At 74.1% G+C, this 53,726-nt stretch carries 49 protein-coding genes and 3 pseudogenes (1 of these 52 only partly in view); 26 read left to right on the top strand and 26 right to left on the bottom strand.

All coding sequences use genetic code 11. The annotated features are described in order from the left end of the window. From ACFOYX_RS16170 to ACFOYX_RS16140, 7 genes and pseudogenes are all read left to right on the top strand, one after another. Positions 1-178 (top strand): annotated as a pseudogene (locus tag ACFOYX_RS16170) (phosphoheptose isomerase); the annotation flags it as partial. A 362-nt stretch (positions 179-540) separates the two neighbouring features. Next, positions 541-1,929, top strand: a complete 1,389-nt coding sequence (gene rfaE2, locus ACFOYX_RS16165; protein WP_322441249.1) for a D-glycero-beta-D-manno-heptose 1-phosphate adenylyltransferase — start codon at positions 541-543, stop codon at positions 1,927-1,929. Beyond that, the gene (locus tag ACFOYX_RS16160; protein ID WP_377534084.1) at positions 1,926-2,621 is read left to right on the top strand and encodes an SDR family oxidoreductase; all 696 of its coding nucleotides are present in this window, start codon (positions 1,926-1,928) and stop codon (positions 2,619-2,621) included. The genes rfaE2 and ACFOYX_RS16160 overlap by 4 nt, the downstream gene beginning before the upstream one ends. Next, positions 2,618-3,589 (top strand): glycosyltransferase family 9 protein, encoded by a 972-nt coding sequence (locus ACFOYX_RS16155; protein ID WP_322441228.1) that lies wholly within the window; start codon positions 2,618-2,620, stop codon positions 3,587-3,589. The genes ACFOYX_RS16160 and ACFOYX_RS16155 overlap by 4 nt, the downstream gene beginning before the upstream one ends. 9 nt (positions 3,590-3,598) lie before the next feature. Next, the gene (locus tag ACFOYX_RS16150; RefSeq protein ID WP_322441227.1) at positions 3,599-4,462 is read left to right on the top strand and encodes an alpha/beta fold hydrolase; all 864 of its coding nucleotides are present in this window, start codon (positions 3,599-3,601) and stop codon (positions 4,460-4,462) included. 169 nt (positions 4,463-4,631) lie between these two features. Then, on the top strand, positions 4,632-5,261 hold the full coding sequence (locus tag ACFOYX_RS16145; protein ID WP_109801400.1) for a hypothetical protein: 630 nt from the start codon (positions 4,632-4,634) through the stop codon (positions 5,259-5,261). Between the two features lie 152 nt (positions 5,262-5,413). After that, the gene (locus tag ACFOYX_RS16140; RefSeq protein ID WP_322441226.1) at positions 5,414-5,809 is read left to right on the top strand and encodes a hypothetical protein; all 396 of its coding nucleotides are present in this window, start codon (positions 5,414-5,416) and stop codon (positions 5,807-5,809) included. A gap of 99 nt (positions 5,810-5,908) precedes the next feature. Here ACFOYX_RS16140 and ACFOYX_RS16135 read toward each other — a convergent pair whose 3' ends face one another. Then, on the bottom strand, positions 5,909-6,115 hold the full coding sequence (locus ACFOYX_RS16135) for a GTPase activator (protein ID WP_322441225.1): 207 nt from the start codon (positions 6,113-6,115) through the stop codon (positions 5,909-5,911). Positions 6,116-6,187: 72 nt separating this feature from the next. Then, complete coding sequence (locus tag ACFOYX_RS16130) at positions 6,188-7,084, bottom strand: DUF72 domain-containing protein (RefSeq protein WP_322441224.1); 897 nt, start codon at positions 7,082-7,084, stop codon at positions 6,188-6,190. A 131-nt stretch (positions 7,085-7,215) separates the two neighbouring features. On the opposite strand from ACFOYX_RS16130, the gene ACFOYX_RS16125 reads away from it, so the two are divergent. Continuing rightward, a complete protein-coding gene (locus tag ACFOYX_RS16125; RefSeq protein ID WP_322441223.1) occupies positions 7,216-7,722 on the top strand; it encodes a DinB family protein in 507 nt (168 codons plus the stop codon). Positions 7,723-7,839: 117 nt separating this feature from the next. After that, the gene (locus ACFOYX_RS16120; RefSeq protein WP_322441222.1) at positions 7,840-8,622 is read left to right on the top strand and encodes a hypothetical protein; all 783 of its coding nucleotides are present in this window, start codon (positions 7,840-7,842) and stop codon (positions 8,620-8,622) included. Positions 8,623-8,699: 77 nt separating this feature from the next. Here ACFOYX_RS16120 and ACFOYX_RS16115 read toward each other — a convergent pair whose 3' ends face one another. Continuing rightward, on the bottom strand, positions 8,700-9,917 hold the full coding sequence (locus ACFOYX_RS16115) for a S8 family peptidase (protein ID WP_322441221.1): 1,218 nt from the start codon (positions 9,915-9,917) through the stop codon (positions 8,700-8,702). A gap of 278 nt (positions 9,918-10,195) precedes the next feature. Here ACFOYX_RS16115 and shbA point away from each other — a divergent pair, with 278 nt between their 5' ends. The 3 genes from shbA to ACFOYX_RS16100 are packed head-to-tail and all read left to right on the top strand — an operon-like array spanning position 10,196 to position 12,677. Then, a complete protein-coding gene (gene shbA / locus ACFOYX_RS16110) occupies positions 10,196-10,768 on the top strand; it encodes an RNA polymerase sigma factor ShbA (RefSeq protein ID WP_109801393.1) in 573 nt (190 codons plus the stop codon). Further along, positions 10,765-11,943 (top strand): hypothetical protein, encoded by a 1,179-nt coding sequence (locus ACFOYX_RS16105; RefSeq protein ID WP_322441219.1) that lies wholly within the window; start codon positions 10,765-10,767, stop codon positions 11,941-11,943. The genes shbA and ACFOYX_RS16105 overlap by 4 nt, the downstream gene beginning before the upstream one ends. After that, positions 11,940-12,677, top strand: coding sequence for a Pr6Pr family membrane protein (locus ACFOYX_RS16100; protein WP_322441218.1), 738 nt, complete (start codon positions 11,940-11,942; stop codon positions 12,675-12,677). Before ACFOYX_RS16105 ends, ACFOYX_RS16100 begins: the two co-directional genes overlap by 4 nt. Positions 12,678-12,704: 27 nt before the next feature. On the opposite strand, the gene ACFOYX_RS16095 is transcribed toward ACFOYX_RS16100, so the two are convergent. The 3 genes from ACFOYX_RS16095 to ACFOYX_RS16085 form a co-directional block, all read right to left on the bottom strand. After that, entirely contained in the window at positions 12,705-14,762 is a 2,058-nt protein-coding gene (locus ACFOYX_RS16095) for a glycogen debranching N-terminal domain-containing protein (protein WP_322441217.1), read from the bottom strand. Beyond that, a complete protein-coding gene (locus tag ACFOYX_RS16090; RefSeq protein WP_322441216.1) occupies positions 14,759-15,136 on the bottom strand; it encodes an SCP2 sterol-binding domain-containing protein in 378 nt (125 codons plus the stop codon). Before ACFOYX_RS16090 ends, ACFOYX_RS16095 begins: the two co-directional genes overlap by 4 nt. Positions 15,137-15,251: 115 nt before the next feature. Beyond that, positions 15,252-15,761, bottom strand: coding sequence for a DinB family protein (locus ACFOYX_RS16085; RefSeq protein WP_322441215.1), 510 nt, complete (start codon positions 15,759-15,761; stop codon positions 15,252-15,254). A gap of 81 nt (positions 15,762-15,842) precedes the next feature. On the opposite strand from ACFOYX_RS16085, the gene ACFOYX_RS16080 reads away from it, so the two are divergent. After that, positions 15,843-16,358 (top strand): 2'-5' RNA ligase family protein, encoded by a 516-nt coding sequence (locus tag ACFOYX_RS16080; protein WP_322441247.1) that lies wholly within the window; start codon positions 15,843-15,845, stop codon positions 16,356-16,358. A gap of 26 nt (positions 16,359-16,384) precedes the next feature. Here ACFOYX_RS16080 and ACFOYX_RS16075 read toward each other — a convergent pair whose 3' ends face one another. After that, complete coding sequence (locus tag ACFOYX_RS16075; RefSeq protein ID WP_322441214.1) at positions 16,385-16,621, bottom strand: hypothetical protein; 237 nt, start codon at positions 16,619-16,621, stop codon at positions 16,385-16,387. Then, positions 16,593-16,904 (bottom strand): annotated as a pseudogene (locus ACFOYX_RS16070) (hypothetical protein); the annotation flags it as partial. The gene ACFOYX_RS16075 and the pseudogene ACFOYX_RS16070, both read right to left, overlap by 29 nt. Here ACFOYX_RS16070 and ACFOYX_RS16065 point away from each other — a divergent pair. The 3 genes from ACFOYX_RS16065 (at position 16,815) to ACFOYX_RS16055 (ending at position 19,891) form a co-directional block, all read left to right on the top strand. Beyond that, complete coding sequence (locus tag ACFOYX_RS16065) at positions 16,815-17,918, top strand: hypothetical protein (RefSeq protein ID WP_322441213.1); 1,104 nt, start codon at positions 16,815-16,817, stop codon at positions 17,916-17,918. The pseudogene ACFOYX_RS16070 and the gene ACFOYX_RS16065 overlap by 90 nt on opposite strands. 186 nt (positions 17,919-18,104) lie before the next feature. After that, positions 18,105-19,124: an MEDS domain-containing protein gene (locus tag ACFOYX_RS16060; RefSeq protein WP_322441212.1), complete on the top strand. Its 1,020-nt coding sequence runs from the start codon at positions 18,105-18,107 to the stop codon at positions 19,122-19,124. Continuing rightward, complete coding sequence (locus ACFOYX_RS16055; RefSeq protein WP_322441211.1) at positions 19,010-19,891, top strand: sensor histidine kinase; 882 nt, start codon at positions 19,010-19,012, stop codon at positions 19,889-19,891. The genes ACFOYX_RS16060 and ACFOYX_RS16055 overlap by 115 nt, the downstream gene beginning before the upstream one ends. A gap of 54 nt (positions 19,892-19,945) precedes the next feature. Here ACFOYX_RS16055 and ACFOYX_RS16050 read toward each other — a convergent pair whose 3' ends face one another. From ACFOYX_RS16050 to ACFOYX_RS16040, 3 genes are read right to left on the bottom strand one after another with little or no spacing between them, the layout of a single operon-like run. Beyond that, entirely contained in the window at positions 19,946-20,572 is a 627-nt protein-coding gene (locus ACFOYX_RS16050; protein ID WP_322441210.1) for an LUD domain-containing protein, read from the bottom strand. Beyond that, entirely contained in the window at positions 20,559-22,022 is a 1,464-nt protein-coding gene (locus ACFOYX_RS16045) for a lactate utilization protein B (RefSeq protein ID WP_322441209.1), read from the bottom strand. Before ACFOYX_RS16045 ends, ACFOYX_RS16050 begins: the two co-directional genes overlap by 14 nt. Positions 22,023-22,047: 25 nt before the next feature. Next, positions 22,048-22,827 carry a (Fe-S)-binding protein gene (locus tag ACFOYX_RS16040; protein WP_322441208.1) on the bottom strand — a complete coding sequence of 260 codons (780 nt, stop codon included), beginning with the start codon at positions 22,825-22,827 and terminating at the stop codon, positions 22,048-22,050. Positions 22,828-22,948: 121 nt separating this feature from the next. On the opposite strand from ACFOYX_RS16040, the gene ACFOYX_RS16035 reads away from it, so the two are divergent. After that, positions 22,949-24,223, top strand: a complete 1,275-nt coding sequence (locus ACFOYX_RS16035) for an MFS transporter (RefSeq protein WP_109801412.1) — start codon at positions 22,949-22,951, stop codon at positions 24,221-24,223. Positions 24,224-24,409: 186 nt separating this feature from the next. Continuing rightward, a complete protein-coding gene (locus ACFOYX_RS16030; RefSeq protein WP_322441207.1) occupies positions 24,410-25,840 on the top strand; it encodes a hypothetical protein in 1,431 nt (476 codons plus the stop codon). Positions 25,841-25,861: 21 nt separating this feature from the next. Here ACFOYX_RS16030 and ACFOYX_RS16025 read toward each other — a convergent pair whose 3' ends face one another. Then, entirely contained in the window at positions 25,862-29,275 is a 3,414-nt protein-coding gene (locus ACFOYX_RS16025; protein WP_322441206.1) for a BTAD domain-containing putative transcriptional regulator, read from the bottom strand. Positions 29,276-29,408: 133 nt separating this feature from the next. Between ACFOYX_RS16025 and ACFOYX_RS16020 the strand changes: the two genes are divergently transcribed. Beyond that, the gene (locus tag ACFOYX_RS16020) at positions 29,409-30,287 is read left to right on the top strand and encodes an alpha/beta hydrolase (RefSeq protein ID WP_322441205.1); all 879 of its coding nucleotides are present in this window, start codon (positions 29,409-29,411) and stop codon (positions 30,285-30,287) included. Between the two features lie 276 nt (positions 30,288-30,563). Here the strand turns inward: ACFOYX_RS16020 and ACFOYX_RS16015 are convergent, their stop codons facing one another. From ACFOYX_RS16015 to ACFOYX_RS15975, 9 genes are all read right to left on the bottom strand, one after another. Next, entirely contained in the window at positions 30,564-31,739 is a 1,176-nt protein-coding gene (locus tag ACFOYX_RS16015) for a zinc-dependent alcohol dehydrogenase (protein ID WP_322441204.1), read from the bottom strand. A gap of 7 nt (positions 31,740-31,746) precedes the next feature. Next, on the bottom strand, positions 31,747-32,727 hold the full coding sequence (locus ACFOYX_RS16010) for an SRPBCC family protein (RefSeq protein WP_322441203.1): 981 nt from the start codon (positions 32,725-32,727) through the stop codon (positions 31,747-31,749). Positions 32,728-32,979: 252 nt separating this feature from the next. Continuing rightward, positions 32,980-34,614 (bottom strand): MFS transporter, encoded by a 1,635-nt coding sequence (locus tag ACFOYX_RS16005; protein WP_322441202.1) that lies wholly within the window; start codon positions 34,612-34,614, stop codon positions 32,980-32,982. Beyond that, positions 34,608-35,303 (bottom strand): SDR family oxidoreductase, encoded by a 696-nt coding sequence (locus ACFOYX_RS16000; protein ID WP_322441201.1) that lies wholly within the window; start codon positions 35,301-35,303, stop codon positions 34,608-34,610. The genes ACFOYX_RS16005 and ACFOYX_RS16000 overlap by 7 nt, the downstream gene beginning before the upstream one ends. A gap of 123 nt (positions 35,304-35,426) precedes the next feature. Then, complete coding sequence (locus ACFOYX_RS15995; protein ID WP_322441200.1) at positions 35,427-36,005, bottom strand: alpha-ketoglutarate-dependent dioxygenase AlkB; 579 nt, start codon at positions 36,003-36,005, stop codon at positions 35,427-35,429. A 94-nt stretch (positions 36,006-36,099) separates the two neighbouring features. After that, positions 36,100-36,681 (bottom strand): type 1 glutamine amidotransferase domain-containing protein, encoded by a 582-nt coding sequence (locus ACFOYX_RS15990; protein ID WP_322441199.1) that lies wholly within the window; start codon positions 36,679-36,681, stop codon positions 36,100-36,102. Between the two features lie 130 nt (positions 36,682-36,811). Then, on the bottom strand, positions 36,812-37,594 hold the full coding sequence (locus ACFOYX_RS15985; RefSeq protein ID WP_377534078.1) for an FkbM family methyltransferase: 783 nt from the start codon (positions 37,592-37,594) through the stop codon (positions 36,812-36,814). A gap of 72 nt (positions 37,595-37,666) precedes the next feature. Next, positions 37,667-38,764, bottom strand: coding sequence for a DNA glycosylase AlkZ-like family protein (locus tag ACFOYX_RS15980; protein WP_322441197.1), 1,098 nt, complete (start codon positions 38,762-38,764; stop codon positions 37,667-37,669). An 88-nt stretch (positions 38,765-38,852) separates the two neighbouring features. Next, positions 38,853-40,307: an MFS transporter gene (locus ACFOYX_RS15975; RefSeq protein WP_322441196.1), complete on the bottom strand. Its 1,455-nt coding sequence runs from the start codon at positions 40,305-40,307 to the stop codon at positions 38,853-38,855. Between the two features lie 252 nt (positions 40,308-40,559). Here ACFOYX_RS15975 and ACFOYX_RS15970 point away from each other — a divergent pair, with 252 nt between their 5' ends. Continuing rightward, a complete protein-coding gene (locus ACFOYX_RS15970) occupies positions 40,560-41,132 on the top strand; it encodes a TetR family transcriptional regulator (protein WP_322441195.1) in 573 nt (190 codons plus the stop codon). A 9-nt stretch (positions 41,133-41,141) separates the two neighbouring features. Here ACFOYX_RS15970 and ACFOYX_RS15965 read toward each other — a convergent pair whose 3' ends face one another. The 4 genes from ACFOYX_RS15965 to ACFOYX_RS15950 form a co-directional block, all read right to left on the bottom strand. Further along, complete coding sequence (locus tag ACFOYX_RS15965) at positions 41,142-42,320, bottom strand: glycosyl hydrolase (protein WP_322441194.1); 1,179 nt, start codon at positions 42,318-42,320, stop codon at positions 41,142-41,144. Positions 42,321-42,451: 131 nt separating this feature from the next. Then, positions 42,452-43,606, bottom strand: coding sequence for a glycosyl hydrolase (locus ACFOYX_RS15960; RefSeq protein ID WP_322441193.1), 1,155 nt, complete (start codon positions 43,604-43,606; stop codon positions 42,452-42,454). Next, positions 43,600-45,516, bottom strand: coding sequence for a glycosyltransferase family 2 protein (locus tag ACFOYX_RS15955; RefSeq protein WP_322441192.1), 1,917 nt, complete (start codon positions 45,514-45,516; stop codon positions 43,600-43,602). The genes ACFOYX_RS15960 and ACFOYX_RS15955 overlap by 7 nt, the downstream gene beginning before the upstream one ends. 127 nt (positions 45,517-45,643) lie before the next feature. Further along, positions 45,644-47,179, bottom strand: a complete 1,536-nt coding sequence (locus ACFOYX_RS15950; RefSeq protein ID WP_322441191.1) for a glycosyltransferase family 39 protein — start codon at positions 47,177-47,179, stop codon at positions 45,644-45,646. Positions 47,180-47,447: 268 nt separating this feature from the next. On the opposite strand from ACFOYX_RS15950, the pseudogene ACFOYX_RS15945 reads away from it, so the two are divergent. Then, positions 47,448-47,522: pseudogene (locus ACFOYX_RS15945) on the top strand (sigma factor-like helix-turn-helix DNA-binding protein); the annotation flags it as partial. A gap of 97 nt (positions 47,523-47,619) precedes the next feature. Here the strand turns inward: ACFOYX_RS15945 and hflX are convergent. Then, a complete protein-coding gene (gene hflX, locus ACFOYX_RS15940; RefSeq protein WP_109801369.1) occupies positions 47,620-48,765 on the bottom strand; it encodes a GTPase HflX in 1,146 nt (381 codons plus the stop codon). 362 nt (positions 48,766-49,127) lie between these two features. Between hflX and ACFOYX_RS15935 the strand changes: the two genes are divergently transcribed. The 5 genes from ACFOYX_RS15935 to ACFOYX_RS15915 all read left to right on the top strand — a co-directional run. Next, positions 49,128-50,054 (top strand): hypothetical protein, encoded by a 927-nt coding sequence (locus ACFOYX_RS15935; RefSeq protein ID WP_322441190.1) that lies wholly within the window; start codon positions 49,128-49,130, stop codon positions 50,052-50,054. Between the two features lie 75 nt (positions 50,055-50,129). Continuing rightward, complete coding sequence (locus tag ACFOYX_RS15930; RefSeq protein ID WP_322441189.1) at positions 50,130-51,404, top strand: histidine kinase; 1,275 nt, start codon at positions 50,130-50,132, stop codon at positions 51,402-51,404. Then, entirely contained in the window at positions 51,401-52,027 is a 627-nt protein-coding gene (locus ACFOYX_RS15925; protein WP_322441188.1) for a response regulator transcription factor, read from the top strand. The genes ACFOYX_RS15930 and ACFOYX_RS15925 overlap by 4 nt, the downstream gene beginning before the upstream one ends. A 126-nt stretch (positions 52,028-52,153) precedes the next feature. Further along, positions 52,154-53,212, top strand: coding sequence for a zinc-dependent alcohol dehydrogenase family protein (locus tag ACFOYX_RS15920; protein WP_322441187.1), 1,059 nt, complete (start codon positions 52,154-52,156; stop codon positions 53,210-53,212). A gap of 365 nt (positions 53,213-53,577) precedes the next feature. Then, positions 53,578-53,726: the start of a hypothetical protein gene (locus ACFOYX_RS15915; RefSeq protein WP_377534076.1), read on the top strand. 316 nt of this gene lie beyond the right edge of the window; only the first 149 of its 465 coding nucleotides appear in the window; the start codon lies at positions 53,578-53,580; its stop codon lies beyond the right edge, outside the window.

The raw sequence follows: 53,726 nt of genomic DNA, 5'->3' as shown, positions 1-53,726 counted from the left end.
CGCACGCGACACCGGCCTGCGCTGCTGGGCCTTCACCGGCCCCACCCCCAACCCCCTCGCCGAGCTGTGCCACGACGTGCTGGCGGTGCCCTCGCCGGACAGCCAGGTGGTGCAGGAGCTGCACCTGGTCTCCACCCACCTGCTCTGCGAGTACGTCGACCAGGCCCTGCCGCTGGTCCGCCAGCTCCCGACGATGTCCACCGCGGCGCCCCGGACGGCGACCTTCGCCCCGTGGCGCGGGCGAGACGGCGCGGACCGGAACGGGTGGGACGGCGCGGAGCGCGGCGGGCGAGACGGCGCGGACCGGAACGGGCGGGACGGCCGCATCCTGACCGCGGTCGCCCCCGGCCTGCCGACGCACGGGCTCAACGGCCACGGATGCAACGGACAGGGCCCGGACGCCCCCGGCGCGAACGGCCACCCGTCCCACGGCCTTGGACCGAACGGACCCGGACCGAACGGACCCGAGCTGGACGGCCACGGCCGCAACGGGCACGGGTCCACCGGCACCGGGTGGGCGGAGTCGTGAGCGGCCCGCTGGTGGTGGTCGGCGATGCGCTGCTGGACCGGGACGTCGCGGGAGCGGTCAACCGGGTCTGCCCGGACGCGCCCGTACCGGTGCTGGACGAGCGCGTCACCACCGACCGGCCCGGCGGCGCCGGCCTGGCCGCGCTGCTCGCGGCCGCCCAGGACACCGAGGTCGCGCTGGTCACCGCGCTCGCCGACGACGCCGGCGGGGCGCGGCTGGCCGACCTGCTCGCCGAGGCCGGGATCGAGGTCTACCCGATGCACCTGCCCGGGGCGACCGCCGAGAAGATCCGGTTGCGGGCCGGCGGGCAGACCCTGCTGCGGCTGGACCGGGGCGGCGACCCGCAACCGCCGGGCGAGCCACCCCCGGCCGCGCTGGACGTGCTCACCCGCGCCCGGGCCATCCTGGTCAGCGACTACGGGCGCGGGCTGGTCCGGCAGCCGACGCTGCGGGCGGCGCTGGCCGAGGCGTCCGCCCCGGTCGTCTGGGATCCGCACCCACGCGGCCCGGCCGCCGTGGCCGGGGCCCGGCTGGCCACCCCCAACGTCGCCGAGCTGCGGCAGCTCACCGGCGACGCCGGGGCCGGCCCGGCGCTCTCCACCGCGACCCGCGCCGGGCACGAGCTGCGCCAGCGGTGGCGGGTCGGCGGGATCGCGGTGACCATGGGCGCGGACGGCGCGGTGCTCTGCCACTCGGGCAGCACCCCGCTGGTGGTGCCGCCACCGTCCGCCCTGGACCGGGTCGAGGACACCTGCGGCGCCGGGGACCGGTTCGCCGCCACCGCCGCACTCGCGCTCGGCGACGGCGCGCCGGTCTCCGAGGCGGTCGGCGCGGCCGTCGCCGCCGCGTCCGCGTACGTCGCGGCGGGCGGGGCGGCCGGGCTGCACCGCGCGCCGGAGCGGCAACCCGTCCTGGCGGCGGCCCGCACCGCCGAGGAGCTGGTGGCGAAGGTACGCGCCGACGGCGGCACCACGGTCGCCACCGGCGGCTGCTTCGACATCCTGCACGCCGGGCACGTCGCCACCCTCCAGGCGGCCCGCCGCCTCGGCGACTGCCTGATCGTCTGCCTCAACTCCGACCGCAGCGTCCGTGGCCTGAAGGGGCCGGAGCGCCCGGTCAACCCGGAGGGCGACCGGGCCCGGCTGCTCGCCGCGCTGGACTGCGTCGACGCGGTGGTGGTCTTCGACGAGCCCACCCCGCACCAGGTGCTGGCCCGGCTGCGCCCCGACGTCTGGGTCAAGGGCGGCGACTACGCCGGCGAGGAGCTGCCCGAAGCGGACCTCGTGCACCGCTGGGGCGGGCGGGTCGTCACCGTCCCCTACCTGGCCGGCCGGTCCACCACCGGCACCATCTCCGCCGCGCGGCAGCGCGGCCTCCACCTCCTCAAGGGAGCAGTATGAGCAGGGACATGAACGGCGCGGCGATCCTCGTCACCGGCGGGTCGAGCGGCCTCGGCGCGGCGGTGGTGACCGCGGTGGCCAAGGCCGGCGGCCGGCCGTACGTGCTGGACCGACAGGCGCCGGCCGAGGGGGTGCCCTGGGTCGAGTGCGACCTGGCCGACACCCGGGCCGCCGAGGCGGCCACCCGACAGCTCGCCGAGCAGGCCGGCGGCCTCGACGGGGTGGTCACCGCCGCCGGCATGGACGTACCCGGCCCGCTCGCCGACGTCCCCGGCGAGACGTGGGACCGGATCGTGGCGGTCAACCTGCTCGGCACCGCCGCGGTGGTCCGGGCGGCGGTGCCGCACCTGGAACGCTCGCACGGCACGGTGGTCACCGTCGCCTCCACGCTGGGCGTCAAGGCGGTCAGCGACGCCACCGCGTACTGCGCGGCGAAGTTCGGGGTGGTCGGCTTCACCCGGGCGCTCGCCGCCGAGCTGGCCGGAAAGGTGGGCGTGACGCTGCTGATCCCGGGCGGAATGCGGACGGCGTTCTTCGACGACCGGGACGAGCGGTACAAGCCCGGCCCCGATGCGATCCTCAACGATCCGGCCGACACCGCCGAGGCGGTCCTGTTCGCCCTCACCCAACCGGCCGGCTGCGCCGTCCGCGAGCTGGTGGTCTGCGCCGAGCAGGAGTCGTCGTACCCGTGATCCTGGTGCTCAGGGCGCTCGGCGTCGGCGACCTCGCCACCGGGGTGCCGGCGCTGCGGGCGCTGCGTGCCGCGTACCCGGGCGAAGAGCTGGCGTTGGTCGCGCCGTGCTGGTTGGCGCCGCTGGTCGAGCTGGTCGGCGGCGTGGACCGGCTGGTCGAGGCGGACGGGCTGGGCCACCTGGCGTGGCCCGGCCCGCCGCCGGAACTGGCGGTCAACCTGCACGGCCGGGGCCCGCAGTCGCACCGGATGCTGGCCGGCGTCCGGCCCCGCCGGCTGCTCGCCTTCGCCAACGCCGAGGCCGGGCACCTCGACGGCCCGGGCTGGCGGGCCGACGAGCACGAGGTCGACCGCTGGTGCCGGCTGCTGGCCTGGTACGGCATCCCTGCCGACCGCACCGACCTGGCGCTGCGCCGGCCGGTGCCGGGTCGGCTGCCGACCGGGGTGAGCATCGTCCACCCGGGCGCGAAGGCGACCCAGCGGCGCTGGCCGCCGGCCCGGTTCGCGGCGGTGGCCCGGGAGCTGACCGACCGGGGCCACCGGGTGGTGGTGACCGGCGGGCCCGGCGAACGGGGCATCGCCGAGGAGGTGGCCCACCGGGCCGGGCTGCCCGCCGACGCCGTGCTGGCCGGGGAGACCGACCTCGGCGAGCTGGCCGCGCTGGTCGCCCACGCCCGCGTGGTGATCAGCGGCGACACCGGAGTCGGCCACCTCGCCACCGGTTACGCCACCCCGTCGGTGCTGCTCTTCGGGCCGGTGCCGCCGGCGCAGTGGGGCCCGCCGCCGGACCGGCCGTGGCATCAGGCGCTCTGGGTGGGGCCGCGCCGACCGGCCGACGACGGCGGCCCGCACCCGGCGCTCGCGGCGCTGGACGTGCCGACGGTGCTCGCCGCCGTCGAGCGCAGCCTCCGACCGCCGGACGGGCCGCCGTCCACACCCCTGCTACCCGCCGGTAGCTTTCGGCCGTAGGCTGAGCCGGTGAGCGGGGAGCCGGAGTACAGCCAGGAGTTCATCGACGCCGACGGCGCCCGGATCGGCGTGCAGACGTACCCCGATCCGGACGGCGCGCCGGATGCGCCGGTGGTGCTGATCTGGCCGGCGATGGGCGTGCGGGCCCGCTACTACCGTCCGTTCGCCGCGGCCCTGCGCGCCGCCGGCCTCGGTGTCGTCGTGGCCGACCTGCGTGGCACCGGCGAGAGCACCCCCGCCCCCAGCCGGTCCTGCCGCTACGGCTATGCCGAGCTGGCCGGGGACATCGCCGCCGTGCTGGCGGCGCTCAAGCCCCGGCTGGACGGGCGGACCCGGGTGCTGCTCGGGCACTCCCTCGGCGGGCAGGCGGCGGTCCTGCACCAGGCGCTGCACGACGCGGACGTCGTCGACGGGCTGGCCCTGGTGGCCGTCGGCCTGCCCTGGTGGCGCCGCTACCCCGGACCGCGGGGCTGGGGGGTGCTGCCGTACACCCAGGGGATCGCGGCGACGGCCCGGCTGCTCGGCGTCTGGCCGGGCTGGGGGTTCGGCGGCCGGCAGGCACGCGGGGTGATCCGGGACTGGGCGTACACCGCGCGGACCGGCCGCTTCCCGACGCTCGACGGGGTGGACGCCGAGGCGGCCGTCGGGTCGGTGCGTACCCCGGTGCTGGCGGTCAGCGTGGACGACGATCAGTACACCCCGCACGCCACCCTCGACCACCTCTGCGCCAAGCTGACCGCCGCGCCGGTCACCCGGCACCGGTACACGGCGGCGGAGGCGGGTGCGGCGCTGGACCACTTCACCTGGGTCCGCGCCTCGACGCCGCTGGCCGCCCGGGTGGCCGGCTTCGCCGCCGGGTTGCCCCGCCGCTGACCGCCGCCCGGTCCGCCCCCGGCACCTCCCGTTCACGCCCTGCTCGCCCCGTCCTGTCCGCTTTTCCGGCGTCCCGGCGCCACCTGCCTCGACACCAGCGAACCGCGGTGCATAGCGGCCCGGATGGTGGGTATGCCGCACCGCTCGAAAACCGCGGAGGGGGATCCAGATGTCAGAACGGCACACCGCACTGCGCTCGATGCACGACCTGGGCCTGGCGGCCTGGTTCGGCGGCTCGCTGATGGGAGCGCTTGGCGTCAACGGCGCGGCGGCACAGGTCAACGATTCGACGCAGCGGCTGCCGGTGGCCTCGGCGGGCTGGGCCCGGTGGACCCCGGTGAACGCCGCGGCGATCGGCGCCCACCTGGCCGGCGCGGTGGGTGAGCTGGTCACCGAGAGCCCACGCATGACCGCCCAGTCCGGGGTCGCGAAGACGAGCGCGGTGAAGACCGCGTTGACGGTCGGCGCGCTCGCGGTGACCGGGTACAGCCGGTTGCTCGGCATGCGGTTGCAGAAGGCGGGCGGCCCGCCCGTCGAGGGGGCCACCGAGCCGAGCTACCAGACGCCGGCGAACGTCGCCTCCAGCCAGCGGCAGCTGAAGATGCTGCAGTGGGCGATCCCGGCGCTGACCGGCGCGCTGGTGGTGGTGACGGCGTACATGGGCGAGCAGCAGAAGCCGGGGCAGGTGTTCCGGGGAATGCTCGGCCGGGCCGGCGGTCTGATGGCCGCGCCGAAGGCGATGGGCAAGGTGGCCGGCATGGCCACAGCCAAACGGCAGATGGCGATGTCGGGCCGCTGATCGGCCGGGCCGGACGGCCGGCAGCCCCACCGGGACGCCGGCCGTCCGGCACTACGCCGCCGCCGGCGATTCGCCGCCGAGGCGGGCGGCATGACCGGCGCGGTGGCGGGCAATCAACGCCGGCAGGGGCTGACCGACCAGGCGAGGTGGCCATGACCAGGAACGACGGACCGGCAACGGGTGGCGAGCGGCGGGGGCCGGAGTCGGCCGAGCCGTGGGGTACCACGGACGGGTTCGACGCCGACCCGCCGTGGGGCGCGGGCGAGGACTCGCCGATGGACGAGGGCAGCGAGGAGAGCGCGGTGCCCGAGGGCCGGCGCGGCGAACGCCGGGCCGGCGCCCCGACCGCCGACGGGAAGCCGGCCGGGCGGCACGGTTTCGGCCCGGTTGAACCGACCCGTACGGCGCAGGCGGGGCCCGGCGCCCCGCCCGACCCCGCGCCGAGCGCACGCACGTTCCCGGACGACCGGGCCGGCGAGGACCTGCCGGACAACTCCCTGGAGGAGTCGACCGGCATGCGCCCGGAGGGGGTCACCCGGCGCGGCTGAGCGCAGAACAGGCAACGGCCCGGCCGCACCAGGCGGTCGGGCCGGGCCGGGTCCGAGCCGGCGACCGGCCAGGAAGACCACGAGGGTCGGCAGGCGCGGTCAGGAGCCGGTCCCGTCCTCCCCCGGCGTCCCCATCGCGGACGGCTCGGGCTCGCTCTCCGGCGCGGGCGGCTCGGTCACCGGGTGGCCGGTGTCGTCCACCAGGCCGGGCGCCATGCTGCCGCCGTGCGCCTCCTCGGGTTCCCGGGTCGCCCGGGGGTCCCGGTCGTCCGGCCGGCCCGTCGCCGCCTCGTCCCGCTGGCTCACGCGCTCCCCTTCCGTCGTGCCTCGGCTCCGCCGGTACCCGGCCCGGGACCGGGGAAACCTCGGGCGACGGCGTCAGGAGGAGGCGGCCCGCGCCCGGGTGACGTCGACGCCGAGCAGTCCGGCGAGCCGGGCCGCGTCGCGCTGGGCCTGGTCGCCGCAGCAGTTGTTCATCAGCACGTGCAGCTCGGCACACTGGTCGGCCAGCTCGGTGAGCAGCACCGACCAGCGCCGCAGCTCGTCGCCGTAGGCGTACCGGAACCTGTCCTGCTTCTCGCCGCTCTCCCAGGCGGCGCTGTGCCCGTGGAACCGGACGACGGCGAGGTCGGCGGTGGCGACCAGGATCGGCGGCACCGAGGAAGCGTGCTTCTGCGGCATGTCCACGCAGACGTAGGTCAGCCCGTGCTCGCGCAGGAAGGTCACGGTGTCCACGACGGTGTCCTCCGTGAACCAGGACGAGTGCCGCAGCTCGACGCTGACCCGCCACGGTCGGCACCGCCGGGCCAGCTCGACGATCCGCCGCTCGGCCGCCGCGCTCCGGGCCAGCCACGGCGGGAACTGCAGCAGCACCGCTCCGAGCCGGTCGGCCGCCGCGATCGGCGCCAGCGCCGCCCGGAACCGGTCCCAGAGCTCGTCGTACGCCCCGGCGGGCAGGTCCCGCCAGCGGATCCGGCCCGGGCCGCCGGCCGGGCGCAGGTCCCGCGGCAGCGCCGCCACGGGCGTGTGGTGGCCGGTGAAGAGGCTGAACGCCTTGACGTCGAAGGTGAAGCCGGGCGGGGTGGCCGCCACCCAGCCCTCGGCGGTCTCCGGCGGCGGGATCGCGTAGTAGGAGGTGTCCACCTCCACCAGCGGGAACCGCTCCGCGTACCAGCCGAGCCGGCCGGCCGGGGTGTTGACCGCCCGCGGGTACCAGCCCGAGCGCACCAACTGCTGGTCGGCCCAGGACGAGGTTCCCACCTTGACTACACCCATGTAGTTCAGTGCACCGCGGGTCGGGCGGATCGGCAACCGCTGGGAACGTGCGGGCGTCCGCCGTGGAGTGACGCGGGACTGTCGGTGGCCGGCCATATCGTGGTGGCAGTCGTCAAGGAAGGGAAGACATCATGAGCGTTTCCGAGCAGGTCGTCACCGGTGAGCGGGCGGATCTGCTCGCCACGCTGCGTCGGCACCGCGGCTTCCTCCGGCAGACGGTGGACGGGCTGACCGACGAGCAGGCGGCACAGCGCAGCACGGTCAGCGAGCTCTGCCTCGGCGGCCTGATCAAACACGTCACGATCGTCGAGCAGCGGTGGATGCGGTTCGCGGTCGGCGGCGCCGAGGCCATGCGGAGCCAGCCGGTCGACTGGGCGGGCCAGTTCCGGATGCAGGAGGGTGAGACGCTCGCCGGCCTGCTCGACGAGTTCGACCGGGTCGCCCGCGCGACGGACGAACTGGTGGCCACGCTCGACCTGGACACCGCGCACCCGCTGCCGACCGCGCCCTGGTTCGAACCGGGCGCGAGCTGGTCGGTGCGGCGGGTGCTGCTGCACGTGATCGCGGAGACCGCCCAGCACGCCGGGCACGCGGACATCCTCCGCGAGTCGATCGACGGGGCGAAGACCATGGGCTGAGCCCAGGGGCACACGGCCCGTTGCCGCGCGGGGTGATCGATCTCACCTGCGAAATCGGGGGCGTACGCAGGGTTCCCATGTGACGTCGCGTCGAGCGACGGCGCTGAGGGACACGAGATGAACGCACACCGCATGGACCAGGAGGCCGTCGAGCGACTGCTCGTCGGTCCCGTCGCCGACCCGCCGGATGGTCCGGAGGCGCTCGTCCGACTACTCACCGCCGTCCGGGCCACCGCCCGCCCGCACGAGCTGGCCGGCGAGCGGGTCGCCCTGGAGGCGTTCCGAACGGCGCGGGCGGGTTCGGTTCCGGGGCCGGCCGCCGGCCCCGAGCGGCGGATCCTCGCCGGGCTGCTCAGCGCGAAGGTCGCCCTCGCGGCCCTGCTGGCCGCCACCACCGGCGGCGTGGCGCTGGCCGCGGCCACCGGCACCCTGCCCGGTTCCCGGAGCGGCGCCGACCACACCACGACGCCACCGAGCGCGAGCGCCGCTGGGCGTCCCACGCCGACCGGCGGCCCCACCGTCTCCCCCACCGCAGCCGGCGGCCCGTCCGACCCGGCGACGGCCTCACCGGCCCTGGTCGGGCTCTGCGCCGCCTACCGGGCCGAGCAGAACGGCAACCGCCAGCGGATGTTGGCAACCCCCCGCTTCGCCGAACTGCTCTCGGCTGCGGGGGGACGCGAGAAGGTGCCTGGTTACTGCGATCGGGTGCTCGACGCGCCGAACAACCCGGGCGGCCGGACGGTCAGCCCGAGCGGCAAGACCGGCGGCGAACCGACCGGCCGGGTCACCGGCCGACCGGACCGCGCACCGTCCACGCCGGATACCCCTGGGGACCCGACCGGGCGGCCCACCAGCCCGTCGGGGAACCTGCCGGCCTCGACCGGCCCGACCTCGCGCTGAGCCGAGGCGGGTCGGCCGCCCGTCCTGCGGGCGGCCGACCCGGATGGTGCGGCCCCTCCTGCCAGTACGGCCGAGGATCAGAAGGTCGCGGCGTTCAGGAGCTTCTCCTGGATCCCGTCGGGGTCGCCTGCCGGCCAGCTGTAGTTGGTCGTACCGGCCGACTGGAGGGCCGACTTGACCGCGCTGGGGCTGGCCGTCGGGTGGGTCGCCTTGTAGAGGGCGGCGCCACCGGCGGCGTGCGGGCTGGCCATCGAGGTGCCGGAGATGGTGTTGTAGCCGCCGCCCTTCCAGGTGGAGTAGATGCAGACACCCGGGGCCATCAGGTCCACGTCCGCGCCGAAGTTCGAGAAGTCGGCGATGGTGTCGTCCACGTCGCTGCGGCAGGTGGCCGCCGCGCCGCCGCCGGGCAGGCCGTTGAAGTCGGCGAGCGCGCTGACGGTGATGACCTCGTCGTACGCGGCCGGCACGTGGTTGGCGGCATTGTCGGTCTCGTTGCCGGCGGCGACGACGTACGTCACACCGGCCGCGACGGACCTGCAGATGGCCTCGTGCATGGCGTCCTTGTTGCTGCCGCAGGCGCTGTCGGAGCCGGAGCCGCCGAGGCTCATGTTGGCGACCTCGATCTCGCTGGCGTGCGCGGTCACGTAGTCGATGCCGCAGATGATGTCGGAGAAGGTGCCACTGCCGGCGTTGTTGAGCACCCGGACGGGCCAGAGCCGGGCACCCGGCGCCATGCCGACCACACCGACGCCGTTGTCCAGCGCGCCGATCGTGCCGGAGACGTGCGAGCCGTGGCCGTTGCCGTCGTTCGCGCTGTTGCCGGTGGAGCAGTTCTTGGCCCCGGCGGTGTAGACGTTGAGATCCGGGTGGGTGAGGTCGATGCCGGTGTCGATGACCGCCACGTCGACGTTGACCCGCTCGTCCACGCCGTTGATCTTCGCGGTCGGGCTCAGCTCGGCGTCGGTCCGGTTGATGCCGGTCGGCGTCGTCTGGGCGTCGGCGGTCGCCACCCCGTCGGGCTGGACGAGGAGCACCCGCGAGTCTCGGGCAATGCGGGCGGCGGCCGTCGCGCTCATCTGGGCCGAGTAGCCGCGCAGGGCGTACTGGTAGATGTGGCCGAGGCTCGCGCCGTTGGCCCTGGCCTGCTCGGTGGCGACCGACGACGAGTTGGCGTCGGAGCGGAGGACGACGATGTAGCCGGTCTGCGCCTCGGCGCGCGGCGCGGCGTTGGCGCCGGTGGCCGAGGCGGCGACGACGATGCCGGTGAGCATCGCGACGCCCAGTGTCTTGCGCATGGGGTTCCTCTCCACGTCCGGTAGGGGCGGTTGGCCCCTGCCGAGGTTGTCGCAGCCGGCGGTGCCGGGCCAGGGTGCAAAGCCATTCGTTATTGGAAATATATAAATTTGTTGGAAAAGCCGCATAGCGACTGACCCGACGTCGCTGACGCCAGGTCGCCGGGCCCCCCTCCTGTCGGGTTATCGCCGCCGGGAATCGCGGCGTTTCACCCCTTGGCGGTACGACGGAGGGCGGCTACGGTCGAGCGAGCCGCACCGGAAGGCCCTCATTGACCTCGATGGACACACCGCATCCCGACCTCGTGCGTCGGGCCGTCGCCGGTGATCCCGCGGCGGTGGCCGGGGTGCTGACACAGATCAGACCGATCGTCGTGCGCTACAGCCTGGCCCGGTTGGGCCATGTCGGCGTCGGAGGCGCGACCGCGGAGGACGTCGCCCAGGAGGTCTGCGTCGCGGTGCTTCGCGCGCTGCCCCGCTTCACCGACCAGGGTCGGCCCTTCCTCGCCTTCGTCTACGGCATCGCTGCGCGCAAGGTCGCCGACGCCTGCCGGACGGCGAGCCGGGACCGCACGGACAGCGTCGCCGACGTGCCGGACACCGCCGATCCCACGCCCGGGCCGGAACCACTGGCCCTCGCCGCCGACCTGGGCGCCCGCCTCAACGAGTTGCTGGCCCAACTGCCGGCGATCCACCGGGAGATCCTGGTTCTCCGGCTGGCGGTCGGCATGACCGCGGACGAGGTCGGTACGGTGCTCGGCATGACCGGTGGTGCCGTACGGCTGGTGCAGCACCGCGCGCTCACCCGGCTGCGCGCCGTCGCCGGGGACACCCTGGCTGCGGTGATCCGATGACCTCCAACGTTCCTCCCCCACCTGAGGACCCGGTGCTGCGGGACGACGAACTGCTCGACGCGATCCGTCGCGGCGAGCCACCGGCCGCCGATGACCCGGTCGCCGCCCTGCTGACCGACTGGCACGCCGAACTGGAGGCCCGAGCCGCGGCTGTCGACGCCGCCGCGTCGGGTTCTGTCGCCGGACCGGATCGGCTACCGACGAGCCCGGAGACCGCCACGGCGGCCGGAGGCGGGCGCGACGACGCGACCACGGCGGACGAGCGGTCCGACCCGACGCGCGGCGGGCGGAGTGCTGCGCCCGCCATGCCACCGGCGGCGGACGTGGTGCCGGCGGCGCGGCGGAAACGACACCGCCCCGGGCGGGCGCCACGACGGTATGGGCGGGTCTTCGCCGGATCGGCACTGACCCTGCTGACGATGACCGGCGGTCTCTGGCTCGGGTCGGCCAGGGCGGAACCGGGCGGGCTGCTCTGGCCGGTCGCCGAACTGATCTGGACCGAGCGGGCCGAGTCGCTGCGTACCGAACAGGAGATCGACCGGACGCTGGACCAGGCCCGACGCGACCTCACCGCCGGCCGATACGCAGACGCCCGCGCCCACCTGGAGCGGGCCGCAGCGCTGCTCGCCGCGCTCGGCGACGACGAGCACCGGGCCCGGCTCCGGGTCGACCTCGACGACCTGCGGCAACGACTGCCGACGGCCGACCCGCCGAAGCCGGCGCCGGGTGCCCCGACGACGTCCGCGTCGACGACACCGCCCGGCACCCCGTCGAGCCCGGCGCCGACCGGGCCGCACGACGCGGGCGGCGACACCGGCGCACCGGCCGTCGTGATGATCCCGTCCGCCACGGAACCGTCGGTGGAGCGAACGCAGCCGGCCCTGCCGACGCGGCCCGACCGCCCGTCCCGGCCCAGTCCCCACACCCCCGAGGAGTCGGGCCCGACGGCGCCGGCGAGCGGAGGTGGCGCACCGGAGCGGAAACCACGGGCAACGCCGCAGCGAGTCCCCCCGACCGCCTCGGGCGGAACTGCTCCGACGGCGACGGACGATACGAACCAGCTCCCCCGGTCGGGCCCACCGCCGGCGCGGTCCGGGCCGCTGCCGCCGGGCCACCCGGCCGCCGGCCGAGCGGCTGCTGCCCGGCCGGACGGGGCTGATAGCTTGCCCCGATGAGTCTGCGGCGTCGGCGGGTGGCGCTCGGCTTCCGTCTGGCGAGCGTGATCAGCGTGCTGGCCGGGATCGTGCTCACCGCGCTCGGCCCGGCCACGGTGACCGGCCTGCTGCCGTACTTCACCATCCAGAGCAACGTGGCGGCCGGGCTCTTCGCCGGCTACGCCGCCTGGCGGGCCTGGCAGGACCGCCCCGAGCCGCCCTCGGCGCTCAAGGGCGCGGTGACCCTCTACATCACCATCACCGGGGTGGTCTACCACCTGGTGCTGGCCAACCCGGCCAGCCCGTTCGCGATGGTCCAGCCGGACCGGGCGTTCGGCGAGGCGCTGGGCAACCAGTTCCTGCACACCGTCGTGCCGCTGCTCGCGATCGCCGACTGGGCGCTGTTCGACCGGCGGGGCCGGCTACGCCCCCGGTACGCGGCCTGGTGGCTGGCCTTCCCGCTGGCGTACCTCGGGTTCGCCCTGGTACGCGGGCTGGTCGTGCACCGCTACCCGTACCCGTTCATCGACGCGGGGCAGCTCGGCTACGGCGGTGTCGGGCTCAGCTCGCTCTTCTTCGCGTTCGCGTTCTGGCTGCTCGGTCTGCTCCTCGTCGGCGTCGACCGGGGGCTGGCCCGGCGGGGTGCGAGCCGCCCCGGGGTCGCCGCCGGCGGCCCGGCGCCCGCCGCGTCCGGCCCGGCGGCCGCGCCCGCCACCGAGACCGAGCCCGAGGAGACGACCGCCGGGCAGCGCTGACCCTCCCGTCGGGGATTGACCGACCGCTCAGCGCCGCCGGGGTCGGCGGCCGGCGGCCCGGTCCCGCCCGTAGGCGTCGGCGCGGCCCCAGCGGCCCGGCACGTCGAGCAGCTCGATCCGGCCGAACCCTGCCGGCATCGCCGGGTCGACCAGCAGGTTGTCTCCGCAGGGACGCAGTCCGAGGAGGGTGCCCAGCAGCATCAGCAGCGCCCCGGACGACCACGACTGCGGCCGGCCGGCGACCGGGAGCTGGACCGGGTACTTCGTGACCTCGCGCGGATAGCCGGCGATCACCTCGGGCAGCGAACCGCCGAGCGTCTCCGCCACCGCGAAGATGCCGGCCGCGATCCGGGCCGCCTCGGCGTCGTACCCGTAGCGGCGCAGACCCGACGCGGTCAGGGCGTTGTCCGCCGGCCACACCGCGCCGAGGTGCGCGCCGACCGGGTTGTACGGGCGCTGCCCGTCGGCGTACGTCCGCACGCCCCAGCCGCTGAACAGGTCCGGGCCGCACAGGTGGGCGGCCAGCGCGCCGGCGCGCGCCGGCGCCACGATCCCGCTCCACAGCAGGTGGCCGAGGTTCGAGGTGAGCGCGTCGACCGGTGTGCCGTCCGGCTCCAGCGCCAGCGCGTAGTACTCCCGATCGGGCAGCCAGAAGTCCCGGTCGAACCGCTGCCGCAACCGCGCGGCGTCGGTCTCCAGCCCGTCGGCGTACGCCGGGTCGTCCCAGACCTCCCGGGCGAGCCGGGCCCCCCGGATCTTCGCGTCGTACGCGTACCCCTGCAGTTCGCAGGTGGCCCGGGGGAAGCCGGGCTGGCGCCCGCGCCGGTCCACGATCGCGTCGGGCGAGTTCCGCCAGCCCTGGTTGACCAGCCCGCCACGGGTGTTGCGCCGCTGGTAGCGCAGGTAGCCGTCGCCGCACGAGTCGCCGTAGTCGTCGATCCAGTCCAACGCCATCCGGGCCGGGTGGCGCAGTTGCCGGACCAGCGCGGTGTTCCCGGTCCACCGCTCGTACTCGTCGAGCAGGATGACGAAGAGGGGGGTGGTGTCGGCGGCGCCGTAGTAGGGCCCGGTCGGCTGGTCGCCGAAGGCGGCCGCCTCCCCGTAGCGCAGCTCGGCCAGGATCTTGCCCGGCTCCTCCTCGTGGTGGTCGTCGAGCTGGCCGCCCTGCACCAGGGCGAGCAGCCGCAGCGTGGCCGAGGCCAGCTCCGGGGTGAACGCCAGCGTCTCCAGACAGGTGATCAGGGCATCCCGGCCGTACAGCGCCATCGCCCAGGGCAGGCCGCCCACCGGCACCCGTTCGGGGTACGCCAGCGGGGTGTAACGCAGCGCCGCCAGGTCGGTCAGCGCGCACTCGTACGCCGACTCCACCGAGTCGCGTTCGGCGACGAGCTGCGGTGCCCGGTCGAGCCAGCGCGCGAGCTCCTCCCGCATGGTCGAAGGTACGGCGTGCCGGTGGGACTCCAGGCTGGCCCGCAGGTCCCGCCCGCCGGCGCCGTGGATCACCGTGCCGACGTGCAGGTCGGTGCTCCACTCGCCGTCGGCCTCGACCCGGATCCGGAACGTCATCCCGCCCTGGTCGACGGCGGCGGAGGTGGTGCTGGACACGACGGTCTCCCGGGTGAACCGCTCCCGTTGGTAGCACAGCCGCAGCTCGCCCCGGTCGGAGTCGGCGGTGGCCGTGACCCGGCGGGGCGCCGGATGGCCGATCTCGGCGGTGTCGGCGAAGTCGCTGCCGATCTCCATGCGCAGGACGAACTCGGTGGGCTCCGTGGCGTGGTTGAGCACGGTGATGCGCTCGTTGAAGCTGTCGTTGATGGACCGGTGCCGGATCACCGACACGGCGGCGTCCACGTAGTGACTGGCGGCGCCGGGCACCAGCACGAACCGGGTCTCGAAGTAGGCAATGTCGTCCCGGGAGAGGGCGTGCAGCCGCTGCCCGTCGAGGGTGAGCACCCAGCGGGACATGAACCGGGTGTCGAAGGAGAAGAGCCCGATGGGGGCGCGCGGGTCCACCTCCATGTCACCCTGCGCGTCGCTGACCGCGAAGGAGTTGCCGGCGACGACACTCACCAGCTCCTGCCTCATGCCGTGCCACCCCGCCCGCAGGCCGCGTCGCGCGGGTGCCGGGCGCCGGGCGGACCCGGGAAGAGCCGGCGCAGCGTCAACAGCAACCGGAGGTTTCCCTGCACGGTGAGGTCGTTGCTCAGCAGCGCCGCGACGAGGTGGAGCCGGCCGGCGGCCAGCCGGTCGAAGACCTCGCGGTCGGCGCGGACGATCAGCTCGGCCTCGTCGGCGGAGCGGGCCACCTGGACGTTCTGGTGGTCGATGGTCAGGTACCAGTGCTCGGTGTGCCCGCCGTCGTTCAGGTCGAGGCGGAGCGTGCCGGCCGTGTTCTCCGGCAGCTCGGGATGCCGGCCCGCGACCCCCCGTTCCAGGTGCTCAACCGCCGAGACGCCCATCGGTCCCCCTCCCGTCCCCGGCCGTCCCCGCAGGGTCCCCGGTGGTGGGGTGAGTTCAACTCACCCGATCCGGGTGAGCCCAGGGGGTCCGGCAGCCTTCCCGGCCGGCGCGGCGTCAACCCCGCTCGATGAGCCCCCGCACGTAGGCGGCCTGACCGGCGTGCTGGAGGGCGTCCTCCAACAGGCTGATCAGCCGGACGCCGGCGGTCACCGGCGGGTCCCAGTTCTCGTCCACCACCCGGTCCAGGTGTCCCGGCCGCAGCCCGCGCAGGTACGCCCCGGTCCGCTCGGCCACCGCCCGGTGGTAGTCGAGCAGCGCCTGCCCGCTCTCCGGGCGGCAGGCGAGGACCTGCTCGGTCGTGTACCCGAAGCCGGTGTCGTTCGGGTCGGCGGTCAACCCGAACCGGCCCGCCCAGTCCCCGGAGACCCAGACCTGCTCCTCGCCCAGCAGGTCGGCGACGCCGCTGTCCTGGATCCGGGTCAGGTGCCAGATGAGCCAGCCCACCGTGTTGGCTCCCGGCGCCGGTGGCTGCCGCAGCTGTTCGGGACCGAGCCCGTCGACCGCCGCGCCGACCAGGTCGGGCAGCCGGCCATACGCCTCCGCCAGCAGGTCCGTCACATCCACGGTCCGCGCTCCTCCATGTCGGTGCCACCCGGGCAGTACCGCCCTCGGGGCCGGGCAAACCTCACCTCTAGGGTGAGCGACGTGGTCGCGGCGCTGGAGCTGTATCTCGACACCGACGCCACCCGGCGGATCCGGGTGCTCTGGGACGCGTTGGAGTCCGAGGGCGTACAGAGCATGCGGTCGCTGCTGGAGCAGCGGCACCGCCCGCACGTCTCGCTCGCCGTCGCCGCCCGCTTCGACCCCGACCAGGTCGCCGAGGCTCTCGCCGGGACGGTGGTGGCCGCGCCGCTGCGGCTGGAGTTCCAGCACGCCGGCCAGTTCGTCGGCCGGGTGCTCTGGCTCGGGCCGACGCCCACCACCGAGCTGCTCGCCCACCACGCCCAGGTGCACCACCGGCTGGCCCGCGCCGGCATCACGCTGGTCGAGCACTACCAGCCGGGACGGTGGGTGCCGCACTGCACGCTGTCCATGCGGGTGCCGAACGCCCTGATGGCCGCGGCGGTGCGCCGCTGCCTGGAGGTGCTGCCGCTGACCGCCACGGTGGTCGGGGCGGCGATCACCGACCACGCCCGGGGCATCTCCCACCCGTTGCCCTGAGCGTCGCCCTCCCGGTGCCGGAAGCGTCAGCGCGACCTGAAGTCGAGGATGAAGGTCGGGTACTCCGGCTGCGGGCAGGACTCGCCGCGGTGGCCGAGCCGCTCGTAGAAGGGAGCCGCCCGCTCCCGGTGGGCCTGCCATTCCAGGTACCGGACCCGCCGGCGGCCCAGTCGACACCGCCGCGAGCAGCGCCCGCCCCACGCCGTGCCGGCGCCGGTCCGGGCGGACGTAGCGGTCGTGCAGCCGGGCCACCCGGTGCGCATCGCCGGAGCGCAGGTGCGGCCCCTGATCCTGGGCGGCGGCGTACCCGGTCAGCCGTCGTCTTTTGCGCCATCTGCCGAGGTGCTGGCGACGTCGACGGACTGACGCAAGCTGGTAAATACGCAGGTCAGGCCACTCCTGGCCACCCAGCGACGTGCGGCCGGCGGCCCTGGAGCACACCCTCGGAGGTACGCCATGGCCGCTCCCGTCATCCGTTCCGTCACCGCCAGCCCGGCGGTGCTGCTGCCCGGCCAGTCCACCACCGTCGTCGTCGACGCCTACCATCCGGACTCCCGGGTGCTCACCCTTTCCGGGCGGGTCAGCGACCCCACCGGCGCGGCCTGGGACACCCCGGTCCGGGTCGACCTGGGCGTGCCGCTGACCTGGCAGCTCACCACCACCGCGGCGGGGGTCACCATCACCCCGAGCGGCACCGACCCGGCCCGCTTCACGGTGACCGTGCTGGCCGGCCGGAGCACGGTGACCCTGACCGCCACGGTCCGGGACGCGGCCGGACGGACCGCGACCGCGACCGCCACGGTGACGGTGCCAACGCTGGTGGGGATGAGCGCCGAGAAGGGCGCCCGGACCCAGCGGATCGTGGCGGACTACCCGGCCATCCGCTACATGCGGGACTTCGGGGCGGACACCGGCGACGCGGACGCCCTGCCGGAGCTGCCCCCGTTGACCGCCGGGAAGTTCGTCGACGCGCCGGCGGCCGTCATGCACGTCTCGTGGAAGGACGACGTCGAGCAGCTCACCACCTGGCTGGACGGGTTGACCCGGCCGATCTACCTGACCTGGTACCACGAGCCGATGGGCGATGTCGCCCCGACGACGTACCGGGCCACGGCGACCCGGCTGGCCCAGATCGTGGCCGCCCATCCCAGGCGGCGGTACGTCCTCGGGCACGGCCCGATCGTGACCCGGTACTGGCTGGACGAGGGGCGCGGCAACCCGACGGACTGGGGTTACCCGGGGATGACGCACTACGGGGTGGACTGCTACTCGCGGGACACCTCGACGTACTGGACGGCGGCCCGGATGTTCGGCGTCGCGTTCGGCAAGATCCGCGCCGCGTACCCCGGGCTCCGGCTGCTCGTCCCCGAGTACGGGCTGAGCCGGACCACCACCGACACCACCGGTGCCGGGCGGGCCCAGGCGCTGCGGGACCACGTCACCTGGCTGCGCCAGCAGGCCGACGTGGACGCGGTGGCGTACTGGAACAACTGGGCCGAGTTCGAGCTGCCCGACCCGCCCCTGGAGTCGACCGCGTGGCGGAACCTGCAGGCCGCTTGACCGGGATATCGGAGAGTCTGGGCTTACCGTTCGTGGCCACCTACAAGGAGCGACGGCGGCTGGCCGGTCCTGCGGCGGCAGTACGCCGCGACGGTCCGACCCGCCACCGGGGGGCCTCCGGCCGGGGGACGGCACGAATGGCCGTTCCCGCGGAGCGGAATAAGCTGGCGCCATGAGGAAGCCCGCTTGACCAGCAACGCCGCGCCCCCTGCGTACGACCACCTCTGCTGGGCCTACGACGACCCGGCCGTGCTCGACTCCCGCGCGATGGCCTTCCTCGCCGCCGGTCTCGCGGCCGGCGAGCGGGTCTGGCTCGCGGCGCCGAGCAGGCCCGGCTCGCTGACCCACCGCCTGGACGGCCTGCCCGGCCTCGCTGACGCGCTGCGCACCGGGGCCGCCCGGATGGTTCCCGTCGACGACGCCTACCGGCGCGAGGAGGTCATCGACCCGGAGACCCAGGTGCGGCACTACGCGGCCGCCACGGCGGACGCGTTGGCCGACGGCTACACCGGTTTCCGGGTGGCGGCCGAGACGACCTCACTGGTCCGCACTCCCGCCCAGCGGGACGCGTTCACTCGGTACGAGCACCTCATCGACCGCTACATGCGCGTCAATCCGATGTCGGCGATCTGCGCCTACGACCGGCGGGAGCTGGGAGAACCGGCCATCGCCGAACTGGCCTGCCTGCACCCCGAGACCAACGCCGACGTGCTGTTCCGCCTGTACGCCGCCGACCCGGACGAGGGCGCGGTCGCGCTGGCCGGCGAGCTGGACCCGTCCAACCACCGGCTCTTCGCCACCGCGCTGGACCGCGCCGACCCGCAGCCGGTCGACGGCCGGCTGGTGGTCGACGGGACGGACCTCCGGTTCATCGACCATCGCTGCCTGATCCACCTGGGCGAGCACGCCCGGCGTCGCGGCGTCACCGCCGTCCTGCGCACCTCCCGGTCGTCCGCGGCCCGCCTGGTCGAGCTGCTGGACCTCCCCGACGTCCGGGTCGAGGTCATGCGATGGGGACCGGTGCCGCCGCCGGCCACGTCGGCTACTACCACGAGGCCCTCCTGTTCGACTCGGACGAGCACCTGCTCGCCGTGGTGCTGCCCTTCCTGCTCGGTGGCGTCGAGGCCGGCGAGCCGGCCGTGGTGGGCTTCGGTGGGCGCCACGCCGAGCTGGTCCGGCAGGCCCTGCCCGCCGGCTCGGGCGTGACGTTCCTGCCCGGCGGCACCGTCTACGACCGGCCGACCTCCGCGATCCGTTCCTACCGGAAGCTGCTCGCCTCGTTCGTGGCCGACGGCGCCCAGCAGATCCGCATCGTCGGTGAGCTGCCCTCCGAAGCACTCGGCTCGACGTGGGACTGGTGGGCGCGGTACGAGTCCGCCGTCAACCATGCCTACGACGACTTCCCGCTCTGGAGCATGTGCGCGTACGACACCCGAGTCACCCCGCCCCGGGTGCTGACGGACGTGGCCCGCACCCACCCCCGGGTGGCCCGGCCCGACGGCAGTCACGTGCCTACCGGCGTCTACACCGAGCCGACCAGCTACCTGGCCGAGCCGCGGCCGATGCTGCTCGACCCGGTGCAGCGGACGGTGCCGGTGGTCGAGCTGGCCGACCCGACGCCCGCGCAGGCCCGCGCCGCCGTCCATGCCGCCGACCGGGGGCAGCTCCCCGCCGACGACGTCGAGGACCTGGTGGTGGCGGTCAGCGAGATGGTCACCAACGCCCAGCGCCACGGTCTCCCACCCGTGTCGATGAGGCTGTGGAGCGGCGCCGACCGCATCGTGGTCACGGTGAGCGACGGCGGCGACGGACCGAAGGACCCGTTCGCCGGCCTCCTCCAGGCGACCAACGGCTCCCCCGGCGGGTTGGGCCTCTGGATCTCCCACCAGTCCTGCAGCCACGTGGCGCTGCACCGCGGCCCGGACGGCTTCACGGTCCGGCTGACGGCCGGCAATCCGGACTTCCCGGTCTGATCCGGTCGTCCCCCGCCCTCCCGTGACCGGGAAAGGCGGCCACGTGGTGACCGGTCACCCGTCGGTGAGGACGACGTGCAGGCGGCGCGGGCCGTGCACACCCTCCACCCGGTTCAGCTCGATGTCGCTGGTCGCCGAGGGCCCGCTGATCCAGGTCAGCGGGTGGCCCGGGGTGAGCCGGGCGAGAGCCTCCGGCACGGTGGCCACCACCTGCTCGGGGCGCACCACGCAGACGTGCCGGTCGGGCAGCAGGCTGATGACCCGCCGGCCCTGGTCGGCGGCGGCGTCCAGGACGATGGTGCCGGTCTCGGCGACGGCGACCGCCGCCGCGGTGACCACCGCGTCCAGCTCGGCCAGCCGGTCGGCGGACAGGTCGTCGTCGACCACCACCTCGATCCCGCCCGGTCGCCAGTCGGCGGGCAGTCCCGGCGGCACCACCACCGCCGTGGCGCCCTCGGCGGCGAGGATGCCGGCGACCGTGTCGGCGACGGCCGCACCGGTGGCCCGGTACACCTGGGCCCGGTAGTCGGTCAGCCGCTCGGCGAGCAGGTCGACGAGCTCCGGGTCGCCGGGCGGCAGCTCCCCCTGCCGGCGGTGGCCTGGCCGGTGACGTACCGGCGTGGGAGGTGCGGCGGCCAGGGCGGCCCGGAGCCGGGCCAGCGTGACGTCACGGGCGGTCATCACGCCTCCGCTCCGACCACCACTGCCGGAAGGTCTGTGGCGGCGCGGCCGGCATGTCCCGGCTGGCGGTCCAGCCGTTCAACGGCGGGGGCAGGGCGCGACCGGCGATCCGGCCCAGCCCCGCGGCGCGCTGCGCGGCCGCGTACAGCCGGGGATGGTCCATCGTGTACGCGGCCGCGGCCATCGCGACCGCCTCGGCGCTCGGCGTCCGGTGCGCCGCGCGGCGCTCGGCCACGTGCCGGGCGCGCAGGTGGACCAGGACGGACGGGATGTCGATCATCACGGGGCAGGCGTCGAAGCACGCGCCGCAGAGCGACGACGCGTACGGCAGGGAGGCGTTCTCCTCGACCCCGGTCAGCTGCGGGGAGAGCACCGCCCCGATCGGCCCCGGATAGACCGACCCGTACGCGTGCCCGCCGGTGCGCTCGTACACCGGGCAGACGTTGAGGCACGCCGAGCAGCGGATGCAGTGCAACACCTGTCGGCCCACCTCGTCGGCGAGCACCGCGCTGCGGCCGTTGTCCAGCAGCACCAGGTGCACCTGTTGCGGCCCGTCGCCCGGGGTGACCCCGGTCCACATCGAGGTGTACGGGTTCATCCGCTCCCCGGTCGACGCCCGGGGCAGCAGTTGCAGGAAGACCCCGAGGTCGTCCCAGGTGGGGATGACCTTCTCGATGCCCATCACGGTGATCAGGGTCTCCGGCAGGGTGAGGCACATCCGCCCGTTGCCCTCGGACTCGACCACCGCGAGGGTGCCGGTCTCGGCGACGGCGAAGTTCGCCCCCGAGACGGCCACCTTCGTGCTGAGGAAGGTGGCGCGCAGGTGCCGCCGGGCGGCGGCGGCCAGCGCGGCGGGCTCGTCGGTCAGCGCCGGGTCCACCCCGGGCATCTCGCGCAGGAAGACCTCGCGGATCTCGGCCCGGTTGCGGTGGATCGCCGGGACCAGGATGTGGCTGGGCCGGTCCCGTCCGAGCTGGACGATCAGCTCCGCCAGGTCGGTCTCGACCGGTTCGATCCCGGCGGCCTCGAGCGCCTCGTTGAGGCCGATCTCCTGGGTGGCCATCGACTTGACCTTCATCACCCGGTCGGCGCCGGTGGCCCGGACCAGGTCGGTGACGATCCGGTTCGCCTCGACCGCGTCGGTCGCCCAGTGCACGGTGCCGCCGGCGGCGGTGACCGCCGCCTCCAGCTGTTCGAGCAGCTCGGGCAGGCGGGCCATGGTGTCGCTCTTGATCGCCCGCCCGGCGGCCCGCAGCTCCGGCCAGTCCGGCACCTCGCCGATCACCGCCGCCGACTTGGCCCGGATGGTGCCGGTGGCGTGCCGCAGGTTACGGCGGAGCTGGGGGTCGGCCAGGGCGCGGCGGGCGGCGACCGGAAAGGGCTCGTCGCCGCGCAGGTGGCCGACCCCGGGCGGGGCCGTCGCGGGCAGGCCGAGGAACGTCTCCGTCATCGCCGCCCCTCCCGGTCCGTCGCCCTCACCGGGCCACCCCCTCGGTAGTCCGGCCGGCCGGGTCGCCGGAGCGGCCCGCCTCCGTGCCGGCCAGGATCTCGGCCAGGTGCACGGTCCGGACGCCGGCGCGCAGCCGGGACAGCCCGCCGCCGATGTGCATCAGGCAGGAGGCGTCCCCGGCGGTGCAGACGTCGGCCCGGGTGGCCAGCACGTGGCGCATCTTGTCGGCCAGCATCGCCGTGGAGGTGTCCGCGTTCTTCACGGCGAAGGTGCCACCGAAGCCGCAGCACTGCTCGGCCTGCGGCAGCTCCACCAGGTCGAGGCCGCGGACCTCGCGCAGCAGCCGCAGCGGCCGGTCCCCCACCCGGAGCATCCGCAGCGAGTGGCAGGTCGGGTGGTAGGTCACCCGGTGCGGGTAGTACGCCCCCACGTCGGTCACCCCGAGCACGTCGACGAGCAGCTCCGACAGCTCGTACGTGTGCCGGGCGACCTCCTCGGCCCGGCCGGCCAGCCGCTCGTCGCCGGCCCGGCGGGCCACCATCGCGTGCTGGTGCCGCACCGAGCCGACACACGAGCCGGACGGGGCGACCACCACGTCGTACGGGGCGAAGGCCCGCACGTGCCGGCGCACCAGCCGCAGCGCGTCGTCCGGGTAGCCGGTGTTGACGTGCATCTGCCCGCAGCAGGTCTGCTCCTCGGGGAAGACGACCTGGTGACCGAGGCGTTCCAGCAGCCGTACCGTCGCCTTGGCCGCCTCGGGGAAGAGGGTGTCGGCCAGGCAGGTGACGAACAGGGCGATCCGCATGTCCAGCCCTCCCAGGTCGCGTCCCGGTGGCCCGTCGCGCGGCGGCGCACGCGATCCGTCGAGTGTCCCTCAACGACCCGGCGGGCGCCACCGGTTGCGGCGCGGCGGATAGCCTCGGGTGGTGAGCCCGCGCCGCGGTCCCGGACCGGCCCGGCCTTCCCTGGCGCGGGACCGGTCGTTCGTCACCTACTGGATCGCGCAGGCGGTCTCCGCGGCCGGGGACTCCTTCGCCTACCTGGCGGTGCCGCTGCTGATGCTGCACGCGACCGGCTCGGTGGCCCGGATGGGCCTGCTCACCGCGGTGGCCGGGGTCGCGTCGGTGGGTGCGGGCGTGTTCGGCGGGGTGCTCGTCGACCGGTTCGACCGGCGCACCCTGATGATCGTCGGTGACCTGGTCCGGCTGGTGCTCTACGGACTGATCCCGCTGGCCTGGCTCGCCGGCCCACAGGTGTGGCTGCTCTTCGCGGTGCTGCCGGTCTGCGAGGCGGTCGGCATGGTCTGTCAGGTCGCCTCGGTGACCGCGGTGCGCAACCTGGTCGACCGGGAGCGGATCACGGAGGCCAACGGGCGGCTGCACGCGACGTACGCCGCGGCCGCCGCGGTCGGGCCGCTGCTGGCCGGCCTCGTGTCGGCCCGGTTCGGTCCCACCGCGGCGATCGGCGTGAACGCAGCCAGCTTCGCGCTCTCCGCCGTCGGCCTCCGGCTGGTCCGCCTCCGCCGGCCGGACCCGGACGCGGCCGCCCCGCCCCGCGAGCGACCGCTGGCCGAGTTCCTGGCCGGCGCGCGGTTCCTCTGGCGACAGCCGGTGCTGCGGTCGCTGACCGCGCTGCTGTCGGTCTTCATCTTCCTGACGTTCGGCCTGACCGACGTGCTGATCTACCACGTCAAGCACGACCTGGGCGGCTCGGACCGGACCGTCGGCACGGTGCTCGGCCTGGCCACCCTCGGCACGGTCGCCGGGGCGCTGCTGGTGGCCCCGCTGCGCCGTCGGCTCGGCTTCGGCGTCACCTGGATCGGCGCGACCGGCGTCTGCGGCGTCGCCGTCGCCGGAATCGGGCTGGCCGGCACCGTCCCCGCCCTCATCGCGGCGGCCGCGGTCCACCTCTGCTGCGTCAGCGTGGGTGGCATCTGCTCGATGTCGCTGCGCCAGGAGATCACGCCCGATCACCTGCTGGGCCGGGTCACCTCCGCGTTCTGGAGCACGCACTTCTCGCTGGGGCCGGCCGGCGCTGCCCTGCTGACCTGGGCGGCCGGCCGGTACGGGGCCGCTCCGGTCTGTCTGGTGGCGGGAGCGGGCTGCCTGCTGGTGGCCGTCGGCGGGTGCTGCGGCCCGATTCGCCGGGCGGGATCGGCGCCGGTGGCGGACGAGCGGGAGCTCCGGCCGGTGCCGGGCTGACCGATTCCGGGACCGCACCGGCCGGCCGAGAGCGGGATCCGGCCGAATGGTCACGGCATCCCACCGGGACGGTGGTGGGGCACGCCGCCGGGCCGTTCCGGGGTGGCGGTACCGTTGCGCCTCATCATGCCCTGCGGGGCGGTCATCCGCCGGCCTGGCGCTGGCGAACCGACGGAGGATGGCGCAATGTCCAACGGCGAGGAACCGTTCGCACCACACGAGGACGCGTCGGCCCGGCCGAGCTTCGAACTCGCGCTGCGCGGCTACGACAAGCGGCAGGTGGACCGGTACGTCAAGCGGCTGGACGGCGAGGTGTCCACGCTGACCGCCGACCGGGACCGGGCGTATCGCCAGGTCCAGGAGCTGACCGTGCAGTTGCAGCGGGCGCAGACCGAGGCGGCGGAGCTGCGGCAGCGACCGGCGCAGGTGGACCGGGCCTCGTTCAGTGACCTGGGACCGATGGTCGAGCAGATCCTCGACCTGGCCGAGAAGCAGGCCGGGGCGATCAGCGAGACCGCCGCGAAGCGGGCCGCCGAGCTCCACGCCCAGGCGGAGAAGGCCCTCACCGCGGCGCGGGAGCAGGCCGCCCGGGAGCTGCGCGAGCTGGACGAGGAGTTGGACGCCCGGCGCGCCGAGCAGGAGCAGGCGCACGAGGAGCGGCGGGCCGCCGCGCAGGCCGAACTCACCGCCACCCGCGAGCTGGCGGAGAAGCTGCGGACCGAGGGTCAGGCCGCCCACGAGCGGGCCCAGCAGGAGGCGAAGCGGATCGCCGAGCAGAGCAACCAGCAGGTCGAGCAGGCCCGCTCCGCGTCCGAGGCGCTGGTGAAGGCGGCCCGGACGCAGATCCAGCAGGAGGTGCAGGCGAACCGCAGCAAGGCCCAGCAGGAGCTGGCCCAGTGGCAGGCCAACATGGCCCGGGAGCTGGAGGAGCGGCGGGCCGCCGCCGAGCAGGAGCTGGCCGACCGGGCCACCGCGGCCGAGCGGGACATCGCCGCGCTCGTCGCCGAGGCCCAGCAGTACGCCACCGAGGTCCGGGAGCGCGCCGACGAGCAGACGAGCGCGCACCAGGAGCAGCTCTCCACCGTGCAGCAGGAGCTCCAGCAGCGGCAGGAGGCGCTGGCCCAGCTCCAGGCCGAGCTGGAGACCGCCGGCCAGCAGCTCGACCGGTCCCGGCAGGAGATCGCCAGCATCGAGCAGGAGGGCGCCGAGCTGGAGGAGCGCCTGGTGGAGGTCCGCCGCGACCTGACCACCGAGACGAAGCGGCTGGAGGACGCCCGCCGGGCCGCCGACCTCGCCGAGCAGCACGCCAAGGAGGTACGCGCCCGGGTGCAGCGCGAGGCGAAGCGGGTGGCCGACCTGGCCGCCGCCGCGGTGATGGCGGCCGCCGCGGGCGGCGGGGAGACCGCCGAGTACCCGCAGGTGGGCGCCCGCGCGGCCGCCGAGGCGTCCCCCGCCCAGCCGGTCTCCGCCCAGCCGGCCCCCGCCGAGCGGGTCCCCGCGCCGCGGGAGCCCTTCGACGCCTTCGCGGTGCGGACGCCCGCCGAGGGGACGTCCGCCGGGCGGACCGGCGAGGAGCCGGCCGCGCAGCCCGGCGCGGAGGTCCCGGCCACCGCCTGAGCCCGCGTTCCGGTCGCGGCGCTAGCGAACTTCCGGTACCCGGAAGCGCCGTGCCGTCCGCTGGTGGGCCGCCGCCTCGTCGGGGCGGCCCAGCGCCGTGGCCAGCTCGCCGAGGTAACGGGCCACCGGGCCGAGGGTGAGCGCCCCGCTGCCCGCCCCGGCCAGTTCGTCAGCGGCGGGCAGCAGTTCGGCGTACAGGCGCGCGATCCGGGGCCGGTCGTCGAGGGCGAGCGCGGCGCGGGCGGCCAGGCACAGGCGCGCCTCGGACAGCAGGTCGTGCGGCGTCTCCGGCAGGGCCCGCAGCGCGGCGGCGGCCTCGGCGGGGCGGCCGGCGGCGAGCCGGACCAGCGGGCGCACCCACGGCTCGTACGGCCCCCAGTCGGCGCCCGCCATGAGCAGGGGGCGCTCGTCGTCCCCGGTGGACAGCCGCAGCCCGAGCAGGGCGAGGGGCAGCAGCCCGTGAGCCATGCCCGGTATCCCGCTGCCGGCGAGCCGAGCCTCGGCGGCCCGGTACGCGACCTCCGCCGCCGCGGGGTCCCCGTCGACGGCCGGCCGCAGGGCGGCGTACCACCGGGTGAAGACGCCGACGAGCGGTAGCTCGTACCGCTCGGCCAGCCGGTCGGCGGCGCGGGCGTGGGCGTCGGCGGCGGCCAGGTCGCCGAGCCCGCACCGCGCCTGCAGGCCGATGAGGTGCCCGAGCACCTCGAAGGTCACCAGCTGGTGCGGGGCGGCCAGGTCGACCAGCTCCGCGCCGAGGCGGGCACGTTCGGGAGCGAGGCCGGTCCGCCGGAAGGTGTGCATGAAGCGGGCGTTGAGGGCGAAGGCCAGCAGCGCCGGGTCGCCGAGTCGCCGGGCGATCGCCTCCGCCTCTGCGGCCGCCCGGCGGCCACGGTCGGTGGTGGTGCCGCGCAGCTCCAGGGCCAGGGTGCTCAACAGCCGGCTGTGCTGTTCCGCCTGCTCGGCGGGGAGCACCGCCAGGGTGCGTTCGGCGGCCTCGACGACCCGGCGGGAGAGGTCCTCGTCGTCGTTGCGGGTCCAGACGGCCGGGACGTCGAAGGCCGCCAGCACGGTCCCGGTCAGGACCGGATCGTCGATTCGCTCGACGGTGGCGACGGCCTCGGCCCGAAGCCGGCGGGTCTGCGCCAGGTGTCCGGTCACGGCCAGCGCCCGGCCCAGCCCCATCACCGCGCCCAGCCGCCCGCGTACGTCCTGCCCACCCGCCCGGTCGTGGGCGGCGACCGCCTGCTGCCAGAGGCGGGCCGCCTCGTGCGGGTTGCGGCGCCGTTCGGCCCGTTCGGCGGCGGCTGTGGCGTAGCGGGCGGCGCGCGGGGCGGTGGCTCGGCCGCCGGCCTGGGTGAAGTGGTGCGCCAGCGCGGCGACGTCGTCCGGGCGCAGCCGTTCGATCGCCTCCCCGACCTCGGTGTGCCAGCGGGCCCGGCGCGGCGCGGACAGGTCCCCGTAGAGGGTGTCGCGGACCAGGATGTGGGTGAACCGGGTGCCCGGCCCGGTCAGGAAGCCGGCCGGCCCGGCCCGGTCCAGCGCGTCGAGCGTGGCGTCCTCGCCGGCGACTGCGGCGAGCACCTCCGGGTCGACGTCCCGGCCGATCACCGCGGCCTGCCGCAGCACGGTCCGGGTGGCCTCCGGCAGCTGCCCCAGGCGGTGTCGGATCACGTCCCGCACGCCGGCCGGGACCGCCGCCAGGGCCGCGTCGCCCTCGGCCGCGAGCAGCCTCGCCAGCTCCCGGATGAAGAACGGGTTGCCGCCGCTGCGCCGGTGGAGCAGCCGCACGGTCGACGGTTCCAGCTCCCGCCCGACGACGGCGCCCGCGACCTCCCCGGTCGCCGCCTCGGACAGGCCGCCGAGATAGACCCGGACGGGTTCGGTCCGGGCGAGCCGGGCCAGGGTCGCGGTCAGCCACGGGGAGATCTCGGTGGCGCGGAACGTGCCGACGACGAACACCGGCCCGGTGACCGGCTCCGGCCCGGCGAGCAGGGCGGTCAGCAGGTCGAGGGTGTCCGCGTCGGCCCGGTGCAGGTCGTCGAGGACCACGAGCACCGGCCGCCGGCCGGCCGCCGCCGCAAGTCGGGTCGCGGCGGCCCGGTGCAGCCGGAACCGGTCCACGGCGGGGTCCGCCGCCGCTGCGGCGTCCCCGGCGGGGGAGGGTCCACCGGTCGCGCCCGTCGGCGCGTCCGGGCCGGATCCGGCGTCCGCTGCGGTCGCCGGCGAGCCGGGATCGGGCGGCGACGAGCCGGCGGTCAGCGCCGCGGTGACCTGCGCCCACGGCCAGGCGACCGGCGCGCCGTCGTACTCGGGGCTGCGGCCCCAGGCCGTGCTCCAGCCGGCGGCGGCCAACCGCTCGGTGAGCGCCTCGGCGAGCGCGGTCTTCCCGCCGCCCGCCTCGGCGGAGACCAGAGCGAGGCCCGGCCGGCCGCGCCGGGCCACCTCGTCGGCCGCTCGTACCAGGCCGGCCAGCTCCGCGCCGCGCCCGACGAACGGGCGCCGCTCACCGGACACCGGCACCGACGCCTCGCCGCCGGTAGGCGTCGGTGCCGCAGCGCCGGCGGCCGGCAGCGCACCGCCGGCGGGCGTCGACACCGCAGCGCCGGCGGGCGCGAGCGTCGGCGGCTCGCCTGGCACGGGCGCGGTGACCGGCGTCGGGCGCAGGTGCGGCGCCTGGGCGAGGATGTCGGCCTCGAGCTGTCGCAGCCGCGGGCCCGGGTCCAATCCCAGCTCCCCCACCAGCGTCTCCCGGGCCCGGCGCAGCGCGGCCAGCGCGTCGCCCTGCCGGCCGGCACGGTAGAGGGCGACGGCCAGCAGGTGCCAGGCGTCCTCCCGCAGCGGTTGGGCAGTCGTGTGGGCGCGCAGGTCGGAGGCGGCCTCGGCGGCCCGGCCCAGCGCCAGCAGCGCCTCGGCCCGCCGCTCCACGGCCAGCATCCGCAGGTCGTCGAGCCGGTTGATCTCTCCCCGGGCCCAGCCCTGGTCCGCGAACTCCGCGTACGCCGGCCCTCGCCACAGGGCGAGCGCCGCGTCCAGGCCGGCGAGGGCCGGTCCGGGGCGTCCCGCCGCCAGCAGCGCGCCCGCGCCGGCGACCGCCGTCTCGAACCGCCAGGCGTCGACGGCGTCGGACGCGGCGGCCAGCGCGTACCCCGGCGGGGTGGTGACCAGCAGCCGGGCCGGCTGCCGCGGCGGCCGGTCGGGCTCCAGGGCGCGGCGCAGGTCGGCGACGAAGGTGCGGATGGCGGCCACCGCGCCCTCCGGCGGCTCGGCCCACAGGTCGCCGACGAGCCGATCGACCGGCACCAACCGTCCCCGGGCGACCAGCAGCCGGGCCAGCACGGCGCGCTGCCGGGTCCCCTTCAGCGGTACGGGGCCGCGCTCGCCGACCGCCTCCACCGGCCCCAGCACGCCGAACCGCACCGAGGTCTGGCTGGTCATGTCGCCCACTCTAGGCACCGCAGGGGTCGCCGCACCGGCGCGCCGGCCGGGCCACTCATCGGACGCTGATCCGCCGCTGATCCGCCCCGGGCAGGCTCGGCGCGTACCGGACATCCGAACAGAGAGGCATTCCGTGGATCCCAGGATCAGTGGGTTCGACTATCGACGCGTCACCGTCGCCGACGGCGTGACCCTGAACACCGCCGTCGGCGGCTCCGGCAGCCCGATCGTGCTGCTGCACGGCTTCCCGCAGACCCACCTCATGTGGCGGCACGTCGCCGCCGACCTCGCCGCCGACCACACCGTCATCTGCCCCGACCTGCGCGGCTACGGCGCCAGCGACAAGCCCGCGGACACCGACGGCACGGCGTACGCGAAGCGCACCATGGCCGCCGACGTCGTCGCGCTGGCCCGCGAGCTGGGGCACGACCGGTTCGCCCTGGCCGGGCACGACCGCGGCGCCCTGGTCACGGTCCGTGCCGGCCTGGACCACCCCGGCGCGGTCACCCATCTCGCCTCGCTCGACGTGCTGCCCACCCTCGACATGTGGGACGTGCTGCACGGCACCAGCGCCGCCGTCGGGTTCCACCTCTACCTGATGGCGCAGCCGCCCGGCCTGCCGGAGCGGTTGATCGGGGCCAGCCCGGACGCCTTCTTCGGCCACTTCCTGGACGTCTGGGCGGGCGACCCGGAGGCGATCCCGGCCGACGTGCGGGCCGCCTACCTGCGGGCCTCCCGGGAGGCGGTCGTCTCCATCGTCGCGGACTACCGGGCGTCGGCCGGGATCGACGTCGAGCACGACCGGGCCGACCACGCGGCCGGTAACCGGCTCCGCATGCCGGTGACCGTGCTCCAGCAGGACTGGGGCGCGGCGCTGGGCTTCGACGCCGCCGCCAGGTGGCGGGCGTGGGCGCCCGACCTGGTGCACGTGCCGGTCAGCTACGGCCATTTCATGGCCGAGGAGGCGCCCGCCGAGGTGGTGAAGGCGCTGCGCGCGCTGCTGGACCGGTGAGGTGTCGGCGCCCGGGGATCTCGGGGCGCAGCCGCTCCCCGGCCGCCACGCCGCTCCGCGCGCTCCCTCAGGCGTGACCCGGTGCGGCCCGCCCGCCGTCGCGCCGGAAGACCTGCCACATGGTGCCGAGGCAGCAGGTCACCGCGATCACCCGGCCGACCACCTCCAGCAGGCTGCCGGCGGCCGGGGGGCGCCGGAAACGCCGGGCCGTGCGGCTGGGCGCGGCACGCCGTCGCGCCGGGCCCGCTGCCCGGCGCGACGGTGTGGATGGTTCCGCTACGGCTTGAGCACGACCTTGACGCACTCTTCCTGCTTGTTCTTGAAGATGTCGTAGCCGTGGGGCGTGTCGTCGAGCCGCATGGTGTGGGTGATGATGAAGCTCGGGTCGATCTCGCCCTTGCGGATCCGTTCCAGCAGCGGCCGCATGTAGCGCTGCACGTGGGCCTGCCCGGACCGCATGGTCAGCGACCGGTTCATGAACGAGCCCATCGGGAACTTGTCGATGAAGCCGCCGTACGCGCCGACCGCCGAGATGGTGCCGCCATTGCGGCAGGCCAGCACGGCTTCCCGCAGCGCGTGCGGCCGGTCCGTCTCCACCTTCGCCGCCTGCTTCGCCCGGTCGTACGCGTGCAGCGCCGCGGAGGCGTGGTGCCCCTCCATGCCGACCGCGTCGATGCAACCGTCCGGCCCGCGTCCGACGGTCATCTCGCGGAGCGCGTCCAGGACGTCGGACTCCTCGTAGTTGATGGTCTCCGCGCCGGTGTTCTCCCGCACCATCCGCAGCCGGTACGGGTACCGGTCGATGACGATGACCCGCTCGGCGCCGAGCAGGAACGCGCTGGCGGCGGCGAACTGCCCGACCGGCCCGGCGCCCCAGATGGCGATGATGTCGCCGCGCTCGATGTCGCACATCTCGGCGGCCATGTAGCCGGTCGGCAGCACGTCCGACAGGAACAGCACCTTCTCGTCGGGCAGGTCGTCCTCGATCTTGAGGGCGCCCACGTCGGCGAAGGGCACCCGGACGTACTGCGCCTGTCCCCCGGCATAGCCGCCGAGCAGGTGGGAGTAGCCGAAGATGCCGGCCGGCGAGTGGCCCATCGCCGTCTCCGCGATCGCCGCGTTGGGATTGGAGTTCTCGCAGACCGAGTAGAGACCGCGCTGGCAGGAGATGCAGTCACCGCAGGCGATCGGGAAGCCCACCACCACCCGGTCACCGACGCTCAGCCCGTCCCGTACGCCCTGGCCGAGCTCGACGATCTCGCCCATGAACTCGTGCCCGAGGATGTCGCCCTTCCTCATCGCCGGGATGAATCCGTCCAGCAGGTGCAGGTCGGATCCGCAGATCGCCGACGAGGTGATCCGGAGGATGGCGTCCCGCGGGTTGAGGATCTGCGGGTCGGGGACGTCCTCGACGGCCAGGCTGTTCGGCGCGATCCAGCAGTTGGCTAGCATCGGTTCCTCACCACTCCGCTCCACGCATCGCCACCGGTCGCGCCGGGCGCTGGTTTGCCTGTTGGTGGACGCTGCTGCCGTTCGGGCTGGCGTCGGAGCGGACGATCTCGCCCGTCTCGATCACCTGCTTGAACCGCCGCAGGTCGTCGCAGACCTGCTGCTGGGGGTCCTCACCGAAGAGCTTGGCGACCTTCGCCCCGAGCATCCCGCCCGGCGCCCGGTAACTGATCTGGACGCGCACCTCCGTGCCCCGCCCACCGGCGGCGCGCATGAACCGGACGGTGCCGGAGTTGGGCACCCGCGCGCCCGCCACCGAGCGCCAACTGATCAGCGCGTTCGGGCGGTCGTCGACGATCTCGGCGTCCCACTCCACGCTCTTGCCGGCCGGCGCCCTCGCGATCCACCGGGACCGCCGGTCGCCCGTCATCCGCACCGACCGCAGGTGGTACATGAAGCGCGGCAGGTTCTCGAAGTCGTGCCAGAACCGGTAGACGTCCTCGATGTTCCGGTTGACCGTCACCGCAGCGTGTACCTCGTTGCCGTCCGCGCGCCGGCGTCGGGCGACGCGTACGGCGGTGTAGAGGTCGACCGCGGTGATCCCGGCGACCGCCATGGTGGTGTACGTCAGCCGCCGTCGCCGTTCCCCGCGCCGCCGCTGCAGCGCCCGTCCGCAGGCGGCGAGGTCCATCGCGTCGCCGGCCACCCGGGTCCACGCCCCCCACCCGGCTCGGCGGGGGACGAGCAGCGCCGCGGCGTGGCCCAGTTCCCGCACCCCGGCGATCCGCAGCACGGTCTGCGCGGTCCGGGAGTCGTCGATGCCGGACAGTCGGCTGACGCGCGATCGCGCGCCGAGGGCGGCGGCGCCCAGCCCGAGGCTGAACCAGCCCAGGAACCGGGCCAGGCCCTCGGACGGGCGGTCCCGACTTGCCCGTTCGATGCCCAGGGCGTCGGTCACCGACCGCACCCCGATCGTGCTCTTTCGAGCCATCCTGCTCACTCCATTCCCCCATGGGTTGCTTCATCGGCCGATGGAACCGGCGCACCGCACCCGCCCGTCGACGGGGTCCGCCCGCGGCTCGTCGCGCCCGGTGGCAACGGGCGACCGCCCGTTGCGGTGCCGGGCGCGATCTCCCTCTCGCTCGCCGTGGCCGCTCATTCCCGAAATGCGCGCGATCACGCTCGCCGGACGAGCCGCCGGAGCCGGTGGCTCGCCGTCGGACGACACACCGGCCGGACGGGGTCACGCCAGGTCACCGTCGTCGGCCAGCGCCAGGCCGGCGGCGGCCGGCAGCAGGTGCCGCACCTCCGGCTCGCCCTCGGCGAGTTCCTTGGCCCGTTCCTCGGCCTCGCGGTCGGCGGTCGTCAGCCGACCCCCGTGCTGGCGCAGGTGCTCGTCCCAGGACGGCACCAGGTAGACCTCCGCGAACTGGGCCGGGCTCTCGCCCTCGCGGAAGAGTCCCCACCGCATCGCCCCGGTACGCTGCCGGAACCCGCGGACGTGGTCCATCGCATCCAGGAACTCGGCCTCCCGCCCGGGCCGGACGGTGTAGGTGACCACCACCAGCACCGGCCCCACCCGGGGATCAGGTTCGAGCGCCAGTTCCAGGGGCGGCCGGTAGGTGGTCGGGTCCTTGTTCAGCCCGCGCAGGTCGGGCAGCGGCCAGATCTGCGACGTCACCGCGCCGATCAGCATCAGCGCGGCCGCCACGAGGAACGCGGCGGCCAGCCCGGCGACGTCCGCCACCACACCCCAGGCGAACGCGCCGACGGCCTGCCCGCCGCCCTGGACGATCTGGTACACGGCCAGGCCGCGGGCGCGTACCCAGCCGGGCAGGAAGAGCTGGATCTCGGCGTTGACGTTGGCGAGGACGGTCACCCAGGCCACCCCGGCCGGCAGCAGGGCGAGCAGCACCACCGGGACGATCCGCACGGACGCCACCACGATCAGCGTGCCGCCGTAGGTCGCCCCGGCCACCAGCAGGAACTGGTTGGCCGACATCCAGGTCCGGATCCTCGGCAGCAGCAGCCCGCCGATGATGGCGCCCACCCCGAGCGCGGCCAGCAGCAGGCCGTACCCGCTGGAGTTCATGTGCAGCCGGCGGGCCGCCACCAGCGGCAGCAGCGCCCACAGCGCGCTCGCCGGGATCACGAACACCAGCGCGCGGCGCAGCAGCCGGCGCACGATCGGCGAGTGCCGCACGTACCGGCCGCCGGCCCGCAGCGCGGCGGTGAACCGCTCGGGCACCTCGACGGCGCGGGCGTCGCCGGGCCGCCACCGGAACAGCGCCAGCGCGAAGACCAGGAACGCCACCGCGTTGAGGGCGAAGACCGGGGCCACCCCGATGCGGGCGATCAGCACACCGGCCGCGGCCGGCCCGACGGCCCGGGCCACGTTGACGCTGATCGAGCCCAGCGCCGAGGCCGACCGGAGCTGGTCCCGGGGCACCAGCTCCGGGATCACCGCCGCCCAGGCCGGCAGGGTCAGCGCCTGTCCCACGCCGAAGGCGAAGGTGAGGGTGAGCAGCAGCGCCGGCGGCATCCGGCCGGTCGCGGTGAGCAGTGTCAGCGCCGCCGCGACCACCACCAGGAACAGCTGCACCGAGATCAGCAGGTGCCGTCGGTCGAAGGTGTCCGCGAGGGCGCCCGCCGGCAGGGCCAGCAGCAGCGTCGGCAGCAGGCTGGCGGTCTGCACCAGGGCGACCAGGGTGGAGGCGTTCGACTGGTGGATCAGCAGCCACTGGGCGCCGACCGTCTGCATCCAGGTGCCGATGTTCGCGGCGAGCAGGGCCAGCCACAGGCTGCGGTAGACGGCGGTGCGCAACGGCGCCCACGCCGAGACGGTGACCTCGGCCGTGGCGCCTCCGGGTGTCACCATCGCCCGTCCGCGCGGAGCACGAGCTCGCCGGAGACGTACAGGTCGTCGGGGGCGAGCAGCAGCAGCCGTACGACCTCGGCGGCGACCTGCTCCGGCAGCGCGTAGATCTTGTCGAGGAACTCGTCGCCGACCCGTTCCTGCAACCGCGTCGGCATCGGCCCGGGATGCAGCTCCATCACCTTGATCCGGTTGCTGTGCTGGGCCTCGGCCAGCGACTGGACCAGACTGCTGCCGTAGCTCTTGGTGGCCCGGTAGATCGGGATGCCCGGCCGGGGCTTCGTCACGGCCAGCGCCCCGATGTACACCAGGTTGCCGTGACCCTGCCGGCGCAGGTGGTGCAGCGCCTCCTTGAACACGTACGTGGTGCCCAGGGCGTTGATCTCCACGGCCCGCCGGATCCGCTGCGGGGAGAGCTCCGCCAGGTCACCGCCCGCCCACATCGAGGCGCAAGCCGCCACCCCGTCGATCACGTCGTACCGGTCGACCACCTCGGCGAACGCGTCCCGGACCTGCTCGTAGGAGGAGACGTCGCAGATCCGCCCGGCGCAGCCCAGCTCGTCGGCGACCGCGGCGACCTCGCCAGGCACGTCGCCGAGGACGGCGACCCGGTGTTCGTCGACGAGCAGGCGGGCCACCGCCAGACCGAGACCACTGGTGCCACCGATCACCACGAAGGTTCTGGCGCCCATGTCCCTCCCGCTGCCGGCTGCCCAACGGCCCTGGCCTTCCCGCTGTCGGAGCATCCACACGTCGGGCGTCGGGACGGCACGCCCGGGTCGGATCGCGGGCGAAGCCACCGGTAGTGGTCCCGGTCAGCCGCGTCCGGCCAGGGATGTCCGCAGCTGTCGGAAGGTGATCGAGTAGCGCAGCTCCGGCACCGGCGGGATGCTGTGCTGCCAGGCCGACCGCGCCGCCCCGGCGAGCACGTACGCCGAGCGGGGCGCCAGCTCCGCCTCGTACACCCGGCGCTCCTCGGGCCGGCCGCGTTGGAAGCGCAACAGGCAGGCGGAGCCCAGGGAGAGCCCGACCACGGTCGGCCCGAACGCCGGCGCGTCGCGGTGCCAGCCGATGACCGAGCCGGGCGGATAGCGGGTGACCAGGGCCTGCGCGAGCGTGGCCGCCGGCACGCCGGCGAGCCCGGCGCACCGCTCGCGGACCTCCCGCAGCTCCACCGGCAACGCCTCCGTCTCGGTGAGCTGGAAGGAGCCGTAGTCGTAGTCGAAACCGAAGTGCCGGACCGTACGCCGAGCGATCTGCCCGTGCATCCGGACCTCGTGGAAGTCGTACGCGGCCAGCGCGGTCAGCAACGACCGCTCCTCGTCGCAGCTCACCAGCTCGGGCTGGTAGGTCAGCCCCGCCGGTCGCTCGTGGGTGCCCCGCATCCGCCCCATCAGGCCGACGGTAGCGCCGACCGGCCGGTGGCGTGGCGGCATCGCCGGGCCCGCTCCGGACCGGGCACGCGGCCCGGTCCGGAGCGCTCAGATGTCAGGCGGTCGCCATCTGACGCACGTGTCGAGCCTCGGCGAACTCCTCGACCATCTTGGCGCAGAACGCCGGCAGGTCGCTGGGGCGGCGGCTGGTGACCAGGCCGTTGTCCACCTGCACCTGCTGGTCGACCCAGTTCCCGCCGGCGTTGCGGATGTCGGTGCGCAGGCTCGGGTACGAGGTGACCGTCCGACCGTCGACCATTCCGGTCTCGACCAGGGACCACGGGCCGTGGCAGATCGCCGCCACCGGCTTGGCCTGCTGGAAGAACCCCCGCACGAAGTCCATCGCCGCCGGGTTCATCCGGAGCCGGTCCGGGTTGACCGTCCCGCCGGGCAGCACCAGGGCGTCGTAGTCGGCCGGGTTGGCCCGGTCCAGCGTACGGTCGACCGGGTGGCGGTTGGCCGGGTTGATGTCGTGGTTCATGGCCTGCACCTCGCCGGCGGACAGAGAGACCAGATGCACCTCCGCGCCCGCCTGCTCCGCGGCGGACCGGGGTTGGGTGTACTCGACCTCCTCGACCCCGTCGGTGGCGAGGATCGCGATCCGCTTTCCGGCCAGCGGCTGCTGGTTGTCGCCCATGATGTGCGGCCTCCTTCGCGGCGCCGCCCTCGTGCGGCGCACGGCTGGTCCCGCACGCGTTCCCGGCGCGGGGACGGGCAAACGGTTCCGTGGGCGGCCCCGGGTCAGGAAGAATGCCGCGGCCCCCGGGTCACCCGGAACGCTTCCCCACGCAGTACACGTCGCCGGAGTTGACCCGGTACGGCAGCGACAGCAGGTGGGCGGTGATCCGCTCCGCCGACACCCACTCCCCGAAGGCGAACGAGGTGTCGTCGCCCAGCGCGACGTCGAAGCCGTCGAAGCCGAGCGACGTGAGCCGGTCGACGCACCGTCGCGCCAGCGCGCGCTCGATCGTGGTGAACTCGAAGGACAGCGCCGGCAGCGGGCGGCTCAGGCCGGCCAGCACGGCGTCCTCGAAGCCCTCGACATCGATCTTCACGAAGGTCGGTACGCCGTACCGGTGCAGCAGCGAGTCGAGGGTGACGCAGCGTACGTCGATCTCGTCGTCCCAGACCTCGTGCGCCCAACCGTCCGCGCCGTTCGCCGCCTGGAGGAAGTGGGCGGAGACGGTGGAGATCGTGGGATTACGGGAGTTGACGTGCAGGCGGACGTTCCCCGCGTACGCCCCGCACGCCGCCTCGACCAGCGTGACCTGGTCGTCGCCGGCATAGATGGCGCGGATGGCGCGGGTGCACAGAGGTTGGGGCTCCACGGCCACGACCCGGGCGCCGAGGCGGCGGAAGCTGCCGATCCGGTCGCCCACGTGCGACCCGACGTCGAAGACCAGGTCGCCCGGCGTCACGAACCGCGCGTACAACTCGTCCAGCGCGGCCCCGTGGGCCGGGTCGCCGTAGGAGTGGTCCAGCGAGCGGCGAAGTGCGGACATGGTGGGATCGGCCCTGAGTGCCTGAATTGAGCGGGTATGGGCGCTCACTCGCCGACTCTAACTCGATCCGCGCGGGCGGACTTCCGCTTCCGGGTCGACCGCTGCCGTAGGCCGCACCGGCTAGCGAGCGCTGCCCGCCTCCCTGAGGGTCAGCCGCAGCCAGGACGCCAGGTGCTCGAGTTCGTGGTGCACCGCGTCCGCCATCGCCGGGGTGAAGGGAACGTCCCGGTGGACCGCGTGCACGACCAGCTCGCCGCTCTTGCGGTCCGCCGTGGCGTCCACCTTCCCGACGAGCCGGTCCTCGTGCAGCACCGGCAACGCGAAATAGCCCCAGCGCCGCTTGGCCTTCGGCTTGTACATCTCCAGCGTGTACTCGAAGTCGAACAGGTCCAGGGCCCGGACGCGGTCGTGCACCAGGCGGTCGAACGGGGACAGCAGGGCGGTGCGCCCGGTGAATGGTCGGCCCATCGCCTCCGGGTCCACCCGCCACGTCCCGCTGACGCCCTCGACGACCGCCGGTTCGCCGGCATCGCCGACGTCGGCCGGCTCGTTGGGTAGGGCGGTCCCCCTGGCCCGCGCGATGCCGAGGGACCGCAGCCGGCGTTCGTTGCGGAGCCGGTGCGCCTCGTCCACCGTCAGCTCCGGCAGGTCGGCCGGGTAGACCCGCTCGGCCAGGTCCCACAGGCGCTGGCGTCCCCGGCGACCGGCGATGGCGATCTCGCCGCGCATCATGAGGAACTCCAGCATCTGGGTGACGTTGCGGTTGTTGGTCCACCCCGTCGACGGCCACGGCACCACGCTGGTGTCCGGGATGTCCCGGGACAGCAGCGGACCGGAGCGGCCGAGCAGGTCGAGGACGTCGCGCCGGAACGCGTCGTTGGCCCGCAGCCACTCCCTGGTGGTGGCGCGGCTGGGCCAGTCGGCCGCACCCGCCAGGTAGAGCCCCAGGTCGCTCACCGGCCGCACCATCGCGTTGTGCTCGAAGAGCGTCCGGTCCTGCTCCAGGGCCCGCTGCAGCTGGTCAGGGCGGTACGACGCCCCGAGGCGGCTCCAGGCGACCAGGTCCGCACTCGGTGCGACGGCGGCGGTCGGGTCGATCTGCAGGAGCGTCAGCTGCCGTACCACCGTCACGAGGTCGGTGGGTCGCGGCGCGTCCAGCAGTTGGGCGCGTACGGCGATGCGGCGCGCCTCGGTGCGATCGAGTCGGTGGACCTCCACGGCGTGAGGCTATCCGCCGTGCGCGGCGAAACCCACCCGGCGGGCCGGCGGCGTTGTCCGCCGGCCCGCCGGCCCGCGCCGATCCGGTTCAGCGCCCCGCGGGTACGGTCACCAGCTCTCCGACCGGCTGCGTCGCGGGGGTCGGACGTCGGCCGGCCGCCGCGCGCCGCGGGGACGGGACGGCCAGGGCCGCGAGCGCGGCGGCCAGGGCGAGACCGGTGAGGACCAGAAAGCCCGTCGTGAAGCCGGCCTCCCGGGGCAGGCCGTTCACCTGCGGGTGGGCGGTGATCACGCCGCTGACCACGGCGGCGCCGATCGCGCCGCCGATGGTGCGGATGTTGGCGTTCATGCCGGTCGCGACGCCCGTCTGCCGGGCCGGTACGTTCCCGACGATCAGGTTGGCCATCGACGCGAACGCCAGCCCGATGCCGAGGCCCACGAGGCCACCGGCGACACCGATCTCCCAGCGGGTGTCGTGCGCGACGGTCAGCATCGCCGAGGCGAGCACGTTGAAGGCGGCGCCGGTGGCGAGTTGCGCCTTGGCGCTGAACCGCGACGCCAGCCGACCGGCGAGGATGCCGGCGACGAACATCCCGACCAGCATGGGCAGCATCAGCAGGCCCGCCTGGGTGATGCTGGCGCCGAAGCCGTAGCCGGCGACGGTCGGGGTCTGCACGAACTGCGGCAGGAACGCGTAGACGGAGAACATCGACGCGCCGTAGAGCAGGGCCACCAGGTTGGTCGTCCAGACCCCGGGCAGGCGCATCATCCGCATATCGATCAGCGGGTTGGTGGAGCGGATCTCGGCGACCAGCCAGCCGGCCAGCAGCACCGCGGCGAGGGCCAGCAGGCCGAGCACCCGGCCGGAGGTCCAGCCCCAGGCCGACCCCTTGCTGATCGGCAGCAGCAACGCGACCAGCCAGCCAGAGAGCAGGACGGCGGCCCGCCAGTCGATCCGGCCGGGGGTGCGGACCGGCGACTCGGGGACGAACAGGTGCGCGGCGAGGGCGGTCAGCCCGACGACGACCATCGGGATCCAGAACAGCCACCGGTAGTCGAGGGTGGTGACGATCGGGCCGGCGAGGACGACGCCCAGACCACCGCCGGCCGCGACGATCGCCGAGATGGCGGCGACGGCGGAGGCCACCCGGGCGGCGGGGAACTCGTCGCGGATGATCCCGAACGAGAGCGGGAAGACGGCCCCGCCGATGCCCTGGATGACCCGGGCGACGATGAGCACGCCGATGCTCGGCGCGACGGCGGCGAGCAGGCAGCCGAGCGCGAGCGCGGCGAGGGAGACGACCAGCATCCGCTCCTTGCCGACCATGTCGCCGACCCGGCCGAGGATCGGCGTGAAGATCGACGCGGACAGCAGGTAGGCGGTCAGCACCCAGGTGACGGTGTTCTGGGAGGTGTGCAGGTCGTGCTGGATGGTCGGCAGCACCGGGGTGATCAGCGACTGGAGCATCGCGAAGAACCCGGCGCCGGCCGCCAGGACGAAGAAGGTGAGCCGGCGCGAGCCGCGCCGAACGGTCTCTGTCACGGAGAAAACTCCATCTGCGTACGGGGAAAGTTGGCTGGCCACCACGAATCAGGCGTCGCGCGGGCGGGCTCGGGGTGGTCGGTTCCGGCGTGCCGCGGCTTCGTCGACGGCGCCGGTCACCGCTGCGCCGGATCCGTGGAAGGATCGGGGTAAGCTATCCGGAGGCATGGCTCCGGACTTTCCGGAGGGGATCCTCCGCTAAGCTACCGGAGGCATGCCTCCGGATGCAACCACGGCGAGGTGACGCACGTCATGACCAGCGCGGAGCAGCTGCCCGACGTCTTCGCACGGCGGCCCAAACGGGCCGACGCCCGGCGCAACTACGAGTCGCTGATCGCGGCGGCCCGGGAGACGTTCGCGGAGGCCGGCGCGTCGGCCTCGCTGGAGGAGGTGGCCCGACGGGCCGGCGTCGGCATCGGCACCCTCTACCGGAACTTCCCCAGCCGGCGGGAGCTGTTCGAGGCCGTCTACGTCGAGGAGGTCCGGGCGCTCAGCCGGTCCGCCGCGGAGCTGGCCGACCTGCCCGCGTGGGACGCCCTCGTCGCCTGGTTGCGGCGTTTCGTCGCGTACGTCGCCACGAAGCGGGCACTGGCCGAGGAGTTGCTGCACGACTCCGAGGTCTTCCGCAGCTGCCGGACGGAGATCTACACCGCGGGCGAGCCGCTGATGCGTCGCGCCCAGGCCGCCGGAGTGGTACGCGACGACATCAGCTTCGACGACGTGGTCCGGCTGGTCAGCGGCCTCACGATGGCCCAGTTCCCGGAGCCGGACCAGCGTGACCGGGTGCTCGGCGTCGCCCTCGACGGCCTGCGCCCGCCAGCCTGATCCGGCTGCCTAACCGACGAGCTCGGTACGCGGGAGCATCTTCGGCGACCAGGTGACCTGGTAGCGAGCGTCGGCGACCGCCTCGGCGAAGGCCTTGGCCGCGGCCGGGGAACTCCCGATGCGCCAGTCCAGCTCCTTGTCCACCTCGAACCAGATGAGTCCGATGATGTCCTTGTGTCTGGACAGCAGCTGGAAGGTCTGCTCGATCCATTCGGCCTTGCGCCCGTTGCCGTCGGAGGCGCCGGTCTCGGTGATGACCATCGGTTTCCTGGTGAAGGTCCGGATCTCGGTGATGGTGGGCTTGAAGATCTCGTCGAAGGACCGGTAGTTCGAGAAGACCCCCGTGCCGTAGTAGCCCGAGGCGCCCACCCAGTCGACGTAGTCGTCGCCGGGGTAGAGCTCGGCGAGATTCGCGGTCGTCGTGCTCCATCTGGCATTCGGGCTCCACACCCAGATCACGTTGGTGACCCCGGCGGCTCCGAACACGTCGTGGACATGGCGCCACGCCTTGACGTAGTCGCCCGGCCGGTTGGCGTTGGTCGCCTCGGACCACGGATACCAGTCGCCGTTCATCTCGTGCCCGAACCGGATGGCCACCGGGTAGCCGAGCGACTTGATCCCGTCCGCCCAGTTGCGCAGGTAGCTGTCGAAGTCCCCGCGTGCGATGCGGGACAACCGGTAGGCAGGTTGGTTGGACCGGACCTTGTCGACCTCGCGGGCCGGCAGCCTCTCCTTGCGGGCCGCCTGGTCCACCTTGTAGTCCCATGGTTCCCAGCCCAGCATCGGGAGCATGTCCCGGTCACGGATCCGGTCGAAGAGCGTCCGGTCGAAGGTGTCGGACGCCCACCCCGAGCTGAAGAGCATCACCTGCGGCCGGTGTCTCGCGGCGGCCGTGAACATGTTCGTCGCGGTGAAGTCGTGCGGGCCCTTCTCGGTCATCACACCGATGAACGCCTTGCCGGCCGGCGGGAAGAATTCCTCAGCCGGTGGGGGCGGGGCGCCCGGTGCGGCCGTTGTCACCGCATTGGCTTCGGCCGTCACCACCGCACCCGGCTCGGCCTTCGCAAGCCGGTCGGACGGCGCGTCCTCCCGGCCCCCGGACGTGGCGATCGGTGCGATGGCGAACGCGTAGGCCAGCAGCAGCGCGCCGATCAGCACCATCAGGAGCCGCGGAACGGTCAACCTCATCATTGCAGAACCCCCTCAGCCGCCACCCGTGACTTCGGCGGGTGGCGTTCCTCGCTGTCGGCGCGAGCGACCGGCTCGGCCAGGTCGTCATCCGCGGACGGATGCTGGTCGGCAGGCAGGGCACGGGACATCTAATCCTCCAGTTCCGTGCGCAGGAGCATGTCCGGCGACCAGGTGAACTGGTAGCGAGGGTCGGCGACCGCCTTGGCGAAGGCCCTTGCCGCGGCCGGTGAGCTGGCGATGCGCCAGTCCACCTCCTTGTCCACCTCGAACCAGATGAATCCGATGATTTCCCTGTGTCTGGACAGCAGCTGGAAGGTCTGCTCGATCCACTCGGCCTTGCGCCCGTTGACGTCGGACGCACCGGTCTCGGTGATGACCAGCGGTTTGCTGGTGAAGACGCGGATATCCTCGATGGTTTGGTTGAAGATCAGGTCGAAGGACCGGTATTCCGAGGTGAACACCGTGCTGTAGTAGCCCGAGATGCCCACCCAGTCGACGTAGTCATCGCCCGGGTAGAGCGTGGAGAGTTTCGGGGTCGAGTCGTCCCATCTGTTGTTCGGGCTCCATACCCAGGTGACGTTGGTGGCCCCGGCGGCCCGGAACAGGTCATGTATGTGCCGCCACGCCTTGACGTAGTCGCCCGGCCGGTTGCCGTTGACCGTCTCGCACCACGGGTACCAGTAGCCGTTCATCTCGTGGCCGAACCGGATGGCCACCGGGTAGCCGAGTGACTTGATCCCGTCGGCCCAGGACCGCAGGTAGCTGTCGAAGTCGCCGCGCGCTATGTGGGACAACCGGTACCGGGGTTGCTCGTTCCGTAACCTGTCGACCTCGCGGGTCGGGAGCCCCTTCCTGTGGGCCGCTTCGCCCGGCCGGTAGTCCCACGGTTCCCAGGCCAGCATCGGTAGCATGCCGCGACCCTTGATCTGGTCGAAGAGAGTCCGGTCGAAGGTGTCGGACGCCCACCCCGAGGTGAAGAGCATGGCCTGTGGCTGACGCTTGGCGGCCGCCGTGAACATGTTCGTCGCGGTGAAGTCGTGTGGGCCCTTCTCGGTCATGACACCGATGAACGTCTTTCCGGCCGGCGGGAAGAGTTCTCGAGCCGGTCGGGGCGACGCACCGGGTCGGGTCGGCTCCTGTGCTTCGGCCGTCGCCGCCCGGTCGGACCGGGCATCCCCCCGGCCCCCGGAGCTGGTGACGGGCGCCAAGGTGAAGCCGTAGGTCAGCACCAGCACGCCTCCGCTCAGCATCAGCAGGACCCGCGGAACGGTCACCCTCACCATGGCAAACCCCCGTCAGCCGCCACCCGTGACTTCGGCGGGTGACGTTCTTCTCTCCCGGTCCGAGCGGCGGGCTCGGCCTTCTCCTCGTGCTGCTGCTCGCGGCGGGCCGCGACACTCGACGCGAGCGCGATCAGCGGCGGACCAAGCCCCATCAGGAGGGTCAGGACCGGCCACACCCGGAGCAGGGTGAAGTCGTTGTCCAGCAGGAAACTCGCGCCGAGCACGCCGGCGGCGAAGGCCGCCCAGCAGAAGTGCAGACGGAAGGTGCCGAGCGACTCGGTGGTACGCAGCTTGCCCTTGGCCGTCACCACGAACCCGAGCTTGCGCCGGAGCAGCGCGCCGACACCGGCGGCCACGTAGATCGGACCGGCGAACAGCGCCAGCGCCATGCCGACCAAGCCGATCTCTTCCCGCTCGTGCGGGGCGATGTTGAACCGGCGGAGCCAGAGCCACAGCACGAACCAGGTGGCGATGGTCGAGCCCCACAGCACCGACCACACGGTGACGTCGAGCTGGGCCGCACTCACCCCGGTGAGCAGCGACATGGCGGTGGCGAAGTTGCCGAGCAGCAGGCTGACCGCCACGCTCGGGTAGTAGAACTGGAGCAGGCGGTACTGCCAGCGGCGTCGCGACGGCAGTTCGCGCGGCGCGCGCAGGTCACTGCGGACCAGGATCTCGCAGATGCCGGCGGCCCACCGCTTCTGCTGGTTGAAGTAGTCGGCCCACGAGGTCGGGCCTTCCCCGATGGCCACCACGTCCGGGGTGTAGACGCCCTTCCACTGGTTGCCCGTCTCCGGGTTGACGGCGGCATGGATCCGGATGCTGGTCAGGTGGTCTTCGATGATCGAGTCCTGGTAGCCGCCGATGGTCCGCCACGCGGATGGCCGGTAGAGGTGGCCGGTGCCGGTGAGCAGGGGCGCGTCCAGACCGTTTCCGCCGCGCGCGATGAGGCCGTTGTAGAGGTACTGCTGGACCGAGGCGCCGTGCGCGACCAGGTTCTGGTGCATGTTGCCGTACACCTGCGGGGTCACCACGAAGGCCACGTCCGGGTCGCGGAAGTAGCCGAGCGTGCGTTCGAGGAAGTTCGGCAGCGGCACGTGGTCGGGGTCGACGTTGGCGACCACGTCGTAGTGGTGCTCGTGTTCGGCCCGCCAGGCGTTGTGGTTGCCCGACTTCGTCCTGGCGCGGAACTCACCGTTCGGCTGGTTGTACTCCGGTCGGCCCTTCCGGCTGAAGTGCCGCACCCCGAGCCGCGCGGCCATCTCCCGCACCGCGGGGTCGTCCCCCTCGTCGAGGATCCAGACGTCGACCCGACCGCAGTAGACGATCTGCTTCCACCGCCGCAGGGTCCGCTCCACGACGTCGATCGGTTCCTTGCTGGGCACGATCGTGGTGAGCAGGGCCACCCGCAGGCCGACCGGAGGATCGACCGGGACCGGGTCCTTGGCGTTGAAGGCGAACACCCAGACGACCACGTTCTGCGCGAGGCGGATCAACTCGACGCCGACGACCACGCAGAAGCCGAGCCGGGCCGCCACCGTCTGCCAGCCGCCGAGCCCTATCACGCCCGCTCCGGGTACGTGCTCGGGAAGCAGCAGCCACCCGACGAGCAGCAGCCCGGCCGCGCTGTTGACCAGGACGAGCAGCGTCAGGACCACCCGCGCCGCGGGCGAGACGGCGTGGCGGAACTCGACCGCCGCGCGCGGGTGCCGCGGCGCGACCAGGGGGCCGGCGGTGGCGCCGCATCTCGCGTACGCCAGGCGAGCCCTGATGTTCAGCCGGCGACGATCGGGGCGTTGACCGGACGGCGGCCGGGCCGCGTCGTCGACCGGGGTGCCGCCGGCGGAGGTTCCGTCCTTTGTGGCTGAAGACAGGCGCCTATCGGCGACGACGCCCACATTGCCCCCCAAGGGTCCGACTCCTGCTCGCCACGGACTCGACTGTGGCTGAGCCTAAACGTGCAATACGGTCAAACAGTGCGAGTTGCCCTAATCACCGCAGCGGACCATGCCATCCGATCCCGGGTGCGGCGACCGGTCAGAGGTCGGTCCGCTCGTCCACCAGCAGGGCCAGCGTGAGCCCCGTGGGTCGCCAGACCTGCGCCACCTGATACGTCTTTCGGAGCAGCTGCTCCTTCGCGCCGCCGATGCCGTGCACCGGGTCCGGCTGCTCGCCGAGGCGGACCACCCACAGTCGCCGCGCGCCGTGCAGGCACCTGGCGACGTCGGCGCATTCGGACACCGGAAGCCGACCGTCGACGCGGTGTGGAGCCGTGGCGAGCAGGTCCTTCGGCCGGCGGTCGGCGGGGAGGTAGTGCGCCACCACGTTCCGGCCGACCCCGCCACCTCCCGAATCCGACGAGCCGTAGACGACGCCGTCACCGGGTTGCAGCCGAGGTTGGATGATCTCCGCGAGCTGACGGGTCGCCTGCTGATGTCCATCGGGTTCCCGCACGGCCAACTGGGCCGGCGCGACGATCAGGGCGACCGCCGCCAGCACACCCACGGACCATCGGGTGCCCGCCCGGGCGAGCGCGACCGCGCCGAGCGTCGCCCACGCCGGGAGCGTGAAGAGCAGGTACTGCGGCCGCCAGAACGGCGTCGCCTGCGCGATGAGCAGCAACACGAGCGGTGGCACCACCGCCCAGGCGGTGTAGATGGCAGCGGAGTGCCGCAGCGGGAGGCTGAACAACGCGAGCGCGAGCAGCACGGCCCCCAGTGCGGTGACGCCGAACAGTTCCCGGGGGGTCGCGGCCAGCGCGGTCAGGCTCGGGTGCGAGGCCGGGCCGATCTGCGCGCCGTGCCGCGTGGCGAACCAGAGCAGGGCGGCCACGGGCAGCGCGCCCACGGACGCGGCGGCCAGCCATCGGACAGCGACCGTGCGCCGGAAGGCGAACACGGCCCAGCCGTGGCCGACGAGCAGCAGCAGCGCGACGACGTTGCACAGGCCCAGGACCACCACCGCGCCCGCGTAGCCGGCGAAGCGCCAGTGCCTCGGCCGGTCGATGGCCGCCACGAGGAGGGACGTGGCGAGCACCGCGGCGAGCAGGGTCAATGCGTACGGCTGGGCCTCCTGCGCGTACCGCGCCGACGTCGGCAGCAGCGCGAAGACCACCCCGGCGAGGACACCGGTCCCCGGCGCGAACAGTCGGGCCGCCAGCGCCCCGACGAGCGCCGCGGCCGCGGTCATGGCCAGGATGGAGGGTACGCGCAGGGCGAGATCGGAGGTGCCGAAGCCCGCCGCCCACGCGCGCATCAGCAGGTGGTACGGCCCGACGGCGACATCGTCCGAGCCGAGCATCGACCAGTTGTCCCGCCAGGACGACGCGGCCCGGCCCCAGGTGGCGAGCTCTTCCGTCCGCAGTCCGGGTGCGCCGGCCCGGACGACGCCGAGCAGGCCCATCAGCAGTGCCGGCACCAGCCAGGCGGCGACCCGCCACCGCTGGGGGTCCGTCGGCGGACCGACCGGGTCGGCGCCCTCGTCTTCTCCCCAGGGGTCCTCGACACTGACCGCCGCCGGCCCGAGCCGGGGCAGGACCATGGTTTCCGCGTCCTTCATCGGGATCTCACGCATCTCCGTGGGTTCCGGCGGTCGCGGCCCGCGGCCGCCCCGCGGTGAACGCCGGTCCGGCGTCCTCGTGGTGTGCGGATCGGGCAGCACGAACCCGCCAGGAGCCCCTGGGTCGAGTACTGGATGTCGCTTTGGAGCATATTGAGCGAAACTCACCAGAGTGCCTAGATGCCACAAAAGCCGCTAAAGGGGCGCATGCCGGCGGCAAGCGCCCAACAGTGACCTGATCTTGTTAAAGCGTGTCCGGTTCGACACCGGGTACGCCTACGGCGTCGGCCTGTCCTACGCCGAGGCGGCGGAGGTGTGCGGCTGCCCGGTCGGCACCATCCGCTCCCGGGTGGCCCGGGGGCCCGGGCGGTGCTCACCTACCTGCGCGCCGGTCCGTCCCGTGGCGGATTGGTGCAGCCGGGGCGGCAGGCCTGACGTCAGCTCTCCCGTCGGCGTCACGCCAGCCGGGCAGCCAGGACGGCCCGCAGCTCGTCGATGCCGGCGCCGGTCAGGGCGGAGACCGCCACCGCCTCGGGGTACACCCGCCGCAGGGCGTCGACCCACTCCGGCGGCGCAATGTCGATCTTGTTGAGTACCAGCAACTCGGGAACCTGTCCGGCGCCGATCTCCTGCAGCACCCCGTGCACCGTGGTGATCTGTTCGAGCGCGTCCGGCGCCGAGGCGTCGACCACGTGCATGGTCAGGTCGCTGCGGCTGACCTCCTCCAGCGTCGAGCGGAACGCGTCGACGAGCTGGTGCGGCAGGTGCCGGACGAAGCCGACCGTGTCGATGACGGTGTAGGTCAGCTCGCCGGTGCTGATCCGGCGCACGGTCGGGTCGAGCGTGGCGAACAGCACGTCCCGGACCTGAGCGTCCGCGCCGGTGAGCCGATTCAGCAGGGCGGACTTGCCGGCGTTGGTGTAGCCGGTGATCGACACCGACGGCACCCGGTTGCGGGCCCTTCGGCTCCGGGTCCGCTCCCGCCGCCGAGCCAGCTCCGAGGCGTTGCGCCGCAGCCGGGTGGCCCGCTGGCGCAGCGTCCGGCGCTGGGTCTCCAGTCGCATCTCACCGGGACCGCGGACACCTATCCCGGCACCGCCGGCGACCCGGCCACCACCGACCCGGGACATCGTCCGGCCGCCGTCCCGCAGCCGCGGCAACTGGTACGCGATCTGCGCCAACTCCACCTGCACCCGGCCCTCACTGGTGCGGGCGTGCTCGGCGAAGATGTCCAGAATCAGCGCAGTGCGGTCGACCACGCGCACGCCGACCCGTTCCTCCAGGTTGCGCACCTGGCCGGGGCTCAGCTCCCCGTCCGCGATCACCAGGTCGGCCTGGGTCCGCTCGGTGACGGCGGCCAGTTCCTCCACCTTTCCCGAGCCGACGTAGGTGGCGGGGTCGGGTCTGGGCCGGTTCTGCACCACCGCGTCGACGACGGTCAGACCGTCGGTGTCGGCGAGCCGCCGCAGCTCGGCCAGGGACACCTCGCTACCCGGACCGCTGTCGCCCGCCCCGTCCTCCTGGTTGACCGCGACCAGCACGGCGTTCGGCCGTTCGCCCGGCAGGTCGGCACCGGCGCCGAGCAACCATGATCCCGCCATCGTCCACCTCACCTGGTATCGGGTGAACTCGGTCTACCCTGGGCGCCGCCCACCATGCCGCCGGCCGCAACCGGCACCGCGGCGAACACTCGTCCGCGGCAGAGGTGTACGGACGGCTCCCGTGGGTAGGGACCGGAGCCGTGCCACGCGGCGGTCATCCGATGATGATCCTGGGTCCCCGGGCGCTATTGGCATCAGGTGGGAGCGGGCGCGCCAGGTCCGGCGGACGCGGACCACGACCTCCTCCACCGGCTCGGGCTGCCGCCTCCTCCCCAGGGAGGAGGCAACGCTCCGACCGCCGGCCGCAACCGGGGCCCGCGGTCGGACGCGGTCGGGGAGGCGGCTCACGAGCATCTACAGGTATGACTAGCGCACTGCACCGGGCGGCACACTGGCACCGCCCCCTGATGGTCTTCGTCTCCGCGATGGCGCTGCTCGCCGTCGTCTCCGCGGTCGGCATCGTGGCCGACCCGCGCGTCCTCACCGGCGTGCCCATCTGGCTCAAGCCGTTCAAGTTCGCCGTGTCGTTCGTGCTGTACGGCGCCACCCTCGCCTGGATGCTCTCCCTTCTGCCGCGACGCAGCCGGATCGCGGAGTGGGCGGGCACGGTCATCGTCGCGATGTCGGTGATCGAGATGGTGGTGATCGTCGGGCAGGTGCTGCGCGGCACGACCAGCCACTACAACGAGACGACCCCGCTGAACGCCGCCCTGTGGCAGGCGATGGGCGCGTCGATCATGGTGCTGTTCGCCGCGCACTTCGTCATCGGGATCGTGGTCCTGCGTCAGCCGATCGCGGACCGGGTCGGCGGGTACGCGGTCGGGCTGGGGATCGGCTTGTCGCTGCTGGGCATGCTGGCGGCAATACCGATGGTGGCCGGCCGGGACACGGGGATCGAGGGGGTCGCCGGGGCGCACAGCGTGGGCGTACCGGACGGGGGGCCCGGGCTGCCGCTGGTCGGTTGGAGCACCACCGGTGGGGACCTGCGGATCGGGCACTTCGTGGGGCTGCACGCCCTGCAGGCGCTGCCGATCCTGGCGATCCTGCTGAGCCGGTTCGTCGGAACGCGGCTGGACGAGCACACCCGCGTACGGCTGCTGGTCGTGGCGGGCGGGGCCTACGGCGTACTCACGATGCTGTTGACCTGGCAGGCACTGCGCGGGCAGCCGCTGCTGCGCCCGGACGCGCTCACCCTGGCCGCCGTGGCGGCCCTGGTGGTCGCGACCACGACCGCCGCCGGCCTGGTCGTGGCTCGCCGACGCCGCCCGGAACTGGCGCTGGCCGCATGACCGCGGCGCGGTTCGCCGGCCGGCCGGCTGGCGCCGCCGTTCCGGCCCGCGAGCCGCAGCGCCTAGGCTGATCCGGTGGGGTGGGTGGGACGGCTGTTCGACGCGCGCGACACGTCCGTGCGGATGCTGCTGCTCGACCTCAGCGGCGTGGGCTATCTGGTCTTCGGCACCCAGGCCGGACGCTCCCCGACGGTCACCCAGTGGGTGCTCGCGGTGGTCGCGTTCACCGTCGCGCTGGTGTTCCACCGCCGGCCGCTGGTCAACCTGGTGGGGCAGGCCGCGCTGCTGGCCGTCGCGATCCAGATCGTCGACGACACGACGATCAACCAGGTGGGCGCCAGCTGGGCGTTGCTCGAGCTGGCCATGTGGGCGCACCGGCCGCGGATCATCTGGCTGGCCGCCGGGCTGCTGGCCACGGTCGACCTGACCGACTCGATCGGCGACCCGTTCCGACGGTTCCTCTCCGGCGTGTTCGGGCTGACCTTGGAGGTCGGCGTACCGCTGCTGCTCGGCCTGGTCATCCGGACCACCCGGGAACTCGGCCGGCAGGCCGAGGAGCGGGCGGCGGCGGAACAGCGCCGGCGCGAGTCGGAGAGCCGCGCCGCGCGCGCCGACGAACGCAGCGCCATCGCCCGCGAGCTGCACGACGTGGTCGCGCATCACGTGGCGTCGATGGTGCTGCGGGTCGGCGTGGCCCGGCACGTGCTCACCGAACTGGATCCGCGGGTGGGCGAGGTGTTCGACGACGTGCACGGCACGGGGACGGCGGCCCTGGCGGATCTACGCCGGCTGGTCGCGGTCCTGCGCAACCCCGACGGGGTACGCGGTGACGCGGCGCTGACCGCGATCGAGCCGTCGGCGCTTCCGGCGGCGCTCGGCGCGGCGGTCGACCGGGCCCGCCAGGCCGGTGTCACAGTGGAGGCCGACATCGACCCGGCGGTCGGTTCGCTCGATGCGGTCCGTGGCCTGGCGGTGTTGCGACTGACCCAGGAGGCGCTGACCAACGTGGCGAAGCATGCCGGGACGTCCGCGCTGGCGCGCCTGTCGGTTGCCGTGGCCGACGGCGCCGTCCACTGGGAGGTCTCCGACAACGGGCGCGGCCGGGTGCCGGCGGCGGTGCCGCCCGGTGGCGGCCACGGCATCACCGGCATGCGCGAGCGCGTCGAGGTCCTCGGCGGCCGGCTGGAGGCAGGCCCGACCGGCGCGGGTTGGCGGGTCCGTACCGTCCTCCCGGCCGCGGTCCCCGGGCCCGGCCCCGCGCCGGCCGCCTCGCCCGTACCGCCGGCCGGCATGCCGGCCCCCCGCGACCGAGAGACCTCGGCCGGACCACACACGCCGGAGCCGGCATGATCCGCGTCCTGCTGGTCGACGACCAGCACCTCATCCGCGCGGGCCTGCGCATGCTCTGCGACGCCCAGCCCGACATCGAGGTCGTCGGCGAGGCCGACAACGGCCGCGAGGCGATCTCCCTCGCCGCGCGGCTGGTTCCTGACGTCGTCGTCATGGACCTGCGCATGCCGGGCGTCGACGGGATCACCGCGACCAGCCGGATCCTCGCCGACCGCCCCGCGACCCGCGTCCTGGTGCTGACCACATTCGGCGACGACGACCACCTCTACCCGGCGCTGACCGCCGGCGCCTGCGGGTTCCTGCTCAAGGACGCACCCCCCGCCGACCTGCTGGACGGCGTCCGCCGGGCCGCCGCGGGCGACAGCCCGTTCAGCCAGGAGGTGCTGCAGCGCCTGGTCCAGCGCGCGGTGCACGCCCGCGCCGAGGCGCCGCGGCCGACCGAGGGCCTGACCGCCCGGGAGCAGGACGTGCTGAACCTGGTCGCCGAGGGCCTGTCCAACACGGAGATCGCCGACCGGCTGCATATCGGCGTCACCACGGTCAAGACCCACATCACCAGCCTGATGACCAAGACCAACAGCCCCAACCGGGTACGCCTGGCCCTGTTCGCCCGCGGTGCCTGAGGCTCGCCCGCGCCTTCGGTTCCAGCCGTTTCAGCCGAGCCGGCCCGGGCCGGACCGGCGCTTGACGGCAATTGCCGCAGGTCGGGCGGGGGGTGGGGCCCGCCCGCCGGACCGCACCATGTCAGGATGCGGCGCATGCGTGCGGTGATCTTCGACGAGTTCGGTGCCCGACCCGAGGTCCGTGACGTCCCGGACCCGGTGCCGCCGGCCGGGGGCGCCGTCATCCGGGTCGAGGCGACCGGGTTGTGCCGCAGCGACTGGCACGGCTGGCAGGGACACGATCCCGACATTCGCCCGCCACACGTCCCCGGCCACGAGTTCGCCGGTGTCGTCGCGGCGGTCGGGGCCGGCGTACGCGGCTGGCGGCCCGGCGACCGGGTCACCGCGCCCTTCGTCTGCGCCTGTGGGCAGTGCCCCGCCTGCTTCGCGGGCGATCAGCAGGTCTGCGAGCGGCAGACGCAGCCCGGCTTCACCCACTGGGGCTCGTTCGCCGACTACGTGGCGGTGCAGCACGCCGAGGTCAACCTGGTCCGGCTCCCCGACGAGCTGGACCATCCGGCCGCGGCGGCGCTCGGCTGCCGCTTCGCCACGGCGTTCCGGGCCGTGGTCAGCCAGGGGCGGGTCGCCGCGGGCGAGTGGGTGGCGGTGCACGGCTGCGGCGGCGTGGGGCTGTCCGCGGTGATGATCGCGGCGGCGTGCGGCGCCCAGGTGGTGGCGGTCGACGTCGCCCCCGGCGCGCTCGAGCTCGCGAGGAGCTGCGGGGCCGCCGTCTGCCTGGACGGCAGTGCCCTCACCGCCCCCGGCGCCGTGGCCGCGGCCGTCCGGGAGGCGACCGGCGGTGGCGCCCACCTGTCGCTCGACGCGTTGGGCAGTCACGGCACCTGCACCGCCTCGATCGAGAGCCTGCGGCGGCGCGGACGGCATGTGCAGGTCGGACTCCTTCCCGCCGCCCAGGGCCGCCCGGCCCTGCCGATGGAGCTCGTGATCGCGTTCGAGCTGGAGCTGCGGGGCAGTCACGGCATGGCCGCGCACGCCTATCCGGAGCTGCTCCGGCTGGTCACCGCGGGCGTACTGCGCCCCGCCGAACTGGTCACCCGGACCATCGGCCTCCACGAGGTGCCCGACGCGTTGGCGGCCATGGACGGGCCCGCTCCCGGCGGAATGTGCCTGATCCACCCGCGATGAGCTGGCGCGTCCCAGCGAGTCACGGCAGCTGCTCGGGTCAGTAGTGCAGCGGGACGTATCCGATTCGTTGTGGAATGTCAGTTCTCGATCCACCGGCTTGTCCAGCCCGTCGGGAGAACCCACCGGCATCGGTTGCCCGCCGGACCGCGTCGGCCCCCACCAGGCGCCGGCACAAGGGCGCTGAGCTGGGAAAATGTCGGATCTCATCAGTTGGTGACGGGGCGGGCCGGTGGTATGACTGAAGGTGTCGGCCACCAACGACGCGAGTCGTCACACCCATCCCCCGCAGTAGGTCCCTCAGTGTGGGCAGTGTGGTCGCGGGCTCCGCAGCCGACGGCACCTTCTCCGGGGTACCGCAGCACAACATGCAGGAGCTGGGGTGTCCGAGCATGCGGATTCTGCGTAACCGGCGACCGTTTGAAAACGCGGTCCTGGCCACCGCACCCGTGTGCGGTGCCCTGTTGATCACGCTCGACGTACGACCGCCCTCTGTGGAGATGGCCATGCCGGCCCC

The organism is Micromonospora sp. GCM10011541, from assembly GCF_042650725.1.
Taxonomy (GTDB): Bacteria; Actinomycetota; Actinomycetes; order Mycobacteriales; family Micromonosporaceae; genus Micromonospora; species Micromonospora sicca.
Note: the sequence above shows the minus strand (reverse complement) of the source record. Positions and strands in the feature narration are given on the sequence as shown.

Bases quoted from the DNA above. Each gene is read 5' to 3' on its own strand.
- ACFOYX_RS16160 (WP_377534084.1), top strand. From the start codon at position 1,926: ATGAGCAGGGACATGAACGGCGCGGCGATCCTCGTCACCGGCGGGTCG.
- ACFOYX_RS16145 (WP_109801400.1), top strand. From the start codon at position 4,632: ATGTCAGAACGGCACACCGCACTGCGCTCGATGCACGACCTGGGCCTG.
- ACFOYX_RS16140 (WP_322441226.1), top strand. From the start codon at position 5,414: ATGACCAGGAACGACGGACCGGCAACGGGTGGCGAGCGGCGGGGGCCG.
- ACFOYX_RS16130 (WP_322441224.1), bottom strand. From the start codon at position 7,084: ATGGGTGTAGTCAAGGTGGGAACCTCGTCCTGGGCCGACCAGCAGTTG.
- ACFOYX_RS16125 (WP_322441223.1), top strand. From the start codon at position 7,216: ATGAGCGTTTCCGAGCAGGTCGTCACCGGTGAGCGGGCGGATCTGCTC.
- ACFOYX_RS16120 (WP_322441222.1), top strand. From the start codon at position 7,840: ATGAACGCACACCGCATGGACCAGGAGGCCGTCGAGCGACTGCTCGTC.
- ACFOYX_RS16115 (WP_322441221.1), bottom strand. From the start codon at position 9,917: ATGCGCAAGACACTGGGCGTCGCGATGCTCACCGGCATCGTCGTCGCC.
- shbA (WP_109801393.1), top strand. From the start codon at position 10,196: ATGGACACACCGCATCCCGACCTCGTGCGTCGGGCCGTCGCCGGTGAT.
- ACFOYX_RS16105 (WP_322441219.1), top strand. From the start codon at position 10,765: ATGACCTCCAACGTTCCTCCCCCACCTGAGGACCCGGTGCTGCGGGAC.
- ACFOYX_RS16100 (WP_322441218.1), top strand. From the start codon at position 11,940: ATGAGTCTGCGGCGTCGGCGGGTGGCGCTCGGCTTCCGTCTGGCGAGC.
- ACFOYX_RS16095 (WP_322441217.1), bottom strand. From the start codon at position 14,762: ATGAGGCAGGAGCTGGTGAGTGTCGTCGCCGGCAACTCCTTCGCGGTC.
- ACFOYX_RS16090 (WP_322441216.1), bottom strand. From the start codon at position 15,136: ATGGGCGTCTCGGCGGTTGAGCACCTGGAACGGGGGGTCGCGGGCCGG.
- ACFOYX_RS16075 (WP_322441214.1), bottom strand. From the start codon at position 16,621: ATGCGCACCGGGTGGCCCGGCTGCACGACCGCTACGTCCGCCCGGACC.
- ACFOYX_RS16065 (WP_322441213.1), top strand. From the start codon at position 16,815: ATGGCCGCTCCCGTCATCCGTTCCGTCACCGCCAGCCCGGCGGTGCTG.
- ACFOYX_RS16050 (WP_322441210.1), bottom strand. From the start codon at position 20,572: ATGACCGCCCGTGACGTCACGCTGGCCCGGCTCCGGGCCGCCCTGGCC.
- ACFOYX_RS16045 (WP_322441209.1), bottom strand. From the start codon at position 22,022: ATGACGGAGACGTTCCTCGGCCTGCCCGCGACGGCCCCGCCCGGGGTC.
- ACFOYX_RS16040 (WP_322441208.1), bottom strand. From the start codon at position 22,827: ATGCGGATCGCCCTGTTCGTCACCTGCCTGGCCGACACCCTCTTCCCC.
- ACFOYX_RS16030 (WP_322441207.1), top strand. From the start codon at position 24,410: ATGTCCAACGGCGAGGAACCGTTCGCACCACACGAGGACGCGTCGGCC.
- ACFOYX_RS16025 (WP_322441206.1), bottom strand. From the start codon at position 29,275: ATGACCAGCCAGACCTCGGTGCGGTTCGGCGTGCTGGGGCCGGTGGAG.
- ACFOYX_RS16015 (WP_322441204.1), bottom strand. From the start codon at position 31,739: ATGCTAGCCAACTGCTGGATCGCGCCGAACAGCCTGGCCGTCGAGGAC.
- ACFOYX_RS16010 (WP_322441203.1), bottom strand. From the start codon at position 32,727: ATGGCTCGAAAGAGCACGATCGGGGTGCGGTCGGTGACCGACGCCCTG.
- ACFOYX_RS16005 (WP_322441202.1), bottom strand. From the start codon at position 34,614: ATGGTGACACCCGGAGGCGCCACGGCCGAGGTCACCGTCTCGGCGTGG.
- ACFOYX_RS16000 (WP_322441201.1), bottom strand. From the start codon at position 35,303: ATGGGCGCCAGAACCTTCGTGGTGATCGGTGGCACCAGTGGTCTCGGT.
- ACFOYX_RS15995 (WP_322441200.1), bottom strand. From the start codon at position 36,005: ATGGGGCGGATGCGGGGCACCCACGAGCGACCGGCGGGGCTGACCTAC.
- ACFOYX_RS15990 (WP_322441199.1), bottom strand. From the start codon at position 36,681: ATGGGCGACAACCAGCAGCCGCTGGCCGGAAAGCGGATCGCGATCCTC.
- ACFOYX_RS15970 (WP_322441195.1), top strand. From the start codon at position 40,560: ATGACCAGCGCGGAGCAGCTGCCCGACGTCTTCGCACGGCGGCCCAAA.
- ACFOYX_RS15965 (WP_322441194.1), bottom strand. From the start codon at position 42,320: ATGAGGTTGACCGTTCCGCGGCTCCTGATGGTGCTGATCGGCGCGCTG.
- ACFOYX_RS15960 (WP_322441193.1), bottom strand. From the start codon at position 43,606: ATGGTGAGGGTGACCGTTCCGCGGGTCCTGCTGATGCTGAGCGGAGGC.
- ACFOYX_RS15950 (WP_322441191.1), bottom strand. From the start codon at position 47,179: ATGCGTGAGATCCCGATGAAGGACGCGGAAACCATGGTCCTGCCCCGG.
- hflX (WP_109801369.1), bottom strand. From the start codon at position 48,765: ATGGCGGGATCATGGTTGCTCGGCGCCGGTGCCGACCTGCCGGGCGAA.
- ACFOYX_RS15935 (WP_322441190.1), top strand. From the start codon at position 49,128: ATGACTAGCGCACTGCACCGGGCGGCACACTGGCACCGCCCCCTGATG.
- ACFOYX_RS15925 (WP_322441188.1), top strand. From the start codon at position 51,401: ATGATCCGCGTCCTGCTGGTCGACGACCAGCACCTCATCCGCGCGGGC.
- ACFOYX_RS15920 (WP_322441187.1), top strand. From the start codon at position 52,154: ATGCGGCGCATGCGTGCGGTGATCTTCGACGAGTTCGGTGCCCGACCC.